The 47,396-nt window shown below is 60.7% G+C and carries 49 protein-coding genes (1 of these 49 only partly in view); 13 read left to right on the top strand and 36 right to left on the bottom strand.

The genetic code is table 11. The features are described from left to right. Positions 1-63 precede the first annotated feature (63 nt). Positions 64-846: a class I SAM-dependent methyltransferase gene (locus ACI77I_RS07325; RefSeq protein ID WP_406991015.1), complete on the bottom strand. Its 783-nt coding sequence runs from the start codon at positions 844-846 to the stop codon at positions 64-66. 96 nt (positions 847-942) lie between these two features. On the opposite strand from ACI77I_RS07325, the gene ACI77I_RS07320 reads away from it, so the two are divergent. Further along, positions 943-1,563 carry an energy transducer TonB gene (locus tag ACI77I_RS07320; RefSeq protein ID WP_242154724.1) on the top strand — a complete coding sequence of 207 codons (621 nt, stop codon included), beginning with the start codon at positions 943-945 and terminating at the stop codon, positions 1,561-1,563. A gap of 3 nt (positions 1,564-1,566) precedes the next feature. On the opposite strand, the gene ACI77I_RS07315 is transcribed toward ACI77I_RS07320, so the two are convergent. The 7 genes from ACI77I_RS07315 to ppc all read right to left on the bottom strand — a co-directional run bounded on the left by ACI77I_RS07315 (position 1,567) and on the right by ppc (position 8,808). Beyond that, positions 1,567-2,265 carry an extensin family protein gene (locus ACI77I_RS07315; protein WP_242154722.1) on the bottom strand — a complete coding sequence of 233 codons (699 nt, stop codon included), beginning with the start codon at positions 2,263-2,265 and terminating at the stop codon, positions 1,567-1,569. A 3-nt stretch (positions 2,266-2,268) separates the two neighbouring features. Then, the gene (locus ACI77I_RS07310) at positions 2,269-3,096 is read right to left on the bottom strand and encodes an oxaloacetate decarboxylase (protein ID WP_094949995.1); all 828 of its coding nucleotides are present in this window, start codon (positions 3,094-3,096) and stop codon (positions 2,269-2,271) included. Between the two features lie 27 nt (positions 3,097-3,123). Continuing rightward, entirely contained in the window at positions 3,124-3,984 is an 861-nt protein-coding gene (locus ACI77I_RS07305) for a DUF72 domain-containing protein (protein ID WP_094949994.1), read from the bottom strand. Next, on the bottom strand, positions 3,984-4,298 hold the full coding sequence (locus ACI77I_RS07300; RefSeq protein ID WP_094949993.1) for a hypothetical protein: 315 nt from the start codon (positions 4,296-4,298) through the stop codon (positions 3,984-3,986). The genes ACI77I_RS07305 and ACI77I_RS07300 overlap by 1 nt, the downstream gene beginning before the upstream one ends. Positions 4,299-4,458: 160 nt before the next feature. Further along, complete coding sequence (gene tsaB, locus ACI77I_RS07295; RefSeq protein WP_094949992.1) at positions 4,459-5,145, bottom strand: tRNA (adenosine(37)-N6)-threonylcarbamoyltransferase complex dimerization subunit type 1 TsaB; 687 nt, start codon at positions 5,143-5,145, stop codon at positions 4,459-4,461. Between the two features lie 90 nt (positions 5,146-5,235). Then, a complete protein-coding gene (adk, locus tag ACI77I_RS07290) occupies positions 5,236-5,883 on the bottom strand; it encodes an adenylate kinase (RefSeq protein WP_242154720.1) in 648 nt (215 codons plus the stop codon). A gap of 279 nt (positions 5,884-6,162) precedes the next feature. Then, on the bottom strand, positions 6,163-8,808 hold the full coding sequence (gene ppc, locus ACI77I_RS07285) for a phosphoenolpyruvate carboxylase (protein WP_406997225.1): 2,646 nt from the start codon (positions 8,806-8,808) through the stop codon (positions 6,163-6,165). Between the two features lie 184 nt (positions 8,809-8,992). Here ppc and ACI77I_RS07280 point away from each other — a divergent pair, with 184 nt between their 5' ends. The 3 genes from ACI77I_RS07280 (at position 8,993) to ACI77I_RS07270 (ending at position 10,889) form a co-directional block, all read left to right on the top strand. Further along, the gene (locus tag ACI77I_RS07280) at positions 8,993-9,337 is read left to right on the top strand and encodes a pilin assembly protein (protein ID WP_094949989.1); all 345 of its coding nucleotides are present in this window, start codon (positions 8,993-8,995) and stop codon (positions 9,335-9,337) included. A gap of 284 nt (positions 9,338-9,621) precedes the next feature. After that, entirely contained in the window at positions 9,622-10,047 is a 426-nt protein-coding gene (locus tag ACI77I_RS07275; protein ID WP_094949988.1) for a DUF4398 domain-containing protein, read from the top strand. Positions 10,048-10,103: 56 nt separating this feature from the next. Next, entirely contained in the window at positions 10,104-10,889 is a 786-nt protein-coding gene (locus tag ACI77I_RS07270; RefSeq protein WP_094949987.1) for an OmpA family protein, read from the top strand. 51 nt (positions 10,890-10,940) lie between these two features. Here the strand turns inward: ACI77I_RS07270 and ACI77I_RS07265 are convergent, their stop codons facing one another. The 16 genes from ACI77I_RS07265 to ACI77I_RS07190 all read right to left on the bottom strand — a co-directional run bounded on the left by ACI77I_RS07265 (position 10,941) and on the right by ACI77I_RS07190 (position 27,900). Continuing rightward, positions 10,941-11,279 (bottom strand): hypothetical protein, encoded by a 339-nt coding sequence (locus ACI77I_RS07265; RefSeq protein WP_406997224.1) that lies wholly within the window; start codon positions 11,277-11,279, stop codon positions 10,941-10,943. A gap of 123 nt (positions 11,280-11,402) precedes the next feature. Next, positions 11,403-11,729 (bottom strand): hypothetical protein, encoded by a 327-nt coding sequence (locus tag ACI77I_RS07260; protein ID WP_094949985.1) that lies wholly within the window; start codon positions 11,727-11,729, stop codon positions 11,403-11,405. Beyond that, positions 11,726-12,631: an alpha/beta hydrolase gene (locus tag ACI77I_RS07255; RefSeq protein WP_406997223.1), complete on the bottom strand. Its 906-nt coding sequence runs from the start codon at positions 12,629-12,631 to the stop codon at positions 11,726-11,728. Before ACI77I_RS07255 ends, ACI77I_RS07260 begins: the two co-directional genes overlap by 4 nt. Before the next feature lie 78 nt (positions 12,632-12,709). After that, positions 12,710-13,987 (bottom strand): flavohemoglobin expression-modulating QEGLA motif protein, encoded by a 1,278-nt coding sequence (locus tag ACI77I_RS07250; protein ID WP_094949983.1) that lies wholly within the window; start codon positions 13,985-13,987, stop codon positions 12,710-12,712. 21 nt (positions 13,988-14,008) lie between these two features. Continuing rightward, a complete protein-coding gene (locus tag ACI77I_RS07245) occupies positions 14,009-14,569 on the bottom strand; it encodes a hypothetical protein (RefSeq protein ID WP_094949982.1) in 561 nt (186 codons plus the stop codon). Between the two features lie 124 nt (positions 14,570-14,693). Further along, the gene (locus tag ACI77I_RS07240) at positions 14,694-15,410 is read right to left on the bottom strand and encodes a TetR/AcrR family transcriptional regulator (RefSeq protein ID WP_242154715.1); all 717 of its coding nucleotides are present in this window, start codon (positions 15,408-15,410) and stop codon (positions 14,694-14,696) included. A gap of 205 nt (positions 15,411-15,615) precedes the next feature. Further along, positions 15,616-17,118: a lysine--tRNA ligase gene (gene lysS, locus ACI77I_RS07235; RefSeq protein WP_094949981.1), complete on the bottom strand. Its 1,503-nt coding sequence runs from the start codon at positions 17,116-17,118 to the stop codon at positions 15,616-15,618. Between the two features lie 78 nt (positions 17,119-17,196). Continuing rightward, positions 17,197-18,292, bottom strand: a protein-coding gene (gene prfB, locus ACI77I_RS07230) for a peptide chain release factor 2 (RefSeq protein ID WP_141240520.1) whose coding sequence is annotated in 2 segments (ribosomal slippage) — positions 17,197-18,219 and positions 18,221-18,292 — 1,095 coding nt in all. Because the reading frame shifts where the segments join, the coding sequence is not laid out codon by codon here. Positions 18,293-18,526: 234 nt separating this feature from the next. After that, positions 18,527-19,528: a diguanylate cyclase gene (locus tag ACI77I_RS07225; RefSeq protein WP_094949980.1), complete on the bottom strand. Its 1,002-nt coding sequence runs from the start codon at positions 19,526-19,528 to the stop codon at positions 18,527-18,529. A 52-nt stretch (positions 19,529-19,580) separates the two neighbouring features. Next, entirely contained in the window at positions 19,581-20,591 is a 1,011-nt protein-coding gene (locus ACI77I_RS07220; RefSeq protein ID WP_094949979.1) for a chemotaxis response regulator protein-glutamate methylesterase, read from the bottom strand. After that, positions 20,588-22,852, bottom strand: a complete 2,265-nt coding sequence (locus tag ACI77I_RS07215) for a hybrid sensor histidine kinase/response regulator (protein ID WP_406991012.1) — start codon at positions 22,850-22,852, stop codon at positions 20,588-20,590. Before ACI77I_RS07215 ends, ACI77I_RS07220 begins: the two co-directional genes overlap by 4 nt. Further along, on the bottom strand, positions 22,849-23,550 hold the full coding sequence (locus ACI77I_RS07210) for a chemotaxis protein CheW (protein WP_094949977.1): 702 nt from the start codon (positions 23,548-23,550) through the stop codon (positions 22,849-22,851). The genes ACI77I_RS07215 and ACI77I_RS07210 overlap by 4 nt, the downstream gene beginning before the upstream one ends. Continuing rightward, positions 23,547-24,809 carry a CheR family methyltransferase gene (locus tag ACI77I_RS07205; protein WP_406997222.1) on the bottom strand — a complete coding sequence of 421 codons (1,263 nt, stop codon included), beginning with the start codon at positions 24,807-24,809 and terminating at the stop codon, positions 23,547-23,549. Before ACI77I_RS07205 ends, ACI77I_RS07210 begins: the two co-directional genes overlap by 4 nt. Continuing rightward, the gene (locus tag ACI77I_RS07200; RefSeq protein ID WP_406997221.1) at positions 24,806-25,318 is read right to left on the bottom strand and encodes a chemotaxis protein CheW; all 513 of its coding nucleotides are present in this window, start codon (positions 25,316-25,318) and stop codon (positions 24,806-24,808) included. Before ACI77I_RS07200 ends, ACI77I_RS07205 begins: the two co-directional genes overlap by 4 nt. Continuing rightward, a complete protein-coding gene (locus ACI77I_RS07195; RefSeq protein WP_094949974.1) occupies positions 25,318-26,940 on the bottom strand; it encodes a methyl-accepting chemotaxis protein in 1,623 nt (540 codons plus the stop codon). The genes ACI77I_RS07200 and ACI77I_RS07195 overlap by 1 nt, the downstream gene beginning before the upstream one ends. A 249-nt stretch (positions 26,941-27,189) precedes the next feature. Then, positions 27,190-27,900, bottom strand: coding sequence for a tellurite resistance TerB family protein (locus ACI77I_RS07190; protein ID WP_094949973.1), 711 nt, complete (start codon positions 27,898-27,900; stop codon positions 27,190-27,192). Between the two features lie 304 nt (positions 27,901-28,204). Between ACI77I_RS07190 and ACI77I_RS07185 the strand changes: the two genes are divergently transcribed. Continuing rightward, the gene (locus tag ACI77I_RS07185) at positions 28,205-29,830 is read left to right on the top strand and encodes a glucan biosynthesis protein D (protein WP_094949972.1); all 1,626 of its coding nucleotides are present in this window, start codon (positions 28,205-28,207) and stop codon (positions 29,828-29,830) included. Positions 29,831-29,928: 98 nt separating this feature from the next. Here the strand turns inward: ACI77I_RS07185 and ACI77I_RS07180 are convergent, their stop codons facing one another. From ACI77I_RS07180 to ACI77I_RS07170, 3 genes are all read right to left on the bottom strand, one after another. Beyond that, positions 29,929-30,114: a hypothetical protein gene (locus tag ACI77I_RS07180; protein WP_094949971.1), complete on the bottom strand. Its 186-nt coding sequence runs from the start codon at positions 30,112-30,114 to the stop codon at positions 29,929-29,931. 302 nt (positions 30,115-30,416) lie between these two features. After that, positions 30,417-31,523 carry an NADH:flavin oxidoreductase/NADH oxidase gene (locus ACI77I_RS07175; RefSeq protein ID WP_094949970.1) on the bottom strand — a complete coding sequence of 369 codons (1,107 nt, stop codon included), beginning with the start codon at positions 31,521-31,523 and terminating at the stop codon, positions 30,417-30,419. Between the two features lie 126 nt (positions 31,524-31,649). After that, positions 31,650-33,551, bottom strand: coding sequence for a potassium transporter Kup (locus ACI77I_RS07170; protein ID WP_094949969.1), 1,902 nt, complete (start codon positions 33,549-33,551; stop codon positions 31,650-31,652). Between the two features lie 288 nt (positions 33,552-33,839). On the opposite strand from ACI77I_RS07170, the gene rimO reads away from it, so the two are divergent. From rimO to tsaA, 5 genes are all read left to right on the top strand, one after another. Beyond that, complete coding sequence (gene rimO, locus ACI77I_RS07165) at positions 33,840-35,180, top strand: 30S ribosomal protein S12 methylthiotransferase RimO (protein ID WP_406979108.1); 1,341 nt, start codon at positions 33,840-33,842, stop codon at positions 35,178-35,180. Between the two features lie 111 nt (positions 35,181-35,291). Then, positions 35,292-35,780 (top strand): GNAT family N-acetyltransferase, encoded by a 489-nt coding sequence (locus tag ACI77I_RS07160; protein WP_242154705.1) that lies wholly within the window; start codon positions 35,292-35,294, stop codon positions 35,778-35,780. A 131-nt stretch (positions 35,781-35,911) separates the two neighbouring features. Next, a complete protein-coding gene (locus tag ACI77I_RS07155; protein WP_094949930.1) occupies positions 35,912-36,622 on the top strand; it encodes an rRNA pseudouridine synthase in 711 nt (236 codons plus the stop codon). A gap of 68 nt (positions 36,623-36,690) precedes the next feature. Continuing rightward, a complete protein-coding gene (locus ACI77I_RS07150; RefSeq protein WP_083359865.1) occupies positions 36,691-37,152 on the top strand; it encodes a DUF1456 family protein in 462 nt (153 codons plus the stop codon). A gap of 3 nt (positions 37,153-37,155) precedes the next feature. Then, a complete protein-coding gene (tsaA, locus tag ACI77I_RS07145) occupies positions 37,156-37,851 on the top strand; it encodes a tRNA (N6-threonylcarbamoyladenosine(37)-N6)-methyltransferase TrmO (protein WP_094949929.1) in 696 nt (231 codons plus the stop codon). A 149-nt stretch (positions 37,852-38,000) separates the two neighbouring features. Here tsaA and fpr read toward each other — a convergent pair whose 3' ends face one another. Next, positions 38,001-38,780: a ferredoxin-NADP reductase gene (gene fpr, locus ACI77I_RS07140; protein ID WP_003189055.1), complete on the bottom strand. Its 780-nt coding sequence runs from the start codon at positions 38,778-38,780 to the stop codon at positions 38,001-38,003. A gap of 124 nt (positions 38,781-38,904) precedes the next feature. Between fpr and ACI77I_RS07135 the strand changes: the two genes are divergently transcribed. Then, the gene (locus ACI77I_RS07135; RefSeq protein ID WP_169368331.1) at positions 38,905-39,831 is read left to right on the top strand and encodes a LysR family transcriptional regulator; all 927 of its coding nucleotides are present in this window, start codon (positions 38,905-38,907) and stop codon (positions 39,829-39,831) included. Between the two features lie 3 nt (positions 39,832-39,834). Here ACI77I_RS07135 and ACI77I_RS07130 read toward each other — a convergent pair whose 3' ends face one another. The 3 genes from ACI77I_RS07130 to ACI77I_RS07120 all read right to left on the bottom strand — a co-directional run bounded on the left by ACI77I_RS07130 (position 39,835) and on the right by ACI77I_RS07120 (position 41,895). Then, on the bottom strand, positions 39,835-40,197 hold the full coding sequence (locus ACI77I_RS07130) for a diacylglycerol kinase (protein ID WP_094949927.1): 363 nt from the start codon (positions 40,195-40,197) through the stop codon (positions 39,835-39,837). Between the two features lie 75 nt (positions 40,198-40,272). Then, entirely contained in the window at positions 40,273-40,923 is a 651-nt protein-coding gene (erdR, locus tag ACI77I_RS07125; RefSeq protein WP_094949926.1) for a response regulator transcription factor ErdR, read from the bottom strand. Between the two features lie 252 nt (positions 40,924-41,175). Continuing rightward, the gene (locus ACI77I_RS07120; protein WP_242154702.1) at positions 41,176-41,895 is read right to left on the bottom strand and encodes a tRNA-uridine aminocarboxypropyltransferase; all 720 of its coding nucleotides are present in this window, start codon (positions 41,893-41,895) and stop codon (positions 41,176-41,178) included. A 199-nt stretch (positions 41,896-42,094) separates the two neighbouring features. Between ACI77I_RS07120 and ACI77I_RS07115 the strand changes: the two genes are divergently transcribed. Continuing rightward, a complete protein-coding gene (locus tag ACI77I_RS07115) occupies positions 42,095-42,535 on the top strand; it encodes a PA3611 family quorum-sensing-regulated virulence factor (RefSeq protein WP_094949925.1) in 441 nt (146 codons plus the stop codon). Between the two features lie 376 nt (positions 42,536-42,911). Beyond that, positions 42,912-44,024 carry a TIGR00730 family Rossman fold protein gene (locus ACI77I_RS07110; RefSeq protein ID WP_094949924.1) on the top strand — a complete coding sequence of 371 codons (1,113 nt, stop codon included), beginning with the start codon at positions 42,912-42,914 and terminating at the stop codon, positions 44,022-44,024. A 149-nt stretch (positions 44,025-44,173) separates the two neighbouring features. On the opposite strand, the gene recX is transcribed toward ACI77I_RS07110, so the two are convergent. The 5 genes from recX to ACI77I_RS07085 all read right to left on the bottom strand — a co-directional run. Then, positions 44,174-44,641: a recombination regulator RecX gene (gene recX, locus ACI77I_RS07105; RefSeq protein ID WP_242154700.1), complete on the bottom strand. Its 468-nt coding sequence runs from the start codon at positions 44,639-44,641 to the stop codon at positions 44,174-44,176. A gap of 8 nt (positions 44,642-44,649) precedes the next feature. Next, a complete protein-coding gene (recA, locus tag ACI77I_RS07100; RefSeq protein ID WP_094949922.1) occupies positions 44,650-45,708 on the bottom strand; it encodes a recombinase RecA in 1,059 nt (352 codons plus the stop codon). A gap of 83 nt (positions 45,709-45,791) precedes the next feature. Next, complete coding sequence (locus ACI77I_RS07095; RefSeq protein WP_094949921.1) at positions 45,792-46,292, bottom strand: CinA family protein; 501 nt, start codon at positions 46,290-46,292, stop codon at positions 45,792-45,794. Between the two features lie 82 nt (positions 46,293-46,374). After that, a complete protein-coding gene (locus ACI77I_RS07090) occupies positions 46,375-46,875 on the bottom strand; it encodes a lysis system i-spanin subunit Rz (protein ID WP_406997220.1) in 501 nt (166 codons plus the stop codon). After that, positions 46,863-47,396: the 3' portion of a glycoside hydrolase family 19 protein gene (locus ACI77I_RS07085; RefSeq protein WP_406997219.1), read on the bottom strand. Its footprint extends 24 nt past the window's final position; 534 of the gene's 558 nt are visible here — the last part of the coding sequence; its start codon lies off the right edge, out of view; the stop codon is at positions 46,863-46,865. Before ACI77I_RS07085 ends, ACI77I_RS07090 begins: the two co-directional genes overlap by 13 nt.

The following is a 47,396-nucleotide window of genomic DNA, read 5'->3' as shown; positions in this document are numbered from 1 at the left end:
TGGCTGTAAGAGCGGAACCCTAAGCAACCGTTACCGCAGCAACGGATATGTACTCAAACCAATTCAAGGCTTGAGCGCTTTCTTCGGATAAATGTCATACCGGCTCGACTTCCCATCCAACGCATGGCTCGGCTTGGGCCCCTCAATGCACGGCGCCTTGCGCGGGCGCTTGACCACCACACGGTGGCTGGCCAACGCCAAGGCAGCAGCGAGCAACGCCGGCGCATCCGGATCATCGCCAACCAGTGGCCGGAACAGCCGCATCTCCTTCTTCACCAACGCAGTTTTCTCACGATGAGGGAACATCGGGTCCAGGTAGATCACCTGCGGCGGCTCACCTTCCCAGTTGAGCATCACCTCGATGGAGTTGCCCTTGAGCAGCTTCATGCGCGCCACAATGGGTGCCACCTCAAAGTCATCCGCACCCCGGGCCAGGCCGTCTTCAAGCAAGGCGCCAATCAACGGCTGACGCTCGATCAGGCTCATCTCACACCCCAGACTGGCCAGCACAAACGCGTCCTTACCCAAACCCGCCGTGGCATCCAGCACCCGTGGACGCACGCCTTGAGCAATACCCACAGCCTTGGCGATCATCTGCCCACTGCCACCACCGTACAAACGCCGGTGCGCCGCGCCACCCTCGACAAAATCCACACGCACCGGCCCCGGCGCATCAGGCCCGAGCTGTTGCAACTGCAGGCCGTGCTCGCCGACTTGCAGGGAAAAATCCGCCTCTTCCAGCTGCAAAGGCAGGCCAAGCTGCGACGCCCAGTGCTCGGCACGCGCCTGGAAACCTTCGGCCAAAGCCTCGACCCGAATGCGGCTGGCCGCTGGTTGTTCGCTCATCAATCGCTACGCTCAAAAATATTAAGGATCGGCAAACAGCGGCCGATAAAAACAACAGTCAGGTATTTTGCCAGAGCTGAGCGTCGACCGAGAAAAATGTCAGACATTCTTCCCCTAACCATCGGTGTACTGCCGACCCACAACCACTACGGCCTGCGCAATACTCAAGCGCTGGCCGGGGTGAGTCATGTGTGGCAGGACTTCTTTGCCCGTGCGTTGGCCGAACAGCTCGGCGATACGCCGGATGCGCTCGCCGCCAAAGCACCGGCGCCGAAGGACCCGGCGGTAGAGCCCAGCGAAGGCGCCGACCTGCTGTCGCAGATCCTCACCCAGCGTGAATGCGACGTGAAAGACACCGAAATCGCCCCGCCGGAGCCGTTGTTCCTGCCAATCGCCGAATTTGAAACCGAATTACTGCCGCCGCCCGCCACGCCATTCCCAGATGAAGAAATTGTCGCCCAACAGCGCCAGCAGAACTTCGACAGTGGCTGGGTACGCCCGATCGTACTGAGCGCCGGTCAACCGCTGCCTAAGCCGGGCCCCGCGCCAGACCCCCAGCCGTTGCACCTGCCGATTGCCGAGTTCGAACTGGACCTGTTGCCACCGCCTGCCACGCCGTACCCGACCGAAGCACTGGTGGCGCAACAGAAAGCGTTGGACTTCGACTACCACTGGGCGCGCCCTCTGATCCTCAACAACCTGCGCCTGGCCGCCTGAGCCTCAGCGACACACCCACCAACGGCCCATGTCCAGATGGAAATGGTTGCGATGGGCGGCGTTGTAGTCCGGGCTCAACACCACATTGAAATCATCGCAGGCACCGTCGCGTACCTGTCGCAAAAAGCGCGCGCTGTCGCCCTCCCCCGGCCAATCCTTAAGCACACTGATGCTGCGCCCATCCGCCAGACGAAAGCCGGCGATGTCCAGGGCATTGGCCGAAGCATGTTGACTGAGCCGCCCGTCTGCGCGGTTATACATGTTGCGACAGGCAAAGCTGCCGAGGTGATCGACCCGCGTCACCGCCTGGCCAAACACCGCCTGGGCCGCCGGTTGCAGGCTATGGCGCTCGAACAGGGCAAACGCCACGGCCAGCGGGCAACTGGCGAGAAAGCTGCTGCTCAAGGCCACGTCGGCGCCCTGCACGCGCAAGACGTTGCGCAATGGGCACGCAGCGTCAGCAGGACTATCTGCCTGATGGCTGACGCGCAAGCCGGAGGTGTTCAGCACGTGGTCGCACAGCGCCGGATCATCCTGCAGCCGGCCGAGCTTGAAGCGCGTCAGCAGGTTCGGGTTGGCGCGCACATCCAGCGGCGCCCAGGGGTTCCACTCAGCAGGCAACGGCACCCAGCCTCGCCACACACCCACTGCGAACACACCCGCCAGCAACAGCAGCGCACCGATCACGTTGAAAAAGCGCACGGCTTAGCCCTTGAAGAATTGGTTGGCCTGACTGAACGGCATCTTGCGCTCGGTGAAGGTAAAGGTGCCCAACTCATACACTTCCTGTGCGGCGCGGTAGAACTCGCCATACGCGGCCAGCGCCATGGCCGAGCCGACACTGATACGGCGCACGCCCAGCTCGCTCAACTGCGCGACGCTGAGGTTCAAGCCACCGGACATCAACACGTTGACCGGTTTGGGCGCGACGGCCTTGACCACTGCCAGTATTTCCTCGGCGCTGCGTAGCGCTGGGGCATACAGCACGTCGGCACCGGCTTCGGCGTAGGCCTGCAAGCGGCGGATGGTGTCAGGCAAATCCAGGCGGCCATGCAGGAGGTTTTCTGCGCGGGCCGTCAGGGTGAAAGGGAATGGCAGACTGCGGGCAGCGGCAACCGCCGCTTCTACGCGCTCAACAGACAAATCAAAAGGGTAGATGGGGTCGACGGCGATACCCGTGGCGTCTTCGATGGAGCCGCCGACGATGCCCGTGGCTGCCGCGCGCAGGATGGTTTGGGCGCAGCCCTCAGGGGTATCACTGAAGCCGTTTTCCAGATCAGCCGCCACCGGCAGCGCGGTCGCCCGAACAATCGCTGAAGCATTGCCCAATGTGTCCTCCAGCGACAACGCACCTTCTGCATCCGGCCGCCCCAGGCTGAACGCATAACCTGCACTGGTGGTGGCCAAGGCTTCAAAGCCGAGGCTGGCAAGCATGATGGCTGAGCCTGCATCCCACGGGTTGGGCATCACGAACGCGCGATCACGCGCGTGCAAGGCTTTGAAGGTTTCGGCGCGAAGGGTTTGGGCATCCATGTCTGACTCCTGGCGGAAAAAGGAGCCTTAGAGTAACCCCAGTTGCTCCGCTGCGGGTTCTCGATGCAAGGTCGGCAGCGGCGGCAGGCCCGGCAAACGCGCCATCAGTTTTTCATGAAAGCGCAGCGCCAGTTGCGCAGCCAGGCGGTTATCCGAGGTGTGCAGGAACACGTAGGGCGTGCGGCCTTCCTCGATCCAGCCGGCGACTTTTTCTACCCACGGCAGCAGAAACGGGTCGTTGGCTTCCAGTTCCGGATGACCGATAAAGCGCACTTGGGGAAACAGCGTCAGCGCGGCCGGGCGCGGCGGCACCTTGGGCTTTTTCGATTGGGCGTGCAGCACGGCGGCTGAGGTTGAGGTGCAACTGAACAGCGCGCGCGGGTCCAGGCAGATTCGCTCGACACCACGGTCACGCAGCAAGCGGTTGAGCATGCGCTCGGCATCGCCCTTGGCGAAGAATTCCGGGTGGCGCACTTCCACGGCCAGCGGGCGCTCCAGGCCATCAATAAAACCTGCCAGCTCACCGAGGCGTTGTGGCGAAAAGCTCGCCGGCAGTTGCAGCCACAGCGGCGTAACACGCTCACCCAATGGGCTCATCAAACCGACAAAACTTTCTGCCGCCGGCAACTGCTCGCGCAAGTCGCCACCGTGGCTGATGTCGCCTGGGAATTTGGCGGTGAAGCGAAAATCCTCAGGCATGATTTCGGCCCAGCGCTGCACGGTGGCGGCCGAGGGTCGGGCATAAAACGTGGTGTTGCCTTCAACGGCGTTGAAGACCTGGGAATACAAGGCGAGGTAATCGCCGGAGCGCGCATCAGCCGGGTACAGGTACTCGCGCCAGGCGTTTTCACTCCAGGACGGGCAACCAATAAAGTAAGGCAGACGCATCAGATATGGATGTCGAGACCCAGCACTTCCATATCCCATTCGACAAAGCCGGCGGTGGTCAGGTAGCTGGCCAGGGCGGTGGCGACGCTTTTGCTCATGGAGCGGGGGAAGACCATGTCTTGCTGACGGGCGGGAAGACCACTGATACGTGCACCGGCGGAACCTTGGGCGCTGGAATGCGTGTTGGCATGCGACTCGGACTGGACTTCGATGAAGTCCGGCGAATCCTCGACGGAATCGTCTACCGTCACGTTAGCCTTACGCGGCTTACGCTTGAGTGGGTAGGACTGTGAGGAAAAGCCGTCTATGCGCATACATGCAGACTCGGTATCAATGATGGCAATTTAGCGGCACTTTCCGTAGTGCGCAAATGCTCTGGTGATAACTAGAACACATAATTTGTAAAAGGTTTAGAAACAGGGGCAAATTCTGACGATTGGAGATTTTTGCCTCAAAATGCCAGCATTTTTGACGTCAAATAATCCCGCGTTCAGCCTTGGTTTGCGCAACTTTATCGCGCAGGTAAACCGGTGCAGCCTGGTCAGCCGGAATCGCTTCGCCGCGTTCAAAAGCGAAGCGCGCCAAGGTCAGTAAATCTTCAGCATGGGGCAACATCGCGGCGTCCTGGCCGACCAGCTTCACACCGATGCGTTCGGCATAACCCCAGCCGGTGCCGGCGCCGAACCAATCACCGCTGGCATCTGCGGGCAATACAGACGCCTGCGGCGGCTGCACCGCTTCCACGCCTACCAGGCGCATCTCGCCGGCGGTCTCGCGGTAGCAACCCCAATACACTTCATCCATACGCGCATCGATAGCCGCTGCGACTTGCGAGGCACCGTGCTCGCGCAGGGCGCGCTGGGCCAGCACTGCCAGGTTGGAAACCGGCAACACCGGGCGTTCCAACGCAAACGCCAGGCCCTGCACCACGCCGATGGCAATACGCACACCGGTAAACGCACCGGGGCCGCGGCCAAAGGCAATGGCGTCGACAGCAGAAAGCGTGGTGCCCGCGTCTTCAAGCAGTTGCTTGATCATCGGCAACAGCTTCTGCGCATGCAGGCGCGGGATCACCTCGTAGTGGCTCGTTACCTTGCCATCGTGCAGCAAGGCAACGGAGCAAGCTTCAGTCGCGGTGTCCAGGGCCAGCAGGGTGCTCATGGGTGCAGGTGTCCAAATCGAAAAAAAGTGCGCCAGTATAAACAACAACGGCCCGCAAGCGGGCCGTTGTGCGTGCAGCTAATCGTTTGATCAGCTCAGCGCTTGCAACACCTTGGCGGTGATGGCTTCTACCGAACCAACGCCTGGGATGTGGCTGTACTTCGGCTTGCCATGGGCAGCGGACAGCTTCTGGTAGAAATCCACCAGTGGCTTGGTCTGCGAATGGTAGACCGACAGGCGATGACGTACGGTTTCTTCGGTGTCGTCTTTACGCTGCACCAGGTCGTCGCCGGTGACATCGTCTTTGCCGGCCACTTTAGGCGGGTTGTAGACGATGTGGTAAACGCGACCCGACGCTTCGTGAACGCGACGGCCAGCGATACGCTGGACGATTTCTTCGTCTTCAACCGCGATTTCAACCACCGCATCCAGCTCTACGCCGGCTTTCACCAGGGCTTCAGCCTGGGGAATGGTGCGTGGGAAACCGTCGAACAGAAAACCGTTCTTGCAGTCGTCCTGGCTGATGCGTTCCTTGACCAGGTTGATGATCAGGTCATCAGAGACCAGACCGCCGCTGTCCATTACGCTTTTTGCGATCAGGCCCAGCTCGGTGCCGGCCTTGACCGCAGCGCGCAGCATGTCACCGGTGGAGATTTGTGGAATGCCGAATTTTTCAGTGATGAACTTTGCCTGAGTACCTTTACCGGCCCCGGGAGCTCCCAGCAGAATGACGCGCATCGATGTGCTCCTCAATTTTTTATAGAGATGACGCTCGGATTCGCCGCGTGGGGCCAATCTCGTAGAAATGTGGGTCTAGCCGATCAAACGGCCAAAGGCTGATCAAGATACACAGCAGGCTCTATCCATACAAGCCGCCGAAAGTCGCAAGAACCCGCGCCGCGCATGCGTCACAGGTCGGGTGTGACTGAGTGCAACCCTACCCCTTGAACGCCGACCGCCCGTTTCAGGGCGGCCGTCATGGTTTATCTGCAAGCCGTTGAGAACACGCAAGAAACCTTAGCCGGTATTGCGCAAACCGGCGGCAATACCGGCCACGGACACCAGCAGCGCCTGTTCCAGAGGGCTGTCCTGCGCCGCCTCTTGCTGACGCGAGCGCGCCAGCAACTCGGCCTGCAGCAAGTGCAAAGGGTCGAGGTAGGTGTTGCGCAAGCGGATGAACTCAAGTGTGTCTGGGCTATGGGCCAACAGTTGCGACTGGCCAGTCAGGCCAAGCACCACGCTGCACGCCTGCGACAATAGGTCGCGTAAGTGCGCGCCCAATGGCAGCAGGTCAGGCTGCACCAGACGCTCGTCATACAGGCGCGCAATATCGGCATCCGCCTTGGCCAGCACCATTTCCAGCATGTCGATGCGGGTGCGGAAGAACGGCCACTGCTCACGCATCTGCCCCAGCAGCTCGCCTTCACCGCGCTCCAGCGCCTTGCTTAATGCCGCTTCCCAGCCGAGCCAGGCGGGCAGCATCAGGCGGGTCTGGGTCCAGCCGAAGATCCACGGGATCGCCCGCAGGCTTTCGATACCGCCAGCGCGGCGCTTGGCCGGGCGGCTGCCCAGGGGCAAGCGACCCAGCTCCTGCTCTGGGGTGGACTGGCGGAAGTACTCGACGAACTGCGGATTTTCCCGCACCACGGCGCGGTAAGCGCTGACACCGTCAGCTGCCAATTCGTCCATCAAATGGCGCCAGGCAGGTTCGGGTGGTGGCGGTGGCAACAGCGTGGCTTCCAGCACTGCGGCCAGGTAGAGGTTGAGGTTCTGCTCGGCGATGTCCGGCAGGCCGAACTTGAAGCGGATCATCTCGCCTTGTTCGGTGGTGCGAAAACGCCCCGCCACCGAGCCCGGTGGCTGCGACAGGATCGCCGCGTGCGCCGGGCCGCCGCCACGGCCGACAGTGCCGCCACGACCGTGGAACAACAGCAATTGCACCTGTTGTTCGCGGCAGATGTCCACCAACCGCTCTTGCGCCCGGTACTGCGCCCAGGCGGCGGCGGTGGTGCCGGCATCCTTGGCCGAGTCCGAGTAACCAATCATCACTTCCTGCGGGCCTTGCAAGCGTGCGCGGTAGCCTGGCAATTGCAGCAGGGTTTCCATGACCGGCCCGGCGTTATCCAGGTCGGCCAGGGTTTCGAACAGCGGCACCACCCGCATCGGCCGTTGCACGCCCGACTCTTTAAGCAGCAGTTGCACGGCCAGCACGTCCGAGGCGGCGCCGGCCATCGAGATGACATACGAGCCAAGCGACGCGGCGGGCGCAGCGGCGATCTCCTTGCAGGTGTTCAACACCTCGGCAGTGTCCGCCGACGGTTTGAAATAACCCGGCAGCAGCGGCCGGCGATTGGCCAACTCCTTGGTCAGGAAGCTGATGCGTGCCTCTTCGTCCCAGTCTTCATAACGACCCAGGCCCAGGTAATCGGTGATTTCGGTCATGGCCGATGAATGCCGGCTGGAATCCTGGCGCACATCCAGGCGCACCAGGAACAGGCCAAAGGTCACGGCACGGCGCAAGCAATCGAGCAGCGGGCCATCGGCGATCACGCCCATGCCGCACTCGTGCAGCGACTGGTAGCACAGCTCCAGCGGGTCGAGCAGGTCGCGGTTGTTCTGCAACACGTCAGCCGGCGCCGGGGTGTTGGCGGTCAACGCTGTGTGCGCCCATTGGCGCGTAGCACGCAGGCGTTCACGCAGTTGCTTGAGCAAGGCGCGATACGGCTCGACGCTGTCGCCGACCTTGGCTTGCAACGCCGGGCTGGCCTGCTGCATCGACAGCTCGGATGCCAGGTGGTCGATATCGCGCAGGTACAAATCCGCCGCCATCCAGCGCGCCAGCAGCAGCACTTCGCGGGTCACCGGCGCGGTCACATTCGGGTTGCCGTCACGGTCGCCACCCATCCACGAGGCAAAGCGAATCGGCGCTGCCTCCAGGGGCAAATGCAGGCCGGTGGCCGCGTGCAAGGCCTGGTCGGCCTTGCGCAGGTAATTGGGGATGGCATGCCACAACGAATGCTCGATCACCGCAAAGCCCCATTTGGCTTCGTCGACCGGCGTCGGGCGCACGCGGCGGATTTCTTCGGTGTGCCAGGCTTCGGCGATCAGCCGTTGCAGGCGTTCACGGATCTGCTCGCGCTCGGCCGTGGTGAGGTCACGGTGATCCTGCAGCGCCAGTTGCGCGGCAATCGCATCGTATTTCTGGATCAGGGTGCGACGCGCCACTTCGGTGGGGTGCGCGGTGAGGACCAGTTCAATCTCCAGCCGCGCCAACTGGCGAGCCAGGGATTCGTTGCTGTGGCCTTCGCGTTGCAGGCGGGCGAGCAACTCCGGCAATACGCGGGCTTCGAAAGGTGCCGGTTGCGACTCATCGCGCCGGTGGATCAACTGGTATTGCTCGGCGATGTTGGCCAGGTTGAGGAACTGGTTGAAGGCCCGCGCCACAGGCAGCAGTTCACTTTCCTGCAACTGGTTCAAGCTGGCGCTGAGTTCCTCGCCGGCGGCTTGCTCGGCTACGGCACCCCGGCGGTCAGCCTTGGCGCCTTTGCGGATCTGCTCGATCTTGTCGAGAAAATCATCGCCGTACTGCTCTCGAATGGTGTTGCCCAACAGCTCACCCAGCAGGTGAACATCCTCACGCAAGCGTGCATCGATATCACTCATCAGCCAATCTCCAGCCAGAAATCCGGGACGCGCAGGGGTTCCAGAGTGCCGCCCGCGCCGGTTTCTGACAAGACACTTTAAACCTTGTGACTTGCAGCTAGTCTCAACTGTGAGTCACCGCGTTATCCACGCAACTGACTGGACACTCATCACCGCCTGCCATCGCGGGCCTACTGAGGTTGCCATGAAAATCCGAGAACTGGCCCAGCATTGGGAAGAGAACGCCAAGGGTCGCTTGACCAAAACCGAGTACGCGATCCATCTGGACGTGGAGTCGGCCGCAAGGCTGGCCGCCATCGCCGAGATGTACCCCAAGCGCCACACCGAAGAACTGCTCGGCGAGCTGATCGGCGCCGCCCTCGAAGAGCTGGAAGCCAGCTTCCCTTACATCAAGGGCCAGCATGTGATCGCCACCGATGAAGAGGGTGACCCGCTGTATGAAGACGTCGGCCCTACGCCACGCTTTCTGACGCTGTCACGCCGCTATCTGCATGATTTGTCGGCCAGTGCTGACGAACAGAAGCACTGATAAACATCCGTAAAAACCAACCTAACCCCTTTATTCCGGGCCTCCTAGAGGCCCGGAATACCTCTACGCGTTGCAAAAGTTCCAACTATTAGGCACTGACCACTCAGTCAGATATTTTTTTAGGCAAATCGCCATCTTCTCTGAACTTTTGAAAAAAGCCTCCGGTCACAGCCAGTAAGCCATCACTTGGAACGGCCGTTTGAAAAGGTAGTTCGAGCTTTACCCGCCCGACCTAAAACCGCTGACCAGTGACATGGATTTTGATGTTTTTCAGGAGTTACCCAATGGAGTTGAAGACGATGAAGACCAGCACTGCCAAATCCTCGTTTAACCACCTGCGCGGGCTGAAATTGGCCGCGCTGGCAATCGGCACCAGCTTCGTTCTGGCGGGCTGCGCCGGTAACCCGCCGACCGAGCAATACGCTGTGACCCAATCTGCGGTGAACAGCGCGGTCAGCGCCGGCGGCACCGAGTTCGCAGCAGTGGAAATGAAGTCGGCTCAGGACAAGCTCAAAGAAGCCGAAATCGCCATGCACGACAAGAACTACGACAAGGCTCGCCAACTGGCTGAACAAGCCGAGTGGGACGCTCGCGTCGCTGAGCGTAAGTCCCAGGCTGCCAAGGCTCAACAGGCAGTGAAGGATTCCCAGAAGGCCGTTGACGAGCTGCGCAAGGAAGGCATGCGCCCTGCTCTTATCCAGCAGAAGTAAGCCACTGCCTCTTGACTGCATCGCACCTGATATCGAATTGAAAGGACGACACGACTATGCGTAAACAATTGATGATCCCTGCTCTGCTGGCGATGAGCGTTGCCCTGGCGGCCTGCTCCACCCCGCCGAACGCGAACCTGGAAAACGCACGGACCAACTTCTCGGCCCTGCAAACCAACCCACAAGCCACCAAGCTTGCGGCGCTGGAAACCAAAGACGCCAGCGAGTGGCTGGACAAGGCTGACAAAGCCTACCGTGACAAGGAAGACGAGAAGAAGGTCGACCAACTGGCCTACCTGACCAACCAGCGCGTTGAAGTGGCTAAAGACACCATCTCCCTGCGTGAATCCGAAGCCAAGCTGAAAAACGCTGGCGACGAACGTGCCCGTGCCCTGCTGGACGCCCGTGACGCGCAGATCAAGCAACTGCAAAACAGCTTGAACGCCAAGCAGACCGAGCGCGGTACTCTGGTGACATTCGGTGATGTGCTGTTCGCCACCAACAAGTCCGACCTGAAATCCAGCGGCCTGGTTAACATCACCAAGCTGGCGCAGTTCCTGCGTGATAACCCGGACCGTAAAGTGATCGTCGAAGGCTACACCGACAGTACCGGTTCCGACTCGTACAACCAGAGCCTGTCCGAGCGTCGTGCAGCTTCGGTACAACGTGCACTGGCGCAACAGGGCGTGGATATCTCGCGCATCGTGACCCAGGGTTACGGCAAGGAATACCCGGTTGCCGACAACGGCAGCGTTTCGGGCCGTGCCATGAACCGCCGCGTTGAAGTGACCATCTCCAACGACAACCAGCCGGTCAAGCCACGGTCTTCCGTTGCTAACTGATTGATTGGCGCTGCATAAAAAAACCCACCTTACGGTGGGTTTTTTTATCTATCAGACTTCTATTTTACGGTTGGTGTCATCGGCAGGCATCCTAGCTTCCATGCCTTGGCGACCCCTCATCATTTTCTCAAGTTGCTCTGGATCCATCTGCTCATCAGCGCCCCCAGAGCCTGAGGAACCGCCGCCCTGGGCACCACCCGCCGCCTTCGCCAGCATGTCCATGAGCAGCTTCATCGCGTCTTGTTTCTGAGCACCTTGCCCACCTTGCCCACCTTGCCCACCTTCCGCACCTTGCGCACCCTCGCTCGCGCCCTTGGCCATCTTCGAGGCGCCCTGAGCCATCTCCAAGAACTTACTTAACGCGCCAATTCCGCCAATCCCATCAATCATGATCACACTCCAGAGTCGTTATACGTAAGTTAACTATCAGCAACACTGACAAACCAATCAGTGGCGTCTTACGCAATACGGTTCCAGATATTTCCGTAATCAGGCGATTTAATAACCAGCGAGCTACTCTTGCAGCTGCGGCGTCTCTTGGCCCATGCAGCGCACCGCCTGCTTCTTGTTGTTCACCAGCACACCGCTCAAGCCTTTCTGTTCGGTATCAAACATCACCAGCACGCCATCGACGCACTGCGCCACTTGCGCAGCCGGGGTCAGGGAGATCTTGTAGTCCTCACCCGGAACGGTCTTGAGCATGGTGAAATCACTGAGCAGCAACGCATCCTCCGGCTTGGCGAAGTGCAGGTAGCCGTAAAACCACAGGCAGCCGACGGTGCCGATGATGGTGCCGATGCCGGTGAGGATCAGTGGGATCATGTTGCGTTCTTGGCTCATTGCGGGCTCTCTGATGAATCAACTGTAGGGTTGGGGTAGTTGGGGATTTCCCCCAGGCGACGCAGACCATTGAAGTGCTGCGGGTCGTCCAGATAACGCAGCATCACGGTTTGCCAGGTCTTGTCGGCAAAGGTCTGCACATGGCCGCCACGGGTCAACTGCAACACCCTGGCCGGCGGCGCGGCCTGGTACAGGCGAATGCCATTGGCCAGCGGCACGATCGGGTCATCCAGGCTATGAAACAGCAGTTTCGGCACGCCGGTCAGTTGAGGCATGGCATTGATCGCACTGTCGCCGTCGGGCACCAGCCAAGACAGGGGCACTTGAAACGGCCATGTTAACCAGGAGGTGCTGAGGGCGAATTGTCCCACGTCACGATAACTGGCGGGCACGCCGTCCAGTACCAGGGCCTTGAGCTTCGGCTGACGCTGCGGATGCGCCGCCAGGTAATGCACCGCCAGTGCGCCACCCAGGCTTTGGCCTAACACTATCAGCGGTTGGCCTTGGGTCTCGGGCGCCGTGTCAATCCAATTGAAGGCCGCATCGATGTCTTGATAGATCGCCGGCAATGACGGTTTGCCTTCCGACAGGCCATAACCGCGATAGTCCAGCAGCAGCACTTGATAGCCCTGTTCCGGCAGCCACCAACTGCCGCCCAGGTGCCAGGCCAGGTTGCCGCCGTTGCCATGCAGGTGCAGCACCGTGCCTTTGACGGGCACGCCGGGTTTGGCCGGCAGCCACCAGGCGTGAAGTTTTACCCCGTCAGCGGTGGTGATCGTCACGTCACGGTATTGCAGGTGGGCTTTTTCCGGTGTGAACGGCAGGCCGGGCTCGGGGTAGAACAGCAATGAGCTGCAGCCGTTCAATGTGAGTAGCAGGCAAAGAATGCCGAGGATTCTCATCCGTTGAAGCCTCGTGAGCAGGTTGGAAAACAGTTCTTGAAACCCACATTTTTGATTCGGTTGTGCCAGTCATATCCTCTACAGGATATTCGAGTAATCCGCCTCGATCCGGTCCAGGCTCAAGTGGTTGAGGAAGTTGGAGAAGCACATCCACGCCGCCAACGCATTCATGTCGCGAAACTGCTCGGGCAGGTATTTGGGCGGCACCACCAGGCCTTCATCCACCAATTGGCGCAGGGTACGCATGTCTTCCAGGGTGGTCTTGCCGCAAAACAGCAGCGGCACTTGTTCCAGCTTGCCTTTGCGCACAGCCAGCTGGATGTAGTTGTAGACCATGATGAAGCCCTTGAGGTAGGACAAATCTTTGGTAAACGGCAGACCGGTTGGTGTTGAGCCACGGAAAACCCGGCTGGCGTTACCGTAGCTTTCGGCCATTTCAAAGCCTTGCTCACGGAAGAACTCGAACACCTGCAAGAAGTCAGCGCCCTCCTCCACCATATGGATGGCGCGGGTGCGGTTGGTCAACTTGCGCAAGCGGCTGGGGTAGGAGGCAAAGGTGATGATCTCCATCAGAATCGCCAGGCCTTCCTGGGTCACGGTCGACGACGGCGGCCCCTTGGACAGGAAGGTGCAGATCGGCTGGTTCTGGCCATTGAGCGTGGTGCCGACGTGCACCAGGCCTTCATGCACTTCCAGCGCGCGCACATCCCGGTCGTTGAACATCGCGTCGGCGCGGATCTTGATGTAGTCGGCGCCCGCCGCCGCATCGGCGACGATACCGTCGGACTCAAATACCCGAATGGTTTCTTCCGCCTCGCCAAACACTTTGTTCAGACGGGTTTGCAGCAACGCCACGGCATCCTTGGCGGTCAGGGTCTTGGCTTCGTCTTTGAGGTCGCCACGGCCGTCGATGTTGTTGAGGTAGTCGGACAGCATTAGGCCGAGGTCAGCCAGGGTCGGGTCGCCGGCGTGAAACGCATCGGAGGCGGCGCCGTAGAGTTCCTGGGAGATCAGGCCGAAGTCCTCGGTGCCTCGCGCCTCAAGCATGCGCACCACCATGCGGTACTCCTTGCACATCCGCCGCATGATCTGCCCGACCGGGTTGAATTGGCCAAGCTGGCGGGTGATGTCGCGCTCGATGTTCTGGAACTCCAGCTTAACCGCGCTGGAGTCGAACGACAGTGGCCGGCTCAGGTAATAATCACGGTCTACGGCGGGCATGGCCTTGCCCTTGGCCTTGAGGAAACCCTGACGAATGTTCTCGTCCCATTTCACGGCGTCGAGGACGCGAATCGGTGTTTGCGCCAGCACAATGCGATCAGACAAGGTGCGTATCGTCTGCTGGTAATCGTCCACCCGGTGCTTCCTCTTTAAACGTTATTTGCCCGCGCGCTGGTAGCGCACGGCTTCAACGAACACGTCGGCATTGGCCGGGTCATCCAGGTAGGCAAACACCTGGTCCATAGGGCTGTCCACCAAAACACCGGCGCCTTCGACGGTGTCCACGGTGCTGCCGTGTAAAAGCTTTTGGCCGATGGCTTGATGGATCTGCTCAACGTCGAGGTTGTAGACCACCAATTCAGGCGTTTTGTCGCTCTCACCTTCAAAGTCAAAGCCTGTGAGGATGAAATGCCCGCCGAGCGTGTCCGGCAACGGCGCCGACAAATACCAACGGCTACCATGGCGCGAGACAGTAAACAGGTACTCATCGCGCTGGCCCGGCTTGGCTTTAGGGTAGCTCACGGCTTTATAACGGTGCTCACCCGCGCGAGTGATCTGCAAGTTGAGCGGCTCTCCCCAGGCATTCTTGCTCGACCAGTGGCCGAGCAAGGCATCCGGCGCTGATTCGCGCGCCGGCAACGGGTCCTTGAAGGTCACCAGGCAACCGCTGAGCAATAGGAACGACAAGGCGATTAGCGCGACACGCCAGGCTTTCATTGCGTACTCCATCAAGTGTGGGAGCTGGCTTGCCAGCGATAGCATCACCTCGGATTACCTGTTGCACCGAGGCGCCTGTATCGCAGGCAAGCCAGCTCCCACATAAAGCGGATCGCACATTGGGCTAGACCGAGGCCAACACCAAATGCATATAACGCTTGAGAATCTCAAGCATCTCTTCACCGGTCAGAGGCTCTGGGCCGCCAAGCAGGCCCTGATATTCCATCCGACTGATAATCGCCGTCAACACTTTGGCATCCTGTTGCGGCTCCCGGGAGCCCAGCACCTGGAAAAACTGCTCGGTGCCCTGCAACAGAATCTGCTGATGGGAACGCACCAGCTCAGCCAGGCGCGGGTTGAGCAAGGCCTCCTGGTGAAAGGCTTGTTCGGCCATCAAGTGTTCGCGGCGGTTGGTCAGTTGGCGCAATACATAGTCGGCGGTCAGCCGTGCGATGTCATCGGCCAATTGCGCGCGCGACTGCGGGCTGCCATCACCATAGGCGACCATCTCGCGCAGCAGGCTTTCGTTGCGCACCCACAGTTTGCCCATGAAGGCGGCGCTGCGTTCGACGTATTGGGCGAAGGTATCGGTAAGCAGGTCATCGATATCCTTGAAGTAGTAAGTGGTGGCCGACAACGGCACGCCGGCCTCTGCCGCCACCGCGCGATGGCGCACACCACGTACGCCATCGCGCACCACGATGCGCATGGCTGCATCAAGAATGTCTTGCCGGCGCTGCTCGCTGCCCCGGCGGCTGGCCTTGCGGCCCTGGTACTGGACGCTTTCAGCCACGGCAGCAGCAATGCCGGCGGCACCTTCTTGAGCCATTACGCGGTTCACGACAGATCTTCCTTTTACACCGATAAATGATCGTTCCCACGCTCTGCGTGGGAATGCCGTCTACTTGTGACGCAGAGCGTCACGGGATGCCTTCCCACGCAGAGCGTGGGAACGATCACCGATTACCTGGCGCCGTTCTCTTGACGGCTGAATACGCCACATAAAAAAGCCGCCTTATAAAAGGCGGCTTCGGGTTTCGCTACGGTTACGCTTGTGGCCGCATGTGCGGGAACAAGATCACGTCGCGGATCGACGGCGAGTTGGTCAAGAGCATCACCAACCGGTCGATGCCGATCCCTTCACCGGCAGTCGGCGGCATGCCGTATTCCAAGGCGCGAACGAAGTCGGCGTCGTAGTGCATGGCTTCGTCGTCGCCGGCGTCCTTGTCGGCCACCTGGGCCATGAAGCGCTCGGCCTGATCTTCCGCGTCGTTAAGCTCGGAGTAAGCGTTGGCGATTTCGCGCCCGCCGATGAACAGCTCGAAACGGTCAGTGACGTTCGGGTTGTCGTCGTTGCGACGGGCCAGCGGCGACACTTCGAACGGGTACTGGGTAATGAAGTGCGGCTGTTCCAGCTTATGCTCCACCAGTTCTTCGAAAATCATCACCTGCAGTTTGCCCAGGCCTTCGAAGCCCAGCACCTTGGCGCCGGCTTTCTTGGCGATGGCGCGGGCCTTGTCGATGTCGGTCAGGTCGTCAGCGGTCAACTCAGGGTTGTACTTGAGGATCGAATCAAACACCGACAGACGCACGAACGGCTCGCCGAAGTGGAACACCTTGTCGCCGTACGGCACGTCGGTGCTGCCCAGAACCAGCTGCGCCAGTTCGCGGAACAGTTCTTCGGTCAGGTCCATGTTGTCTTCGTAGTCGGCGTAAGCCTGGTAGAACTCCAACATGGTGAATTCTGGGTTGTGACGGGTCGAGACGCCTTCGTTACGGAAGTTGCGGTTGATCTCGAAGACCTTTTCGAAGCCGCCAACAACGAGGCGCTTGAGATATAGCTCAGGCGCGATACGCAGGAACATTTCCATGTCCAGCGCGTTGTGGTGGGTTTCGAATGGCTTGGCTGCGGCACCACCGGGGATGGTTTGCAGCATCGGGGTTTCCACTTCCAGGAAGTCACGCTGCATCAGGAAGCTGCGGATGTGCGCGATAACCTGCGAACGCACACGGAAGGTCTGACGCACTTCTTCGTTGACGATCAGGTCAACGTAGCGCTGGCGATAGCGCTGTTCGGTGTCGGTCAGGCCGTGGTGCTTGTCCGGCAGCGGGCGCAGCGACTTGGTCAGCAAGCGTACGGTGGTCATTTCAACATACAGGTCGCCCTTGCCGGAACGCGCCAGGGTGCCTTCGGCTGCAATGATGTCGCCCATGTCCCAGGTTTTCACCGAGGCCAGGGTTTCTTCAGACAGGGTTTTACGGTTGACGTAAACCTGAATGCGACCGGTCATGTCCTGGATCACCATGAACGAGCCACGGTTGAGCATGATGCGACCTGCCACCTTGACCGGGATTGCAGCCTCTGCCAGCTCTTCCTTGGTCTTGTCCGCGTACTGTTTCTGCAAGGCATCGCAGTAGTTGTCACGGCGGAAGTCGTTCGGGAAGGCATTGCCCTTGGCGCGCTCGGCGGCAAGCTTTTCCTTGCGCAGGGCGATCAGGGAGTTTTCTTCCTGTTGCAGGGCTTGCGGGTCGAGTTGTTGGTCGCTCATGTCTTTTGAAATTCCATCACAGGTTCGTTGCCCCAGGCGTAGGCCGGGGATCGCCGGCAAGCCGGCTCTACACAGTCTTTAAAGCCCCGATTTCAGGCTGGCTTCCAGGTATTCGTCGATATCACCGTCGAGCACCTTGTCGCAGTCGCTGCGTTCGATGTTAGTGCGCAGATCCTTGATCCGCGACGCATCGAGCACATACGAACGGATCTGGTGACCCCAGCCGATATCCGACTTGGTGTCTTCCAGCGCCTGGGAAGCGGCATTGCGCTTCTGCATTTCCTGCTCGTACAACTTGGCCCGCAGCATTTTCATGGCGGTGTCCTTGTTCGCGTGCTGGGAACGTTCGTTCTGGCAGCTGACCACGGTGTTGGTCGGTACGTGGGTAATACGTACGGCCGAGTCGGTGGTGTTTACGTGCTGGCCACCGGCACCGGAGGAGCGGTAGGTGTCGATCCGCAGGTCAGCCGGGTTGATCTCGATTTCCACCTTATCGTCGATCTCGGGCGAGACGAACACGGCGCAGAATGAGGTGTGGCGACGGTTGCCGGAGTCGAACGGGCTCTTGCGCACCAGGCGGTGCACGCCGATCTCGGTCCGCAACCAACCAAAGGCGTATTCACCCTTGATGTGCACGGTGGCGCCTTTGATACCGGCGACTTCACCGGCCGACAGCTCCATGATGGTAGCGTCAAAGCCGCGTTTGTCAGCCCAGCGCAGGTACATGCGCAACAGAATGTTGGCCCAGTCCTGGGCTTCGGTACCGCCGGAGCCGGCCTGGATGTCCAGGTAGGCGTTGTTCGGGTCCATTTCGTGGCTGAACATGCGGCGGAATTCAAGCTTGGCGAGGTTTTCCTCGAGACGGGCCAGCTCGGCGACGACATCGCCCACTGCGCCTTCGTCATCTTCTTCGACGGCCATGTCCAGCAGGTCGCGGCAATCGCCCAGACCGGTGTTCAACTCGTCGAGGGTATCGACGATCTGCGCCAGCGCAGCGCGCTCGCGGCCCAGTTCCTGGGCGTATTCAGGTTTGTTCCAGACAGCCGGATCTTCAAGCTCGCGATTGACTTCGGTCAGACGCTCATGCTTTTGATCGTAGTCAAAGATACCCCCGAATAGTTTCGGAGCGCTCGGACAGGTCCTTGATGGTGTTAAGGATCGGGTTGATTTCCATGGCGGGCAGCACTCGTTGGCGAACTTTTGAAAGCAGACGAGTATAACGACAAACCGGGGCTAACGGCAGCCCGCTTGGCGAAAAGGCGGGTATATGCCCGATCTCAAGAACGATTGCGATCAAATGTGGGAGCTGGCTTGCCTGCGATTGCGGTGTATCAGATACGGAGGTGATAACTGACAGGCCGCTATCGCAGGCAAGCCAGCTCCCACAGAGGATCAGCGTCGTTCTGAATCACTCGATACCGACCTGATTGCGCCCATTATGCTTAGCCGTGTACAAGCCCTTATCCGCCGCCATGATCAACAGCCGGCAATCGCTGCTCTGCTGCGGCGTCATCGTCGACAAACCGATGCTGATGGTCAGGCTCGCGCCTTCTGCCGGGGCAATGTGCGGGATTTTCAGCGCCGCCACCGCCATGCGCAGCTTTTCGGCCACCAGCCGCGCACCGCCCGGCGAGGTATTGGGCAACACCAGCGCAAACTCTTCCCCGCCGTAACGCGCCGGTAAATCCGAGGGGCGACTGCTGGCTTCGCGAATGGTCGCCGCGACTTTACGCAGGGCTTCATCGCCCTCGACATGGCCGAAGCTGTCGTTGTAGGTCTTGAAGAAGTCCACATCGATCATCAGCAACGACAGTTGGGTCTGGTCACGCATGGCACGGCGCCATTCCAGCTCCAGGTATTCGTCGAAGTGGCGGCGGTTGGACAACCCGGTAAGGCCGTCGGAGTTCATCAACCGTTGCAGCACCAAGTTGGTGTCCAACAGCTGCTGCTGGCTGACCCGCAGCGCCCGATACGCCGCGTCCCGCTGCAACAGGGTCATGTAGGAGCGCGAGTGATAGCGAATGCGCGCCACCAGCTCGATGTTGTCCGGCAGCTTGACCAAGTAATCATTGGCGCCCGCCGAGAACGCCGCGCTCTTGATCAGCGGGTCCTCCTTGGTCGAAAGCACGATGATCGGGATATTCGCCGTGGCCGGATGGTTGCGGTATTCACGCACCAGCGTCAGGCCGTCGAGCCCGGGCATGACCAAGTCTTGCAGGATCACCGTGGGCTTGATGCGAATCGCCTGGGCAATCGCCTGATGGGGGTCGGCGCAGAAGTGGAAGTCGATGTTTTCTTCATGGGCCAGGCCACGCCGCACGGCTTCACCGATCATGGCTTGGTCGTCGACCAGCAACACCATGGCGGCATTTTCGTCGGTTTTGATGCCGTCGATCTGTAAATCACTCATGTGCAGTCACCTGAATTACTTTCCTGCAAGCCGGCACTGCGGGAGGTTTTGATCATTTTGCAAAGACCTCCAGCAATCGGGGCGCAATTCTGTCCAGTGGGCGAATTTCAACAGCGGCATCAATTGCCGCCGCCGCTTTGGGCATGCCATACACCGCCGAGCTCTGCTGATCTTGGGCGATGGTCAAATATCCTTGTTCACGCAGCAATTTGAGCCCCTGGGCACCGTCGCGCCCCATGCCGGTCAGCAATACGCCGACAGCATCGCCGTTCCAATGGCTGGCGACGCTTTCAAAAAATACATCAATGGAAGGCCGGTAAATCTCGTTCACCGGCTCTGCGGTATAGGCTAGCGTGCCGTTTTTCAACAAGCGAATGTGGTGGTTGGTGCCGGCCAGCAGGACCACGCCACTTTGTGGCGGTTCGCCCTCCCGCGCCAGGCGCACCGGCAGGCCTGACGCGCTGCTCAGCCATTCAGCCATGCCGGCGGCGAACACCTGGTCCACATGTTGCACCAGCACGATGGCCGCGCAAAAGTCCCGGGGCAACCCCTTGAGCAGGGTTTCCAGGGCAGCCGGCCCGCCGGCCGACGAACCAATCGCCACCAGGCTTTGGCGCTTGCCGGTGCTGCGCTGCGGCGCGGTTTCGGTGCGTACCCGGCTGCCACGCTGGCCGACCAGCCAGCCAATATTGAGGATCTTGCGCAGCAACGGCGCCGCCGCATCCTTGGCATTGCCCACGCCCAGCGCCGGCGTATCCACCACGTCCAGGGCGCCATGGCCCATGGCTTCGAACACCCGGCTGACATTGGCCTGGCGGTCCACGGTGACGATCACAATCGGGCACGGGGTCTGCGCCATGATCTGCCGGGTGGCTTCCACGCCATCCATCACCGGCATGATCAGGTCCATCAGGATCAAGTCCGGGGTCAGCTCGGCGCAACGCTGCACCGCTTCCTGGCCATTGCCGGCCACCCACACCACTTGGTGCGCGGGCTCGAAACTCAAGGCACGGCGCAACGCCTCCACCGCCATGGGCATGTCATTGACGATCGCAATCCTCATGCCCGGGCGCCTCCGATCAGTTCCACCACGGCGTCCAGCAAGGCGTCGTCATGGAAACTGGCTTTAGCTAAATAATAGTCGGCCCCAGCGTCCAGTCCACGACGTCGGTCTTCTTCGCGATCCTTGTACGACACCACCATCACCGGCAACGATTGCAGGCGACTATCACGACGCAAGAGTGTGACCAATTCAATACCGTCCATACGAGGCATATCAATGTCAGTGATGAGCAGGTCGAAGTCTTCGGAGCGCAAGGCGTTCCAGCCATCCATGCCATCGACAGCGACGGCCACTTCGTAACCACGGTTAAGTAACAATTTGCGCTGCAACTCACGCACGGTGAGCGAATCATCCACCACCAACACGCGTTTGCGCGGCGCTTCGGCGGCCTGCTGGCTGCGCCGGGCGATGCGCTCAAGGCGGCCGGTATTGAGTAGTTTGTCCACCGAGCGCAGCATGTCTTCGACATCGACGATCAATACCACCGAGCCGTCGTCGAGCAACGCACCGGCGGAAATATCCTGGACCTTGCCCAGGCGATCATCCAGCGGCAACACCACCAAGGTGCGCTCGCCGATAAACCGCTCCACCGCAATGCCATAGATCGCATCGCGCTCGCGGATCACCACAACTTTCAGGGTTTCTTCGTTGCTCTGCCCGGCCGGGCGCTGCAACAACTGGCTGGCGGCGACCAGGCCGACGTGGCGGCCTTCGTGCCAGAAATGCTGGCGCCCCTCCAACTGCACAATGTCATCGGGCGCCAGGTCGCACATGCGTTCGATGTGCGCCAACGGGAACGCGTAGGCTTCTTCGCCGACTTCCACCACCAGGCTGCGCACCACCGAGAGGGTCAACGGCACCTCGAGGTGGAAGCGGCTGCCCTGCCCCGCCGTCTGCTCCAGCACCACCGCGCCGCGCAGTTGGCGGACCATATGTTGCACCGCGTCCAGGCCAACACCACGGCCGGACACTTCGGTGACCTTGTCGCGCAGGCTGAAACCCGGCAGGAACAGGAACGTCAGCAGCTCCTCTTCGCTCAGGCGCAGGGCGGTTTCCAGCGGTGACAAATGCCGGTCGACGATGGTGCCGCGCAGGCGCTCCAGGTCGACGCCATTGCCGTCATCGCTCAATTCCAGCACCAGCAAACCCGCCTGGTGCGAGGCGCGCAGGCGGATCAAGCCTTCGGCCGACTTGCCCGCCAGCAGGCGCTGCTCAGGCATTTCGATGCCGTGGTCGACGGCATTACGCAGCAAGTGGGTGAGCGGCGCTTCGAGTTTTTCCAGCACATCACGGTCGACCTGGGTCTTTTCGCCCTCGATCTCCAGGCGCACCTGCTTGCCCAGGCTGCGGCCCAGATCGCGGACCATACGCACCTGCCCGGCCAACACATCGGCAAACGGGCGCATGCGGCAGGCCAGCGCGGTGTCGTACAGCACTTGGGCGCGCTGCCCGGCCTGCCAGCCGAACTCGTCCAGCTCGGCGGTTTTTTCCGCCAGCAACGCCTGGGCTTCGCTGAGCAGGCGACGGGTGTCAGCCAGGGCTTCCTGGGCTTCGAGGTTCAACTCCACAGCCTTGAGGTGGCCATCGAGGGTGTCCAAGGCGCGGGCGCTGTTGTTTTGAATACGCTTGAGGCGCTGCATGCTCGCCAGGTACGGCTTGAGCCGCTGGGTTTCGACCAGGGATTTACTCGACAGGTCGAGCAGGCTGTTCAAGCGCTCGGCGGTGACGCGCAGCACGCGCTCGCCGCCTTCGGTCATGTGTTTGTTCTGGCGCGGCGGCTCGCTGGTGACCGGCGGCTCGGGCTCGGGCGGCAGCGCTTCGACCATAGGCGCCGCAGCCGGCGGGGGCAGCGCAGGTGAAGCGACGGTGGCGGACGGATCGAGCAGGCGCTCCATCAGCGCTACATACGCCTCGATATTCGCCGGGCCCACATCATTGCCCGGCGTGGCGATGCGCATCAGCAGGTCGGTGCCTTGCAGCAAGGCGTCGATATGTTCGGGTTGCAGGTACAGGCGGCCTTCCTGGGCAGTGACCAGGCAGTCCTCCATGACGTGGGCCACGCTGACCCCGGCATCCACCCCGACGATCCGCGCCGCGCCCTTGAGCGAGTGCGCGGCGCGCATGCACGCCTCCAACTGGTCGGCCTGGGTCGGGTTGCGTTCCAAGGCCAGCAAGCCGGCGCTCAATACCTGGGTCTGCGCATCGGCTTCCAGGCTGAACAGTTCCAGCAGCGAGGCATCGCGCATCTGGTCGGGGGTCATGTGAGGCTCCGGGTCACGGCGGACAACAATTGCGCCTCGTCCAGCCAGCGCAGGCTGCGGCCCTTCCACTGCAAAACGCCCTGGGTAAAGCGCGCACTGGCCTGGGTGCCGGAGGCCGATGCCGCCTTCAAGGTGCGCTCATCAATGGCATGGATGCCGTCGACTTCATCGACCGGCACCACCACCGGGCCGTCCTGCGCGGCGATGATCAACATGCGCGGCATGACCCGCCCACCACTGGCCCCGCCGGTGGTGGCGTCCAGCCCCAGCAACTCGACCAGCGACAGGCACGCCACCAGCGCGCCCCGCACATTGGCCACGCCGAGCAGCGCCCGCGAGCGTTGGTGCGGCAGCGAGTGAATCGGTTGCAATGGCGCCACTTCCACTAGGCAGCGGGTGGCAATGCCCAGCCATTCCTCGCCCAGACGAAACATCAACAGGGAGCGCGTGACCACATCGCCGTGGTCCTCGGTTGCCGCCTGTGGCCGCCGGTCGTCCTGCTGCAAGGCATAGCGGTCGAGCAAACGCGTGGCGGCGGCGGAATACACCGAGCAGTTACGGCAATGGATATGCTCCGCCAGTAACGGGCAGGACTTGTCGCCATGGATGCCGATGCGGTTCCAGCAGTCGTCGATGGCTTGGGTGTCGGTCAGGGTCAGGTCCAGGCCCGCAGTATCGAGCGCGTCGTTGCTACTCATCGTTTGGACTCACTGTCAGCTCGCTCGCTACGCGCGGCCCGCGCTTGCAAGCGGCGCGCCCCCGCACTGTCGCCCTGGGATTGGAGCAACGCGGCCAAATGCATCAAGGCCTGCGGGTGCTGCGGTTCCAGGTACAAGGCTTTTCGATAATAACCCTGGGCTTCCAGGGCGCTGCCGGCCACATCGCTGAGCAGCCCCAGCCAGTAAAACACCTGGGCGGCCGGCGGGTGGTTACTCAAATACTGCTCACACGCGGCACGGGCTTCAGCACTTTTGCCTTCGTTGGCAAGCGTGGCGATGCGGCTGAGCAGGTCGCCTGCATCGGTCTGCGCCACCTTGATCGGCGTCACGTGGCTGCTGAGCGTGCTGAACGGGCGTGGCTTGAGAGGCATCGGCGCCGCACTGCGCGGCACGGGCATCGGTACAGGCATCAGTACAGGCACCGGCTCGGGCTTGACCGGTTCTACATACCGGCTGAAGGCAAAGGACTGCGGCACACCAATCGAACGCATGCCATGGCGCCCCAGCAGGCTGCCCTCGGCCGGGCCGATAAACAGCACGCCATCCTCGTGGGTCAGGCCCTTGAGCACGTCGAACACTTGCTTCTGGGTCGGCTGGTCAAAGTAGATCAGCAGGTTGCGGCAGAACACAAAGTCGTAGCTTGGCTCATTCGCCAACAGGCCTGGGTCGAGCAGGTTGCCGACTTGCAGGCGCACTTGCTCGCGCACGCGGTCGGCGATGCGATAACCCTCCACCTCTTCGGTGAAGTGGCGCTCGCGAAACTCGATATCACTGCCGCGAAACGAATTCTTGCCATACACCCCGCGCCGCGCGCGTTCCACCGACAGCGGGCTGACATCCAGGCCCAGCACCTTGAATTGGTGCGGCGCCAACCCGGCATCAAGCAAGGCCATGGCAATCGAGTAGGGCTCTTCGCCGGTGGAACACGGCAGGCTGAGGATACGCAGCGCGCGCATCTGCTTGATCTCGGCCAGGCGCGCCTTAGCCAGGCGCGCCAGGGTCGCAAAGGATTCGGGGTAACGAAAAAACCAAGTTTCGGGGACGATGACCGCTTCGATCAGCGCCTGCTGCTCATCCTGGGAGCTTTGCAAGTGCTGCCAGTAAGCCTCTGGCGTCTGCGCCTGCGTGGCCTGGCTGCGTTGGCGTACCGCGCGCTCGATGATCGCCTCGCCCACCGAGGCGACGTCCAGACCAATGCGTTCCTTTAAGAAGGCAAAGAAGCGCGGATCATTACTCATAGGTTCAGCTCGGCGGAAAACAGCAAGGCGCGCACGGGCTCGGTGAGCAACTCGTTGACGCCAATCCACTGCATCAAGCCCAAGGCATCTTCACGCACCAGCCCCAAGTACGGCGCCTCGCGATTGTCCAGCCCATACGGCTGGAACTCCTCAAGGCTGCAACGCAGGGTGTCGGTGGCTTGTTCCAGGATCAGCCCCAGCCAGCGTGCTTCAACCCAGGGTTGCGGCTGGTAATTGACCAACACCAGCCTCGTGCTGGTGCGGGCCTGGGCCGGCGTGCCAAAGGTCAGCGCGCTCAGGTCGATCACCGGCACCAGCGCGCCACGGTGGGCAAAGATCCCCGCCACCCAGACCGGTGCATGGGCGATGGGCTTGAGCGGCAGGCGCGGCAGCACCTCAGCCACTTCCGTGGCCCTGAGGGCATACCGTTCGCCGCCGATGTGAAACACCAGGAACAACGCCTTTTTCGCTGCCGGGACGGCGCCGCGTTTAGCGGCAAGCTCGCTCATCAGACTTTGAAACGCGAGACGCCGCTGCGCAGGCCGACCGCAACCTGGCTCAGCTCATCAATGGCAAAGCTGGCCTGGCGCAGGGATTCCACGGTCTGGCTGCTGGCATCACCCAGTTGCACCAGCGCGTGGTTGATCTGCTCGGCGCCAGTGGCCTGAGCCTGCATGCCTTCGTTGACCATCAACACACGCGGCGCCAACGCCTGCACTTGGTGGATGATCTGCGACAGTTGCTCGCCCACTTGCTGCACTTCAAACATGCCGCGGCGCACTTCTTCGGAGAACTTGTCCATGCCCATCACGCCCGCCGACACCGCCGACTGAATCTCACGCACCATCTGCTCGATGTCGTAGGTGGCCACGGCGGTCTGGTCCGCCAAACGCCGCACTTCTGTGGCGACCACGGCAAAACCGCGCCCGTATTCACCGGCCTTTTCAGCTTCGATGGCGGCGTTGAGCGACAACAGGTTGGTCTGGTCGGCGACCTTGACGATGGTCACCACCACTTGGTTGATGTTGCCAGCTTTCTCATTGAGGATCGCAAGCTTAGCGTTGACCAAGTCGGCGGCGCCCATCACCGAGTGCATGGTTTCTTCCATGCGCGCCAAGCCTTGCTGGCCAGAACCGGCGGCGACCGATGCCTGGTCAGCGGCGGTGGACACTTCGGTCATGGTGCGGACCAAATCCTTGGAAGTGGCGGCGATCTCCCGCGAAGTGGCGCCGATCTCAGTGGTAGTCGCGGCAGTTTCCGTGGCCGTGGCCTGTTGCTGCTTGGAGGTGGCGGCAATCTCGGTGACCGAGGTGGTGACCTGTACCGACGAACGTTGGGCCTGGGATACCAGGGCCGTCAGCTCGGTCATCATGTCGTTGAAGCCGGTTTCGACGGCGCCGAACTCATCCTTGCGTTCCAGGTTCAGGCGCTTGCTCAAGTCACCCGTTCGCATGATGTCGAGGATCTCGACGATGCGATTCATCGGCGCCATGATCGCGCGCATCAGCAGCAGGCCGCAGAGGCCCGCGGCAAGAATGGCCAGCAGCAGCGAAACGCCCATGCTGATTTTGGCAGCCGAGACGGCTTCGTCGATAGCGGCGGTGGCGTTATCGGCAACCTGCTTGTTCTCATTGATGATGTCATTGAGCTTCGCGCGGCCTGCGGTCCAGGCGGGCGTCAGTTGCTCGTCGAAGAGCTTTTGCGCCTCGACGGGGTTGTTGGCCTGATGGGCGTCCAGGACTTGGGCGAGAATCTTGTTGTAGTTCTGATGGAGTTTTTCGAAGGCATCGAATTCGCTGCGATTCTGGCCAATATTGATGGTGCTGGCGTAACTGGCCATGTGCTGTTCAAGACGCGCCTCGAAGGACTTGTAGTCCTGCTTGTCGGCCTCTGAGATGCCCTGGCTTTGGTGCGCGCCGACCAATTCCTGGGTTTGCAAATAGCTGTCGACCCAGGCGCTGCGAATCATCGAACTGAAAAACACCCCGGGCACGGCGTCGTCGCGAACGGAGGTTTCGCTGACTTCGATTTTCAGCAGGCGCGAATACGAGACCACGACCATCAGCAGCATGATCGCGATAATTACCGCAAAGCTCGCCAAAATCCTTTGGCGCAAGGTCCAGTTCTTCACAGTAATTCCTCGAAGGGCCATTCAAATGGAGGGGAGTATAGCTGAGCAGATGGCCTCACTTATCAATGGCTTTTGATGCAGTGCACACAGAATGCAAAAACACCTGTGGGAGGGCTGGCTGGGGATCGTTTCCACGCTCTGTGTGGGCATGCAGCCCGTCACATTGGCAGGATTCAAGCGGTGTTGCAGAGGGCGGGACGCGGAGCGCCCCGCAAGGCATTCCCACGCGCGAGCGTGGGAATGATCAGGTCAGAGGGTGGCTTGGCGTACTTGTTTTTCCAGTTCGAGCTTCAAGCCAGGCTCCAGTTTGAGCTGGCGGGCCAATTCGTCCAGATAGGCCTTTTCCATGAAGTTCTCTTCATCCACCAGCATCACGCTGGCGATGTACATTTCGGCGGCCATTTCCGGAGTGCCGGCTGCGCGGGCCACGTCGGCAGGGTCGAGGGGTTTGTTCAGTTCGGCGTGCAGCCAGCCTTGCAGCTCGCGGTCGTTGTCGAGCTTGGTGAACTCGCCTTCGATCAGCGCGCGTTCGCGTTCGTCCACATGCCCATCGGCTTTGGCGGCCGCGACCAGCGCTTTAAGAATGCCCTGGCTGTGCTGCTCGACCTGGGCCGGCGGCAAGCGGTCGATGGTCTGCGGCTCGCCCTGGGGTGCATTGGCCTGTTGCGCCTGCCAATTGCCATAAGCCTTGTAGGCAATCACGCCCAAGGCCGCCAAGCCACCATAGGTCAGGGCTTTACCGCCAAATTTGCGCGCCTTCTTGTTGCCCAGCAGCAAGCCCATGGCACCTGCCGCTAGGGCTCCACCGCCCGCACCGCCAAGCAAACTGCCGAGCCCGCCACCGCCGAGCAGCCCGCCGAGGGCGCCTTTATCATTCGGTTTGCGCGGGTCGCCGGCCTTCTTCTGCAACATGTCCTGGCCAGACTTGAGTAACTGATCGAGCAATCCACGGGTATTCATATATAGCCTCCAGACACTTGGGTTCGTAGGACCAATAGGCCCCCAGCGTAAAACTAAGTGCCAAAAAACCCAGATCTAGAGTGCTTCGAGTTGTAACGTCACCTGCTAATACCGGAAACGTCTTGTTTCATATGCGACGCTATCATCCCGCTATCAATCAATTTTCCTTCCTCATCGAACCGCTTAAGCTAACCGGCGTCTGTTTATAGTCCGTTGCGTTTGGCCGAAGGCATGTCCGAACCGTTATTTCTGATCCAGCACGTGCCAGGAACGGCGCGGGATTTGCTCACGACAGGTTGTCTCTATGCACCGCAGGAATTTGCTCAAAGCGTCCATGGCCATTGCGGCTTACACCGGTTTGTCGGCCAGCGGCCTACTCGCCGCGCAGGCCTGGGCTGGGAACCGTGCCGCCGATGGCAAGGCCGTGGCGTTTGATTTTGAAACGCTTAAAGCCCAGGCCAAGCAGCTCGCCGGCACCGCCTATAAAGACACCAAACAGGTGCTGCCGCCGACCCTGGCGACCATGACGCCGCAGAATTTCAATGCCATCGGCTACGACGGCAACCACTCGCTGTGGAAGGAATTGAACGGCCAGCTCGACGTGCAATTCTTCCACGTCGGCATGGGTTTCAAGACGCCGGTGCGCATGCACAGCGTCGACCCCAAGACCCGCGAAGCACGCGAGGTGCATTTCCGCCCCTCGCTGTTCAACTATGAAAAGACCACAGTCGACACCAAGCAGCTGACCGGCGACCTGGGTTTCTCCGGCTTCAAGCTGTTCAAGGCGCCGGAACTGGATCGCCATGACGTGCTGTCATTCCTCGGCGCGAGCTACTTTCGCGCGGTGGATTCCACCGGCCAGTACGGCCTGTCCGCACGCGGCCTGGCGATTGATACCTACGCAAAAAAACGCGAAGAATTCCCCGACTTCACGCAGTTCTGGTTCGAAACCCCGACCAAGGACGCCACGCGTTTTGTGGTCTACGCCCTGCTCGACTCGCCGAGCGCCACCGGCGCCTACCGCTTCGACATCGACTGCCAGGCCAATCAGGTGGTGATGGCCATCGACGCGAATATCAACGCACGCACCACCATCGAGCAACTCGGCATCGCGCCGATGACCAGTATGTTCAGCTGCGGCACCCATGAGCGCCGTATGTGCGACACCATCCACCCGCAAATCCATGACTCGGACCGCCTGGCGATGTGGCGCGGCAACGGCGAGTGGATCTGCCGCCCGCTGAACAACCCGGCCAAGCTGCAATTCAACGCATTCGCCGACACCGACCCGAAAGGCTTCGGCCTGGTGCAGACCGACCATGAGTTTGCTAGCTACCAGGACACCGTGGACTGGTACAGCAAGCGCCCAAGCCTATGGGTCGAACCCACCACGGCATGGGGCGAAGGCTCGATCGACCTGCTGGAAATCCCCACGACCGGCGAAACCCTGGACAACATCGTGGCCTTCTGGACCCCGAAAAAGCCCGTGGCCGCCGGCGATTCGCTCAACTACGGCTACAAGCTGTACTGGAGCGCGCTACCACCGGTGAGCACACCGCTGGCGCAAGTCGACGCCACCCGCTCCGGCATGGGCGGCTTTACCGAAGGTTGGGCACCGGGCGAGCACTACCCCGAAGTATGGGCACGCCGCTTTGCGGTGGACTTCAAAGGGGGCGGCCTCGATCGCCTGCCCGCGGGCACCGGCATTGAGCCGGTGGTGACCTGTTCCCACGGTGAAGTGAAGGATTTCAGCGTGCTGGTGCTCGACAACATCAAGGGCTATCGCATTCTGTTCGATTGGTACCCGACCAGCGACAGCGTGGAGCCGGTGGAACTGCGCCTGTTTATCCGTACCCAGGACCGCACCTTGAGTGAAACCTGGCTGTATCAGTACTTCCCGCCGGCGCCGGACAAGCGCAAGTACACCTGATACCCATTGTGGGAGCGGGCTTGCCCGCGATAGCGTGGGGTCAGTCGCGCCTGTGTTGACTGACACACTGCAATCGCGGGCAAGCCCGCCCCCACACGTTAAAAACGCGACACGCTTTTCATCGCCCCAATCAAGTACCGCATCGCCACCTGATCGTTCTCGGTCAGCGCGCGGTACTGCTCCAGTAATTGCACCTCATCCGAGCTCAACCTTCGACCACGCAAAGACATTTTGCCGGTCAGAAAACTCACCACCGCACCCGCAACATCATAGGACTTGGCCATGGACTGTTTCTCCTGATATCAAACTAAGACGCTTGGCGCCCATCACCTGCCTTCCCTGAGACGCGATGCCTTCACGAACAAGCTGACTGACTCCCTGGGCCAGAAATCAGACTTACCCTAAGCGTAGAAACAATCGGCTCCCGTGTGGGATTTTTTTAGAGTATTAACTTAAATAAATCGCCAAAGTAACAAAGACCTACAGCACTTTCCCACGCAGCGGCCGGCGCAGGTGAGGCCGCAAAAAACAACAGCAAGAAAAAACCCACCGGGTCAGGGTGGGTTTTGGTGGATCAGGTGTGGGATCAATCCCTCAGATCAGACTCATGGATCGGCTGATCGCGATGGGTCGCCCGTTGGTACTGCGCCGGCCAGATCGCCTTGCGCCCACCCAAGTCATCATCGGCATGCAGCGGCCAGTACGGGTCACGCAACAGCTCACGGGCCAGGAAGATGATGTCGGCCTGGCACGTGCGCAGGATGTGCTCGGCTTGGGCCGGCTCGGTAATCATGCCGACGGTGCCGGTGGCGATGCCCGACTCTTTGCGTACACGCTCGGCAAAGCGCGTCTGGTAACCGGGGCCGGTGGGGATCTCGGCGTTGGCGGCGGTGCCGCCGGAGGACACGTCGACCAGGTCCACGCCCAAGTCTTTGAGGCGGCGTGCCAGCTCCACGGTTTCATCCGGGTTCCAGCCGTCTTCCACCCAGTCGGTGGCCGATACCCGCACAAACAGCGGCAGCTCCTGAGGCCAGACTTCACGCACAGCCTTAGTGACTTCGAGCACCAGGCGGATACGGTTTTCAAACGAGCCACCGTAGTGGTCCTGACGCTGGTTGCTGATGGGCGAGAGGAATTGATGCAGCAGGTAACCGTGAGCAGCGTGGATTTCCACCACTTCAAAACCGGCAGTCAGCGCGCGTTTGGCGGCGGCCACAAAGTCGGCGATCACGTGTTGGATCTGCGCTTCGTCCAGTTGCTGGGGTTGCGTGTGATTGGGGTCGAAGGCAATCGGCGATGGGCCTACCGGCACCCAGCCGCCCTCTTGCGGCTTGACGCTGCCGTGCTTGCCGATCCACGGCCGATGCGTGCTGGCCTTACGCCCGGCATGTGCCAGTTGAATGCCCGCCACCGCGCCTTGGGCGGCAATAAACCGCGTGATGCGTTGCAGCGGTTCGATCTGTTCATCCTTCCACAGGCCCAGGTCCTGGGCGGTGATGCGGCCATCGGCGGTCACGGCGGTGGCTTCGGTGAAAATCAGCCCGGCGCCGCCGACGGCGCGGCTGCCAAGGTGCACCAGGTGCCAGTCATTGGCCAAGCCGTCCTCGGAGGAGTACTGGCACATTGGCGAGACGGCGATCCGGTTGAGCAGGGTCAATTGACGGAGGGTGTAGGGTTCGAGCAGCTGACTCATGGCGCACCTCTTCTGGGTTCTGTGGGCACTATTCAAACAGTGCTTAGAGCCTAGTCGACAACGGTGGCTTGCATAGGGTTCAGAAGGAAAACGGGAGCCGATTGCCGGCTCCCGTGTCGCAGCAGCTTACATTTCGACCTGGGTGCCCAGCTCGATCACGCGGTTTACCGGAAGCTTGAAGAAGCGCAGGTTGCCGTTGGCGTTCTTCAACATGAACGCAAACAAGCTTTCACGCCAACGGGCCATGCCCTTGATGCGCGAGGCGATCACCGTTTCGCGGCTGAGGAAGTAAGTGGTGCGCATCGGGCTGAAATCCAGGTCGTCCAGATGGCACAACTTCAGTGCCTCGGGCACGTCCGGCTCATCGGTAAACCCGAAGTGCAGGATCACCCGGAAGAAGCCTTCCCCGTAGGCGTCCACCTCAAAGCGTCGTGAGGCAGGCACGCGCGGAATGTCTTCGTAGACCACCGTCAGCATCACCACCTGCTCATGCAACACCTGGTTATGCAGCAGGTTGTGCAACAGCGCGTGAGGCACGGCGTCGGGCCGCGCGGTGAGGAACACGGCGGTGCCCTGCACGCGATGCGGCGGCTGCACGCGGATGCTGCTGATAAAGATCGGCAAGGGCAGCCCGCCCTCGTCGAGGCGGTCCATCAACAGTTCTTTGCCGCGCTTCCAGGTGGTCATCAGTATAAACAGCACAATCCCCGCCAACACCGGGAAGGCACCGCCCTGTACGATCTTCGGCACGTTGGCGGCGAAGAACAGGCCGTCCACCAGCAGGAAACCGATCAACACCGGAATCGCCAACACCGGTGGCCATTTCCACAGCAGTAACATCACCGCCGACACCAGGATGCTGGTGATCAGCATGGTGCCGGTCACTGCCACGCCGTACGCCGAGGCCAAGGCGTTCGAAGATTCGAAGCCCAGCACCAGCAGGATCACGCCGACCATCAGCGCCCAGTTCACCGCACCAATGTAGATCTGGCCTTGCTCGGCGCTGGAGGTGTGCTGGATATGCATGCGCGGGATGTAACCCAACTGGATCGCCTGGCGGGTCAGGGAGAACGCACCAGAAATCACCGCCTGGGAGGCAATCACCGTGGCCAGCGTCGACAGTGCCACCAGCGGGATCAACGCCCACTCCGGCGCCAGCAAGTAGAACGGGTTACGCGCCGCTTCCGGGTTTTCCAGCAGCAAGGCGCCCTGGCCGAAGTAGTTGAGCACCAGCGCCGGCAGCACCAGGGCGAACCATGCGCGAGCAATCGGCTTGCGGCCGAAGTGGCCCATGTCGGCATACAGCGCTTCGGCACCGGTCAACGCCAGCACCACCGCGCCGAGAATCGCCACGCCCATGCCGGGGTGGACGATAAAGAAACGCACGCCCCACACGGGGTTCAGCGCGTTGAGCACCTCGGGGTGTCGCAGGATGCCGTGCACGCCGAGGCCGCCCAGCACCAGGAACCACACCACCATCACCGGCCCGAACAGCTTGCCGATGCGATCGGTGCCGTGTTTCTGGATCAGAAACAGGCCCACCAGCACCACCAGCGACAGCGGCACCACCCAGCGCTCCAGGCCATCAAAGGCCAGTTCCAGGCCCTCGACCGCCGACAACACCGAGATCGCCGGGGTGATCATGCTGTCGCCGTAGAACAGCGCGGCACCGATCAGGCCGAGGATCACCAGCACCGAACGTAATTTGGGGTACGGCGCCGCCGCCCGCCGTGCCAGTGCCGTCAGGGCCATGATGCCGCCCTCGCCCTGGTTGTCCGCGCGCAGGATAAACAGCACGTACTTGATCGACACGACCCACACCAGCGACCAGAAAATCAGCGCCAGAATGCCGAAGACCCCGTCATGGTTGACCTGAACCCCGTAACCACCAGAAAACACTTCTTTAAGGGTATAGAGCGGGCTGGTACCGATATCGCCGTACACCACCCCGACTGCTGCCACTAGCATGCCAATCGGCTTTGCATTGGAATGCTCGGCACCTGCCGCCTGACTATTTGCCTGACCCATCAACCACTCCTGCCCTTTGACCCAAGGTCTTTTATAAACAACGCGTCTAAGCTGACCGTAGCATGCGCTGTTTTACTTCTCGTAACAGACGTTTTATTGACCCAAGGGTTTTACCCGTGCGCAACGGCGCGAAGCATAGCGCAGCACTCGTCGCATTTCCCTGCATAAAGCTGGTCAAGTGCGTTGCCCGTCGCTAGAATTGCGCACTTTTTGATCAGAGGCACACCAAGTGCCCATCCGCTGCCCTGCCCTTCTAGCCGGCGGCGTCATTCAATACCGAGGTTAGACATGTCCACCACCATCGCAAAAGCCAACCCCAAGGTCGGCTTTGTATCTCTGGGTTGCCCAAAGGCTCTGGTCGACTCCGAGCGCATCCTCACGCAATTGCGTATGGAAGGCTATGACGTCGTGTCCACGTACCAGGACGCCGACGTGGTGGTGGTCAACACCTGTGGCTTCATCGACTCGGCCAAGGCTGAGTCGCTGGAAGTGATTGGCGAAGCCATCAAGGAAAACGGCAAGGTCATCGTCACCGGCTGCATGGGCGTGGAAGAAGGCGCTATCCGCAACGTGCACCCAAGCGTACTGGCCGTGACCGGCCCGCAGCAGTACGAGCAGGTGGTCAATGCCGTGCACCAAGTGGTGCCGCCGCGCCAGGACCACAACCCGCTGATCGACCTGGTGCCGCCGCAAGGCATCAAGCTGACGCCGCGCCACTACGCGTACCTGAAAATTTCCGAAGGCTGCAACCACAGCTGCAGCTTCTGCATCATCCCGTCGATGCGCGGCAAGCTGGTCAGCCGCCCGGTGGGTGATGTGCTGGACGAGGCTCAGCGCCTGGTTAAATCCGGCGTGAAAGAGCTGTTGGTGATCTCCCAGGACACCAGCGCCTACGGCGTCGACGTGAAGTACCGCACCGGTTTCTGGAACGGCGCGCCGGTGAAAACCCGCATGACCGAACTCTGCGAAGCCTTGAGCAGCCTGGGCGTGTGGGTGCGCCTGCACTACGTTTACCCGTACCCGCACGTGGACGAGCTGATCCCGTTGATGGCCGCCGGCAAGATTCTGCCGTACTTGGACATCCCGTTCCAGCACGCCAGCCCGAAAATCCTCAAGGCCATGAAACGCCCGGCCTTCGAAGACAAGACCCTGGCGCGTATCAAGAACTGGCGCGAGATCTGCCCGGACCTGATCATCCGCTCCACCTTCATCGTCGGCTTCCCTGGCGAGACCGAAGAAGACTTCCAGTACCTGCTGGACTGGCTGACCGAAGCGCAACTGGACCGTGTCGGTTGCTTCCAGTACTCGCCGGTCGAAGGCGCTCCGGCTAACCTGCTGGACGCTGCCGTCGTTGCGGACGACGTCAAGCAAGACCGTTGGGAGCGTTTCATGGCACACCAACAGGCCATCAGCTCGGCACGCCTGCAACTGCGCATTGGTCGGGAGATCGAAGTGCTGATCGACGAAGTCGACGAGCAAGGCGCCGTAGGCCGCTGCTTCTTCGATGCGCCGGAGATCGACGGTAACGTGTTTATCGACGATGCCAGCGGTCTGAAGCCGGGCGACAAGGTCTGGTGCACGGTAACTGACGCTGACGAATACGACCTGTGGGCGCAAAAGCGCGACTGATCGTCACTGGCGTGTAAAAAAATATAAAAGCCCCGCCTCTGGACAAGATGCGGGGCTTTTTTAGGTCTATCGTTTGCCCATTGGCGAAGATCTAGGCAAGGGGCAGCGGGCATGCGTCAGCTTTCGGTCATCCACACACCCAAAATCAGCGACTTCGCGCACTTGGCGCAACTCTGGGAAGACTCGGTGCGGGCAACCCACGATTTCTTGCCGGACAGCTACATCGTCCTGCTCAAAGAGCTGGTGCTGACGCGTTACCTGGATTCGGTGATGCTGATCTGCACCAAGGACGCACGCCAACGCATCACCGGGTTTGCTGGGGTGGCAGCGGGCAAAGTCGAAATGCTGTTTATCGACCCGCAGCACCGCGGCCAGGGCCTGGGCCGGCAACTGCTGCGTTATGCGATCGAGCACATGAACGCCGACCAGCTAGACGTCAATGAACAGAACCCGCAGGCCCTGGGCTTTTACTTCAAGCAGGGCTTCGAGGTAATCGGCCGCGCGGAGCACGACGGCCTGGGCCAGCCGTACCCGCTGCTGCATATGCGTTTGCGCACATCTGTGGGAGCTGGCTTGCCTGCGATGCGGGCGACGCGGTAGCTCAGGTCGACCGAGGTGATGCCATCGCAGGCAAGCCAGCGCCCACAAAAAGCCACCCTGCTGAAATAGGGCCGGGATTAACCGGCGCCAGGCAGGTACAATAGCCGCCCCCTTTTGTTACGGCCCTTGTCATGACTGACCCCATACGCCTCTCCAAACGCCTTATCGAACTGGTCGGTTGCTCCCGTCGGGAGGCTGAGCTGTTTATCGAAGGCGGCTGGGTCTCGGTGGACGGAGAAGTGATCGACGAGCCGCAGTTCAAGGTCACCACCCAGAAGGTCGAGCTGGACCCAGAGGCGAAAGCCACTGCGCCGGAGTCGGTAACCATTCTGCTGCACGCGCCGGTGGGTGTGGATGCCGAAACGGCGATGGCCTCGATCAGCGCAGAAACCTTGTCCGAAGAACACCGCTTCAGCAAACGCCCGCTTAAAGGCCACTTCCTGCGCCTGACCGCCAGTGCCGACCTGCAAGCCAAGGCCAGCGGCCTGCTGGTGTTCACCCAGGACTGGAAGATTCTGCGCAAGTTGACCGCCGATGCCGCCAAGATCGAGCAGGAATACGTGGTGGAGGTTGAAGGCGACATGGTTGCCCACGGCCTCAATCGCCTGAACCACGGCCTGACCTACAAAGGTAAAGAGCTGCCGGCCGTAAAGGCTAGCTGGCAGAACGAAAACCGCCTGCGCTTTGCGATGAAGAACCCGCAACCGGGCGTGATTGCCCTGTTCTGCGAAGCCGTCGGCTTGAAAGTCATCGCCATCCGCCGCATCCGCATTGGCGGGGTGTCCATCGGCAAAGTGCCGGTCGGCCAATGGCGTTACCTGTCCGGCAAAGAGAAGTTCTAAGCCGTTCCCCTTTTCTCGACACCGCCTGATTAGGCGGTGTCTTCAGTTGAATACCAGGATTGCCCACCATGATTCACAACGACGTACTGCGTAGCGTGCGCTACATGCTCGACATCAGCGACAACAAGATGGTCGAGATCATCAAGCTCGGCGGCATGGACGTGACCAAGGAAGACCTGCTGACTTACCTCAAGAAAGACGAGGAAGAAGGCTTTGTGTTCTGCCCGGATGACGTCATGGCCCACTTCCTCGATGGCCTGGTGATCTTCAAGCGCGGCAAAGACGAAAGCCGTGCGCCACAGCCAATCGAAACCCCGGTGACCAACAACATCATCCTCAAGAAGCTGCGCGTGGCCTTCGAACTGAAGGAAGACGACATGCACGCGATCCTCAAGGCTGCCGAGTTCCCAGTGTCCAAGCCTGAGCTGAGCGCACTGTTCCGCAAGTTCGGCCACACCAACTACCGCACCTGTGGCGACCAGTTGCTGCGTAACTTCCTCAAGGGCCTGACCCTGCGGGTTCGTGCGTAAGCCATGAGTTACCACGTCTCGCCCGTCGGTTTCGTGCGCTCCTGCTTCAAGGAGAAGTTCGCCATCCCACGCCAGCCCCAACTGGCACCGGCCGCCCGTGGCGTGCTGGAACTGGTGGCGCCGTTCGACCAAGGTGAGGCGGTGCAGGGCCTGGAGCAGGTCAGCCATGTGTGGTTGCTGTTTCTGTTCCACCAGGCCTTGGAAGACAAACCACGCTTGAAAGTGCGGCCGCCACGGTTGGGCGGCAACACGTCCATGGGCGTGTTTGCCACCCGCGCCACTCATCGGCCCAACGGCATTGGCCAGTCAGTGGTCAAGCTGGACAAGGTCGAGCCGGGGCGGCTGTGGATTTCCGGGATTGACCTGCTGGATGGCACGCCAGTGCTGGATATCAAGCCGTATGTGCCGTACGCAGACATCATTGACACCGCCACCAACAGCATCGCCAACAGTGCGCCACAGCTGATTCCTGTGCAGTGGCTGAAGACCGCCCTGCAACAGGCACAGGGCCATGCGCAGCGCCTTGACGAACCATTGGTGGCGTTGATCGAACAGTGTCTGGCGCAGGATCCACGGCCGGCGTATCAAACGCCGGGGCCGGAGCGTGAATATGGTGCGCAGTTCTGGGATGTGGATGTGCGGTGGCACTATCCGGAAGCCGGGATGATTTGCGTGCTGGAAGTCATTCCGGCCAAGTAAACGTCGAAAACAAATGTGGGAGCTGCTTGTCTGGGAGCTGGCTTGCCTACGATGCAGACACCTCGGTCATTCAGTAGAACCGAGGTGACGCTATCGCAGGCAAGCCAGCTCCCACACAAGCCAGCTCCCACATTCATTTGGATCGGCGGTTATTTCTCGACGAACGCACGCTCGATCAGATAATCACCCGGCTCACGCATACGGGGCGAAACTTTCAGGCCGAAGCTGTTCAACACTTCGCTGGTTTCGTCCAACATGCTTGGGCTGCCGCACAGCATGGCGCGGTCGTCCTCAGGGTTGATCGGTGGCAGGCCGATGTCGCTGAACAGCTTGCCGCTGCGCATCAGGTCGGTCAGGCGGCCTTCGTTTTCGAACGGCTCGCGGGTCACGGTCGGGTAGTAGATCAACTTGTCACGCAGGGCCTCGCCGAAGAACTCGTTCTGCGGCAGGTGCTCGGTGATGAATTCGCGGTAGGCGACTTCGTTGACGTAACGCACGCCATGGCACAGGATCACTTTTTCGAAACGCTCGTAGGTTTCCGGGTCCTGGATCACGCTCATGAATGGAGCGAGGCCAGTACCCGTGCTGAGCAGGTACAGGTGTTTGCCCGGCTTCAAATCGTCAAGCACCAAGGTGCCTGTCGGTTTTTTGCTGATGATGATCTCGTCGCCTTCCTTCAAGTGCTGCAATTGGGAAGTCAGCGGGCCATCGGGCACCTTGATGCTGAAGAACTCCAGATGCTCTTCCCAGTTCGGGCTGGCAATGGAGTAAGCGCGCATGAGCGGGCGGCCATTAGGCTGTTGCAGGCCGATCATCACGAACTGACCGTTCTCGAAGCGCAAGCCCGGGTCGCGGGTGCACTTGAAGCTGAACAGAGTGTCGTTCCAGTGATGAACACTGAGGACACGCTCGTGGTTCATGTTGCTCATGTACGGGGAACTCCTGGAAATGGGTCTGCGCCAAAATTGAAGTGCGCAATTGCACAGCATTCTAATGGCGGCGACAATATCTGTTAACTGGATTATTAAGATAAGGGTTATCGGTTATATCGATATGCGATTTACTCTCCGTCAACTGCAAGTCTTCGTCGCCGTCGCCCAGCAGGAAAGCGTCTCCCGCGCTGCTGGCCTTCTGGCCTTATCTCAATCCGCCGCCAGCACCTCGATTACCGAGCTGGAGCGTCAATCCAGCTGCCAATTATTCGACCGCGCGGGCAAACGCCTTAGCCTCAACGCCCTCGGCCATCAGCTGTTGCCCCAGGCCGTGGCGCTGCTGGACCAGGCCAAGGAGATCGAAGACCTGCTTAACGGCAAGTCCGGCTTCGGTTCCCTGGCGGTCGGCGCCACCCTGACCATCGGCAATTACTTGGCGACGCTGCTGATCGGCAGCTTTATGCAGCAGCACCCCGAAAGCCAGGTGAAGCTGCATGTGCAGAACACTGCACATATCGTGCACCAAGTGGCGCACTACGAAATTGACTTGGGTCTAATCGAAGGCGACTGCAGCCACCCGGACATCGAGGTGCAAACCTGGGTGGAAGACGAACTGGTGGTGTTTTGCGCACCGCAGCATCACTTGGCCAAGCGCGGCGTGGCGACCATGGAAGAGCTGACCCACGAAGCGTGGATCCTGCGCGAGCAAGGTTCCGGCACGCGCCTGACCTTTGACCAGGCCATGCGGCATCACCGCAGCGCGCTGAATATCCGCCTCGAGCTGGAGCACACCGAGGCGATCAAACGTGCCGTGGAATCGGGGTTGGGGATTGGCTGTATTTCCAGGCTAGCGCTGCGCGATGCGTTCCGCCGTGGCAGCTTGGTACCGGTGGAAACCCCGGACCTGGACCTGGCGCGACAGTTCTACTTCATCTGGCACAAGCAGAAGTACCAGACCTCGGCGATGCGCGAGTTTCTGGAGCTGTGCCGCGCCTTCACCGCCGGGGTTCAGCGCAGCGACGAGATCGTGCTGCCGAGCATCGCCTGATCCTCAGATCAGAATCACGGCCCACACCAGGGTGATCATGGTCAGCGCGACGAATTGCGCGGCGCTGCCCATGTCCTTGGCGTTTTTCGACAGTGGGTGCAGGTCGAGGGAAATCCGGTCGATGGCCGCTTCCACCGCCGAATTGAGCAACTCGACGATCAAGGCCAACAGGCACACCGCGATCAGCAAAGCGCGCTCGACCCGGCTGACGTGCAGGAAAAAGCTCAGCGGGATCAGGATCACGTTGAGCAACACCAACTGACGGAAAGCCGCCTCGCCAGTGAAAGCCGCACGCAGGCCATCCAGGGAATAGCCCCCTGCATTGAAGATACGTTTGATACCGGTTTGACCCTTGAAAGGCGACATAGATGTAGGCAACTGAACCAAAGGAGTGGGGAAACTAGATCACGCAAAGTCAAAAAAGCGTGAATCAGTAACAACTTAATGCTGCGAAATTGACTCAAGTTGTTGCAAGAGCAGCGCCGCCTGAGTGCGCGTCCGTACGCCCAGCTTGCGGAAGATCGCTGTTACGTGGGCCTTGATGGTCGCTTCTGACACGCTCAGTTCGTAGGCAATCTGCTTGTTCAGCAAGCCTTCGCAGACCATGGTCAGCACCCGAAACTGCTGGGGCGTCAGGCTGGCGAGGCCATCACGGGCGGCCTTGGCTTCGTCGGACACGTTGATTTCTTCAAACGCCTGCGGCGGCCAGGACACGTCGCCATCCAGCACGGTACGCACGGCGTTCTGGATCGCTTCCATTGAGCTGGACTTGGGAATAAACCCGCTGGCGCCAAACTCCTTGGAGCGCACCACCACGTCAGCGTCTTCCTGGGCCGAGACCATCACCACCGGGATCTGCGGGTATTGCCCGCGCAACAGCACCAGCCCGGAAAAACCGTAGGCGCCGGGCATGTTCAGGTCGAGCAGCACCAGGTCCCAGTCGGATTTTTCGGTGAGGCGGGTTTCCAGCTCGGCAATGCTGGCCACTTCGACCAGGCGCACGTCCGGCCCAAGGCCCAGGGTTACGGCCTGATGCAGCGCGCTGCGAAACAGCGGGTGGTCATCGGCTATCAGGATTTCGTATGTGGCCATTGATTAAATGATCCTGTTTTTTATGGCAGCCCTGATGGGTTCAGGGTTCGCCAGTACACAAGGTAACGGCCAGGCAGCCATCACCACAGGGCATGCTCAACGTCAAAAACACCTGCAACGACGCTGAAAATTCACGGTTACGCCCCAATCGGCGCCCAGCATGCCCAGCGTAGCCTAGAGGGTCAAGCACTACGCCCGTGGGCATTTTAGCGGCGCGCGGGTTTACGGTGCCATCATGCAAACGTCGTGTGGTTATAGCACCGGAATATAGGGTGCAAGGCGAGTATGGACGATGTCCGTCGGGTCCAGCGGTAACTGGAACTTAGCAGCCAGGTAATGGGTGCTGAAGACGTCGAGGTAGGCATCCAGCACTTCACTGGCGGCTTGGTCACTGGCCAGCTCCAGGCACAGCGCCGCGACTTCGGCGGTGCAGAAATGGTCATCACGTTTGGAGCGGCGCAGCTTATAGCGCGACAGCTGCTCGGGCGCCAGGCTCAACACCGGCAAGTGTTCCAGGTAGGGGCTTTTGCGGAACATCTTGCGCGCTTCGCTCCAAGTGCCGTCCAGCAGGATAAACAGTGGGCGCTTGCCCGCCGCCGCCGTGACTTCGCCGACGACCCGCTCAGGCGCGACGAATTCGCCGGGGAACACGATATAGGGCTGCCATTGCGGGTCGGCCAGCAAGGTCAACAGTTCGGGGTCGACCTCAGTGCGCGACCAGGCGAACGCGGTGGTGTCTTCGATCACATCGGCGATCAGCCAGCCGGTATTGCTCGGTTTCATCGGCTCAACATCGTGCATCAGCAGGCACATGGCCGAGCGCGCCTCTACCTTCGGCCGCCAGGCACACAGGCAGTACTCGGGAATCACCCGACAGCCGGGGCAGCGTTCGGCGCGCGAACCACGGTTGAGAAAAGGCCGCACGGCCCGCGCCAGGCGCTGAGTACGCAAACGGGAGACGGCGTGGCTCATCGGGTACAACCCGTGAAAGGGGAAATCGACACTGAAGAAACTCGAGGCAGGCTTTAAGTGGCCGCAGTTTACCAGAGCCATCCGCACTTCCGAGCGATACGCCTGGCTGTAGTGGCAAGGGCTCACCTATAATTGCGCGCCACTGAACGCACAGCGCAGTGGCTGGTCTATGCACCAGTAACCGAATCAGGAGAGTTTCATGCTGCGTTCCATGCTGCGCGTTGTTGCCCCATCCGTCGCCCTTGCGTTGGTATTGCCTATGGGCGCCCACGCGGCCTCGCTGCTGGAGGCCCAAATGAACCGCAAGCTGCAAAGCGTCGCGGCTGAAAGCAACAAGGACCTACCCCGGGAAATCGACGAAAAAACCCTGGAAGTTGCCTACACCGTTGAAGGCATGCAGCTGATCGACCACCTCAGCGTACAGCCCGACCGCGCTGAACAGATGCGCGCCAACCCCAAGGCCGTGTACTTCCAACTGGGTCAAAGCGTGTGCCTGAACAAGGGTTACCGCGAATTGATGGCCAAGGGCGCAGTGATGCGCTACGAAATCACCGAGAACAAGACCAACCGCCCGGTGGCGTCGGTCAAGTTTGTAGAAGCGGATTGCCCGGCACCTGCGGCAGCCAAGAAGAAAAAGTAACGTTTGCTCGACCGTCGCGCGCTGCTGTCCAGTGGCGCGCACTTCCCTCGCTGCCTCTGCCTGCCAACAACTAAACTGCCTGATGTGTTGCCAATAACCGGTTGCCAGCCAAGGGTTTTTCGGCTCATGATCACGTTATCTCGGCAGCCCTTCCACCGCGTTTTCCACGCCGTTCTGTAACATTTTCAGGGCAAAAGAGGGTTGCCCTCCTGCGACTTGCAGTGCAAAGGTTTCCAAATCACAAGGAACATACAGAGCCCGCTTTGCCGCTCGGCGAACACCGTGCAAGCCTTCGGCATGCAGCGACACACGCAGTGTCGCGGCCGCAGACGAATTCTCGTCGATGGCCCTGGCTCTGTGAAGAAGGAGAAGTTGAATGCCTTACGAATCGAATGACCACCTGCTCCGTCATTTTGAAGAACACGGGGCCGACCTCACACAGCAGGTCGATGCGCAACTCCAGCTGATCGCTCCCAACAGCTCGAATATCCCCCTTTATCGCGACATGATCCTCACCGTTCTGCGCATGGCCCAGGACGACCGCAACCGCTGGAACGCGAAAATCACCTTGCAGGCGATCCGCGAACTGGACAATGCCTTCCGCGTACTGGAACAGTTCAAGGACCGCCGCAAGGTGACGGTATTCGGCTCGGCGCGAACGCCGGTCGAAAGCCCGCTGTACGCCCTGGCCCGGGAAGTCGGCGCCAAGTTGGCGCAATCAGAGCTGATGGTGATCACCGGCGGCGGCGGCGGCATCATGGCGGCAGCCCACGAAGGCGCAGGCCTGGAACACAGCCTGGGGTTCAACATCACCCTGCCGTTTGAACAGCACGCCAACCCGACCATTGATGGCACTGAGAACCTGCTGTCCTTCCACTTCTTCTTCACCCGCAAGCTGTTCTTCGTCAAGGAAGCCGATGCATTGGTGCTGTGCCCGGGCGGTTTTGGCACGCTGGATGAAGCGCTGGAAGTCCTCACCTTGATCCAGACCGGCAAAAGCCCGCTGGTGCCGGTGGTACTGCTGGATGCTCCGGGCGGCGGTTTCTGGCAAGGCGCTTTGGACTTTATCCGCAGCCAGCTGGAAGCCAATCGCTACATCCTGCCCACCGACCTCAAGCTGGTCCGCCTGGTGTACAGCGCTGAAGAGGCGGTGGACGAGATCAACCAGTTCTACGCCAACTTCCACTCCACCCGCTGGTTGAAGCGCGAGTTTGTGGTGCGCATGAATCACCCGCTCAGCGAGCGTGCCCTGGCCCACTTGCAGAGCGAGTTTGCCAGCCTGCGCCTGAGTGGGGAGTTCCAACAGCAGGCGTATACGGGCGAAGAACATGATGAGCCGAGGTTCGGCCATTTGACGCGGTTGGTGTTCAACTTCAATGGGCGTGATCAGGGCCGTCTGCGGGAATTGGTGGATTACATCAACTTGCCGGAGAACTGGGCGCAGGCTCAAGGGAAGACCCAGCAGCGAGTGACGCCCGAGCCAGCGTGACTTTTTGAAGGCAAAAAAAAAGGCCCACTATTTTCATAGTGGGCCTTTTTTGTGGTGTTTCAGGTGACCTTACAGTGAAGCGAATGGGGCTGCTACGCAGCCCAGCGGGAGCAAGCTCCCTCGCCACAAAAGCTCGCCTATCGTCCCGGTCAGTCGTCCATGTCTCGGCCACTTAATAGGCGGCTGATCATCTCCATCGAAAACCCGCGATAACTCAGAAAGCGACCTTGCTTCGCACGCTCCCTGGCATCAATCGGCAGATGGCCGGCAAACTTGCGGCGCCAAGTGTCTTCGAGCTGCGACTGCCAACTGATACCGCACTCACGCAGGGCGAGATCAATATCGACGCGTTGCAGGCCGCGCTGGCTCAGCTCTTCGCGAATTCGCGCCGGGCCATAGCCGGAGCGCGCTCGGTAGGAAACAAAGCTTTCGAGGTAACGGGCTTCCGACAGCAGCCCTTCTTCCGTCAAGCGGTCGAGGGCAGTGTCGATCATCTCGGGCTCTGCGCCGCGCTGACGCAGTTTACGCGTCAGCTCGACTCGACCATGCTCGCGTCGAGCGAGCAGGTCCATTGCAGTGCGCCGGACGGCGACGAGTGTATCCAGTACAACAGTCATCGTTTGCTTCAGATGTCAGTGTCGGCTTCTGCTACTTCTTCAACCGGCTCGCGGTTGGCTGCAGCTTTCACGTCAGGGGCTGGGGTCAACAGCTTGTCGCGGATCTGCTTCTCAAGCGTGGCAGCGATATCCGGGTTATCCGCCAGGAACTTGGCCGAGTTGGCCTTGCCCTGACCGATCTTGCTACCGTTGTAGGCATACCAGGCACCGGACTTCTCGACGAAACCGTGCAGCACGCCAAGGTCGATCATCTCGCCGTTCAGGTAAATACCCTTGCCGTAGAGAATCTGGAACTCAGCCTGACGGAATGGCGGGGCCACTTTGTTCTTCACGACTTTAACGCGGGTTTCGCTACCAACAACCTCGTCACCTTCTTTAACCGCGCCAGTACGGCGGATGTCCAGACGGACCGAAGCGTAGAACTTCAGCGCGTTACCACCGGTGGTGGTTTCCGGGCTGCCGAACATCACGCCGATCTTCATACGGATCTGGTTAATGAAGATCACCAGGCAGTTGGCGTTCTTGATGTTACCGGTGATTTTACGCAGCGCTTGGGACATCAGACGGGCTTGCAGGCCCACGTGCATGTCACCCATTTCGCCTTCGATTTCAGCCTTGGGTACCAGGGCGGCCACGGAGTCGACCACGATCACGTCGATGGCGTTGGAGCGCACCAGCATGTCGGTGATTTCCAGGGCTTGCTCGCCGGTGTCCGGCTGGGAAACCAGCAGGTCGTCAACGTTGACGCCCAGCTTGCCGGCGTATTCAGGGTCGAGGGCGTGCTCGGCGTCGACGAACGCGCAGGTGGCGCCCATTTTTTGAGCCTGGGCAATCACCGACAGGGTCAGGGTGGTTTTACCGGAAGATTCAGGGCCGTAGATTTCAACGATACGGCCTTTTGGCAGGCCGCCAATGCCGAGCGCAATGTCCAGACCCAGAGAGCCAGTGGAAATAGCCGGGATCGCCTGACGGTCGTGATCGCCCATACGCATTACGGCACCCTTGCCGAATTGACGTTCGATCTGACCCAGGGCCGCAGCCAAGGCTTTCTTCTTGTTGTCGTCCATTAAAGTCCTCACGTAATCAATAAGGCCTGACGGCCAACACCTGTATAAGTAGACAGTATTGTTCCACAAAGATCGAAGATCGCCTACCCCTGATTTTCTATTTCTGCTGCAGCTCGTCGCAACAAGCCCTCTAACGCGGCTTTTACCGTTTGTCGGCGGACCTCGTCACGGTTGCCGGGGAAGTGCGCCAGCTCCGCCGTCACTTCCTCGCCCACACCAAAGGCCAGCCACACGGTGCCGACCGGTTTGTCCGGCGACCCCCCATCGGGCCCCGCCACGCCGCTGACCGCCACGGCATAGCGCGACAGGCTTTTTTCCTGCGCGCCCCGCACCATCGCCTCGACCACTTCCTGGCTGACGGCGCCGACTTTGGGGAATAACGCCTCCGGCACATTCAATTGCCGGGTCTTCTGCCGATTGGAGTAAGTGACATACCCCGCCTCGAACCAGGCCGAACTGCCCGGTATCCGCGTGATGGCTTCAGCGATACCGCCCCCGGTGCAAGACTCGGCGGTGGTGACGTGGGCATTGAGCACCTGCAAGCGGCGCCCCAATTCAGCGGCCAGTTGAGTGATTTCCTTCACAGTCGTCTCCAGAAGTCGGCGGGGGATTTGCCTACCCTACAGGAGCAAATCGCGCGCGCAAGCCACAGACTGGATCAAGATGCTAACGCCCGACGGCGCGTACATACGCCTGGCAGGCACGCAAGGCGATCAGGGCGCTATCACCGTCGTCGGTGATGGCGATAATTCGTTGAGCATGCGCCGGGTCAAGTCGGGCTCGCGCGGTTGCATGAACCACGCCGCCGGGGGTGGTGGAGGTTGACACAGGGCAGCCAATGGCGGGGTCGGTGGCGTCGAGTAGGACTGACAAGCGCACATCAGCAGTGGCCAGGCGGTCGCGCAGAGCAGCTTGGTTATGCTGGGCATCGCTCAACTCCCGAGCATGTTGTTGGTCGCTTGCGCTGAGTTGTTGCTCCAGAGCCAGCCGTTTGTCGTGTTCTGCCTGTTGTTGATGCACGTCCACTTCGCGTTGCTGGCTGAGTGCCTGGGCATGCTCGACCGATTGCTGCTCAAGCTGGGCACCATAACGCCAAGCCTGCACCTGCCATGCCACCGCCATCAGCAGGAAAACACCCACCCAACGGCCCACCTCTAGGAGGCGCATAACAGCGCTTTCGCCCGTGCCCACAGCTGCAAACGGTCCTCCAGGCCATTGAGCCCACCGTTGATGCGCCGGGTAATGGTGGTGAACTGGTCCCTGTCAGCAAGCTCATTCAAACCGTTGCTCTGCCAGAACCACGCAGCGGACTCACACGCCCACTGCGGTTGCTCCAGCAGCTCGGGCTGGCGCAGCAGGCGATCATCATCAAACAGCGTCAGGCTGCAGGCGAGGTAGTTACGACGCCCGGTGATCTGGATCAGCCCCCTGCCCCGATACATCTGGCCGTCTTCGTCCGCTTCGGGGGTATTGCCCAGGCGGGCAGCCAGGGTGCCGGTGTCGTATTTGCTCAGGTATTGATCGCTGCCCAGCTCGCGAACGTAGCGCAGCTGGCCGGATTCATGACCGATCTGGGCGAGGAAGGCGGCGATGCGCTTTGCACGGTCTATCTCGAAACGAACGAACGCCACATTTAAGGGTGTTAAAAAAAAGCCCGCTCTAAGGCGGGCATCCGGCATAACGCCAAG

The sequence above is a fragment of the Pseudomonas sp. D47 genome, from assembly GCF_045447305.1.
Lineage (GTDB): Bacteria > Pseudomonadota > Gammaproteobacteria > Pseudomonadales > Pseudomonadaceae > Aquipseudomonas.
The sequence above is the reverse complement of the archived record's forward strand: the minus strand, read 5'-3'. Positions and strand labels throughout refer to the sequence as shown.

Bases quoted from the DNA above. Each gene is read 5' to 3' on its own strand.
- ACI77I_RS07325 (WP_406991015.1), bottom strand. From the start codon at position 846: ATGAGCGAACAACCAGCGGCCAGCCGCATTCGGGTCGAGGCTTTGGCC.
- ACI77I_RS07320 (WP_242154724.1), top strand. From the start codon at position 943: ATGTCAGACATTCTTCCCCTAACCATCGGTGTACTGCCGACCCACAAC.
- ACI77I_RS07310 (WP_094949995.1), bottom strand. From the start codon at position 3,096: ATGGATGCCCAAACCCTTCGCGCCGAAACCTTCAAAGCCTTGCACGCG.
- ACI77I_RS07305 (WP_094949994.1), bottom strand. From the start codon at position 3,984: ATGCGTCTGCCTTACTTTATTGGTTGCCCGTCCTGGAGTGAAAACGCC.
- ACI77I_RS07300 (WP_094949993.1), bottom strand. From the start codon at position 4,298: ATGCGCATAGACGGCTTTTCCTCACAGTCCTACCCACTCAAGCGTAAG.
- tsaB (WP_094949992.1), bottom strand. From the start codon at position 5,145: ATGAGCACCCTGCTGGCCCTGGACACCGCGACTGAAGCTTGCTCCGTT.
- adk (WP_242154720.1), bottom strand. From the start codon at position 5,883: ATGCGCGTCATTCTGCTGGGAGCTCCCGGGGCCGGTAAAGGTACTCAG.
- ppc (WP_406997225.1), bottom strand. From the start codon at position 8,808: ATGAGTGATATCGATGCACGCTTGCGTGAGGATGTTCACCTGCTGGGT.
- ACI77I_RS07280 (WP_094949989.1), top strand. From the start codon at position 8,993: ATGAAAATCCGAGAACTGGCCCAGCATTGGGAAGAGAACGCCAAGGGT.
- ACI77I_RS07275 (WP_094949988.1), top strand. From the start codon at position 9,622: ATGGAGTTGAAGACGATGAAGACCAGCACTGCCAAATCCTCGTTTAAC.
- ACI77I_RS07270 (WP_094949987.1), top strand. From the start codon at position 10,104: ATGCGTAAACAATTGATGATCCCTGCTCTGCTGGCGATGAGCGTTGCC.
- ACI77I_RS07265 (WP_406997224.1), bottom strand. From the start codon at position 11,279: ATGATTGATGGGATTGGCGGAATTGGCGCGTTAAGTAAGTTCTTGGAG.
- ACI77I_RS07260 (WP_094949985.1), bottom strand. From the start codon at position 11,729: ATGAGCCAAGAACGCAACATGATCCCACTGATCCTCACCGGCATCGGC.
- ACI77I_RS07255 (WP_406997223.1), bottom strand. From the start codon at position 12,631: ATGAGAATCCTCGGCATTCTTTGCCTGCTACTCACATTGAACGGCTGC.
- ACI77I_RS07245 (WP_094949982.1), bottom strand. From the start codon at position 14,569: ATGAAAGCCTGGCGTGTCGCGCTAATCGCCTTGTCGTTCCTATTGCTC.
- lysS (WP_094949981.1), bottom strand. From the start codon at position 17,118: ATGAGCGACCAACAACTCGACCCGCAAGCCCTGCAACAGGAAGAAAAC.
- ACI77I_RS07225 (WP_094949980.1), bottom strand. From the start codon at position 19,528: ATGAGTGATTTACAGATCGACGGCATCAAAACCGACGAAAATGCCGCC.
- ACI77I_RS07220 (WP_094949979.1), bottom strand. From the start codon at position 20,591: ATGAGGATTGCGATCGTCAATGACATGCCCATGGCGGTGGAGGCGTTG.
- ACI77I_RS07215 (WP_406991012.1), bottom strand. From the start codon at position 22,852: ATGACCCCCGACCAGATGCGCGATGCCTCGCTGCTGGAACTGTTCAGC.
- ACI77I_RS07210 (WP_094949977.1), bottom strand. From the start codon at position 23,550: ATGAGTAGCAACGACGCGCTCGATACTGCGGGCCTGGACCTGACCCTG.
- ACI77I_RS07205 (WP_406997222.1), bottom strand. From the start codon at position 24,809: ATGAGTAATGATCCGCGCTTCTTTGCCTTCTTAAAGGAACGCATTGGT.
- ACI77I_RS07200 (WP_406997221.1), bottom strand. From the start codon at position 25,318: ATGAGCGAGCTTGCCGCTAAACGCGGCGCCGTCCCGGCAGCGAAAAAG.
- ACI77I_RS07190 (WP_094949973.1), bottom strand. From the start codon at position 27,900: ATGAATACCCGTGGATTGCTCGATCAGTTACTCAAGTCTGGCCAGGAC.
- ACI77I_RS07185 (WP_094949972.1), top strand. From the start codon at position 28,205: ATGCACCGCAGGAATTTGCTCAAAGCGTCCATGGCCATTGCGGCTTAC.
- ACI77I_RS07180 (WP_094949971.1), bottom strand. From the start codon at position 30,114: ATGGCCAAGTCCTATGATGTTGCGGGTGCGGTGGTGAGTTTTCTGACC.
- ACI77I_RS07175 (WP_094949970.1), bottom strand. From the start codon at position 31,523: ATGAGTCAGCTGCTCGAACCCTACACCCTCCGTCAATTGACCCTGCTC.
- ACI77I_RS07170 (WP_094949969.1), bottom strand. From the start codon at position 33,551: ATGGGTCAGGCAAATAGTCAGGCGGCAGGTGCCGAGCATTCCAATGCA.
- rimO (WP_406979108.1), top strand. From the start codon at position 33,840: ATGTCCACCACCATCGCAAAAGCCAACCCCAAGGTCGGCTTTGTATCT.
- ACI77I_RS07160 (WP_242154705.1), top strand. From the start codon at position 35,292: ATGCGTCAGCTTTCGGTCATCCACACACCCAAAATCAGCGACTTCGCG.
- ACI77I_RS07155 (WP_094949930.1), top strand. From the start codon at position 35,912: ATGACTGACCCCATACGCCTCTCCAAACGCCTTATCGAACTGGTCGGT.
- ACI77I_RS07150 (WP_083359865.1), top strand. From the start codon at position 36,691: ATGATTCACAACGACGTACTGCGTAGCGTGCGCTACATGCTCGACATC.
- tsaA (WP_094949929.1), top strand. From the start codon at position 37,156: ATGAGTTACCACGTCTCGCCCGTCGGTTTCGTGCGCTCCTGCTTCAAG.
- fpr (WP_003189055.1), bottom strand. From the start codon at position 38,780: ATGAGCAACATGAACCACGAGCGTGTCCTCAGTGTTCATCACTGGAAC.
- ACI77I_RS07135 (WP_169368331.1), top strand. From the start codon at position 38,905: ATGCGATTTACTCTCCGTCAACTGCAAGTCTTCGTCGCCGTCGCCCAG.
- ACI77I_RS07130 (WP_094949927.1), bottom strand. From the start codon at position 40,197: ATGTCGCCTTTCAAGGGTCAAACCGGTATCAAACGTATCTTCAATGCA.
- erdR (WP_094949926.1), bottom strand. From the start codon at position 40,923: ATGGCCACATACGAAATCCTGATAGCCGATGACCACCCGCTGTTTCGC.
- ACI77I_RS07120 (WP_242154702.1), bottom strand. From the start codon at position 41,895: ATGAGCCACGCCGTCTCCCGTTTGCGTACTCAGCGCCTGGCGCGGGCC.
- ACI77I_RS07115 (WP_094949925.1), top strand. From the start codon at position 42,095: ATGCTGCGTTCCATGCTGCGCGTTGTTGCCCCATCCGTCGCCCTTGCG.
- ACI77I_RS07110 (WP_094949924.1), top strand. From the start codon at position 42,912: ATGCCTTACGAATCGAATGACCACCTGCTCCGTCATTTTGAAGAACAC.
- recX (WP_242154700.1), bottom strand. From the start codon at position 44,641: ATGACTGTTGTACTGGATACACTCGTCGCCGTCCGGCGCACTGCAATG.
- recA (WP_094949922.1), bottom strand. From the start codon at position 45,708: ATGGACGACAACAAGAAGAAAGCCTTGGCTGCGGCCCTGGGTCAGATC.
- ACI77I_RS07090 (WP_406997220.1), bottom strand. From the start codon at position 46,875: ATGCGCCTCCTAGAGGTGGGCCGTTGGGTGGGTGTTTTCCTGCTGATG.